Source organism: Candidatus Methylomirabilota bacterium, from assembly GCA_036002485.1.
Lineage (GTDB): Bacteria > Methylomirabilota > Methylomirabilia > Rokubacteriales > CSP1-6 > AR37.
Genome location: DASYTI010000221.1, coordinates 1 through 44,338, shown reverse-complemented (window position 1 = coordinate 44,338; position 44,338 = coordinate 1). Strand labels below are relative to the sequence as shown.

44 protein-coding genes and 1 pseudogene are annotated in these 44,338 nt (G+C 67.5%); 24 read left to right on the top strand and 21 right to left on the bottom strand.

The features are described from left to right. The 8 genes from VGT00_19860 to VGT00_19825 form a co-directional block, all read left to right on the top strand. A partial coding sequence (locus VGT00_19860; protein ID HEV8533687.1) for an ABC transporter substrate-binding protein occupies positions 1-777 on the top strand: 777 nt, incomplete at its 5' end. 526 nt (positions 778-1,303) lie between these two features. Beyond that, positions 1,304-2,254 (top strand): ABC transporter permease, encoded by a 951-nt coding sequence (locus tag VGT00_19855; protein HEV8533686.1) that lies wholly within the window; start codon positions 1,304-1,306, stop codon positions 2,252-2,254. Between the two features lie 16 nt (positions 2,255-2,270). Then, complete coding sequence (locus VGT00_19850; protein ID HEV8533685.1) at positions 2,271-3,362, top strand: Zn-dependent alcohol dehydrogenase; 1,092 nt, start codon at positions 2,271-2,273, stop codon at positions 3,360-3,362. A 170-nt stretch (positions 3,363-3,532) separates the two neighbouring features. Next, positions 3,533-5,053 carry an ABC transporter substrate-binding protein gene (locus VGT00_19845; GenBank protein ID HEV8533684.1) on the top strand — a complete coding sequence of 507 codons (1,521 nt, stop codon included), beginning with the start codon at positions 3,533-3,535 and terminating at the stop codon, positions 5,051-5,053. Between the two features lie 39 nt (positions 5,054-5,092). Next, positions 5,093-5,494, top strand: coding sequence for a cupin domain-containing protein (locus VGT00_19840; protein ID HEV8533683.1), 402 nt, complete (start codon positions 5,093-5,095; stop codon positions 5,492-5,494). A gap of 36 nt (positions 5,495-5,530) precedes the next feature. Further along, the gene (locus VGT00_19835; GenBank protein ID HEV8533682.1) at positions 5,531-7,375 is read left to right on the top strand and encodes a caspase family protein; all 1,845 of its coding nucleotides are present in this window, start codon (positions 5,531-5,533) and stop codon (positions 7,373-7,375) included. Between the two features lie 55 nt (positions 7,376-7,430). Further along, positions 7,431-8,687, top strand: a complete 1,257-nt coding sequence (locus VGT00_19830; GenBank protein ID HEV8533681.1) for an FAD-dependent oxidoreductase — start codon at positions 7,431-7,433, stop codon at positions 8,685-8,687. An 83-nt stretch (positions 8,688-8,770) separates the two neighbouring features. After that, a complete protein-coding gene (locus tag VGT00_19825) occupies positions 8,771-9,889 on the top strand; it encodes a zinc-binding dehydrogenase (protein HEV8533680.1) in 1,119 nt (372 codons plus the stop codon). Here the strand turns inward: VGT00_19825 and VGT00_19820 are convergent. The 7 genes from VGT00_19820 to VGT00_19790 form a co-directional block, all read right to left on the bottom strand. Then, entirely contained in the window at positions 9,879-10,997 is a 1,119-nt protein-coding gene (locus tag VGT00_19820) for a PHB depolymerase family esterase (protein HEV8533679.1), read from the bottom strand. The two genes, VGT00_19825 and VGT00_19820, sit on opposite strands and share 11 nt — an antisense overlap. 57 nt (positions 10,998-11,054) lie before the next feature. Next, the gene (locus VGT00_19815) at positions 11,055-11,468 is read right to left on the bottom strand and encodes a pyridoxamine 5'-phosphate oxidase family protein (protein HEV8533678.1); all 414 of its coding nucleotides are present in this window, start codon (positions 11,466-11,468) and stop codon (positions 11,055-11,057) included. Beyond that, entirely contained in the window at positions 11,465-12,040 is a 576-nt protein-coding gene (locus VGT00_19810) for an ATP-dependent Clp protease proteolytic subunit (protein HEV8533677.1), read from the bottom strand. The genes VGT00_19815 and VGT00_19810 overlap by 4 nt, the downstream gene beginning before the upstream one ends. Positions 12,041-12,272: 232 nt before the next feature. Further along, positions 12,273-12,680 carry a pyridoxamine 5'-phosphate oxidase family protein gene (locus VGT00_19805; GenBank protein HEV8533676.1) on the bottom strand — a complete coding sequence of 136 codons (408 nt, stop codon included), beginning with the start codon at positions 12,678-12,680 and terminating at the stop codon, positions 12,273-12,275. A gap of 27 nt (positions 12,681-12,707) precedes the next feature. After that, the gene (locus VGT00_19800; protein HEV8533675.1) at positions 12,708-13,451 is read right to left on the bottom strand and encodes a glucose 1-dehydrogenase; all 744 of its coding nucleotides are present in this window, start codon (positions 13,449-13,451) and stop codon (positions 12,708-12,710) included. Between the two features lie 104 nt (positions 13,452-13,555). Continuing rightward, on the bottom strand, positions 13,556-14,494 hold the full coding sequence (locus tag VGT00_19795; protein HEV8533674.1) for a Tim44 domain-containing protein: 939 nt from the start codon (positions 14,492-14,494) through the stop codon (positions 13,556-13,558). Between the two features lie 91 nt (positions 14,495-14,585). Beyond that, complete coding sequence (locus tag VGT00_19790; protein HEV8533673.1) at positions 14,586-15,587, bottom strand: L-threonylcarbamoyladenylate synthase; 1,002 nt, start codon at positions 15,585-15,587, stop codon at positions 14,586-14,588. 87 nt (positions 15,588-15,674) lie between these two features. On the opposite strand from VGT00_19790, the gene VGT00_19785 reads away from it, so the two are divergent. Together VGT00_19785 and VGT00_19780 are read left to right on the top strand one after the other, a co-directional pair. Continuing rightward, entirely contained in the window at positions 15,675-16,022 is a 348-nt protein-coding gene (locus VGT00_19785) for a helix-hairpin-helix domain-containing protein (GenBank protein HEV8533672.1), read from the top strand. A 76-nt stretch (positions 16,023-16,098) separates the two neighbouring features. Further along, a complete protein-coding gene (locus VGT00_19780) occupies positions 16,099-17,160 on the top strand; it encodes a DUF6569 family protein (GenBank protein HEV8533671.1) in 1,062 nt (353 codons plus the stop codon). Positions 17,161-17,253: 93 nt separating this feature from the next. On the opposite strand, the pseudogene VGT00_19775 reads toward VGT00_19780, so the two are convergent. Then, positions 17,254-17,607 (bottom strand): annotated as a pseudogene (locus VGT00_19775) (FKBP-type peptidyl-prolyl cis-trans isomerase). A 187-nt stretch (positions 17,608-17,794) separates the two neighbouring features. Here VGT00_19775 and VGT00_19770 point away from each other — a divergent pair. The 6 genes from VGT00_19770 to VGT00_19745 all read left to right on the top strand — a co-directional run bounded on the left by VGT00_19770 (position 17,795) and on the right by VGT00_19745 (position 24,149). After that, on the top strand, positions 17,795-17,983 hold the full coding sequence (locus tag VGT00_19770; GenBank protein ID HEV8533670.1) for a CPXCG motif-containing cysteine-rich protein: 189 nt from the start codon (positions 17,795-17,797) through the stop codon (positions 17,981-17,983). An 87-nt stretch (positions 17,984-18,070) separates the two neighbouring features. Beyond that, positions 18,071-18,895 (top strand): isocitrate lyase/phosphoenolpyruvate mutase family protein, encoded by an 825-nt coding sequence (locus tag VGT00_19765; GenBank protein ID HEV8533669.1) that lies wholly within the window; start codon positions 18,071-18,073, stop codon positions 18,893-18,895. Positions 18,896-18,914: 19 nt separating this feature from the next. After that, positions 18,915-19,991, top strand: a complete 1,077-nt coding sequence (locus VGT00_19760) for a mandelate racemase/muconate lactonizing enzyme family protein (protein ID HEV8533668.1) — start codon at positions 18,915-18,917, stop codon at positions 19,989-19,991. Positions 19,992-20,023: 32 nt separating this feature from the next. Next, entirely contained in the window at positions 20,024-20,473 is a 450-nt protein-coding gene (locus VGT00_19755) for a DUF2214 family protein (GenBank protein ID HEV8533667.1), read from the top strand. Positions 20,474-20,540: 67 nt separating this feature from the next. Further along, positions 20,541-22,583 (top strand): molybdopterin-dependent oxidoreductase, encoded by a 2,043-nt coding sequence (locus VGT00_19750; protein HEV8533666.1) that lies wholly within the window; start codon positions 20,541-20,543, stop codon positions 22,581-22,583. A gap of 519 nt (positions 22,584-23,102) precedes the next feature. After that, positions 23,103-24,149, top strand: coding sequence for a methyltransferase domain-containing protein (locus VGT00_19745; GenBank protein ID HEV8533665.1), 1,047 nt, complete (start codon positions 23,103-23,105; stop codon positions 24,147-24,149). Positions 24,150-24,213: 64 nt separating this feature from the next. Here the strand turns inward: VGT00_19745 and VGT00_19740 are convergent, their stop codons facing one another. The 5 genes from VGT00_19740 to VGT00_19720 form a co-directional block, all read right to left on the bottom strand. Continuing rightward, a complete protein-coding gene (locus VGT00_19740) occupies positions 24,214-24,825 on the bottom strand; it encodes a hypothetical protein (protein HEV8533664.1) in 612 nt (203 codons plus the stop codon). A gap of 5 nt (positions 24,826-24,830) precedes the next feature. Continuing rightward, a complete protein-coding gene (locus VGT00_19735) occupies positions 24,831-25,400 on the bottom strand; it encodes a hypothetical protein (protein ID HEV8533663.1) in 570 nt (189 codons plus the stop codon). A 56-nt stretch (positions 25,401-25,456) separates the two neighbouring features. Next, a complete protein-coding gene (locus VGT00_19730) occupies positions 25,457-26,365 on the bottom strand; it encodes an ATP-dependent Clp protease proteolytic subunit (GenBank protein HEV8533662.1) in 909 nt (302 codons plus the stop codon). A 5-nt stretch (positions 26,366-26,370) separates the two neighbouring features. Then, positions 26,371-27,225, bottom strand: a complete 855-nt coding sequence (locus tag VGT00_19725) for an amino acid ABC transporter substrate-binding protein (GenBank protein HEV8533661.1) — start codon at positions 27,223-27,225, stop codon at positions 26,371-26,373. 69 nt (positions 27,226-27,294) lie between these two features. Next, positions 27,295-28,638, bottom strand: coding sequence for an adenylate/guanylate cyclase domain-containing protein (locus VGT00_19720; GenBank protein HEV8533660.1), 1,344 nt, complete (start codon positions 28,636-28,638; stop codon positions 27,295-27,297). 200 nt (positions 28,639-28,838) lie between these two features. Here VGT00_19720 and VGT00_19715 point away from each other — a divergent pair, with 200 nt between their 5' ends. Together VGT00_19715 and VGT00_19710 are read left to right on the top strand one after the other, a co-directional pair. Further along, entirely contained in the window at positions 28,839-30,548 is a 1,710-nt protein-coding gene (locus VGT00_19715; protein ID HEV8533659.1) for a thiamine pyrophosphate-requiring protein, read from the top strand. Next, positions 30,545-31,552, top strand: a complete 1,008-nt coding sequence (locus VGT00_19710; GenBank protein HEV8533658.1) for an NAD(P)-dependent oxidoreductase — start codon at positions 30,545-30,547, stop codon at positions 31,550-31,552. Before VGT00_19715 ends, VGT00_19710 begins: the two co-directional genes overlap by 4 nt. Positions 31,553-31,572: 20 nt before the next feature. Here the strand turns inward: VGT00_19710 and VGT00_19705 are convergent, their stop codons facing one another. Both VGT00_19705 and VGT00_19700 read right to left on the bottom strand, forming a co-directional pair. Further along, the gene (locus VGT00_19705) at positions 31,573-32,289 is read right to left on the bottom strand and encodes a hypothetical protein (GenBank protein HEV8533657.1); all 717 of its coding nucleotides are present in this window, start codon (positions 32,287-32,289) and stop codon (positions 31,573-31,575) included. Between the two features lie 37 nt (positions 32,290-32,326). Beyond that, positions 32,327-33,508, bottom strand: coding sequence for a mandelate racemase/muconate lactonizing enzyme family protein (locus VGT00_19700; GenBank protein ID HEV8533656.1), 1,182 nt, complete (start codon positions 33,506-33,508; stop codon positions 32,327-32,329). A gap of 127 nt (positions 33,509-33,635) precedes the next feature. Between VGT00_19700 and VGT00_19695 the strand changes: the two genes are divergently transcribed. From VGT00_19695 to VGT00_19685, 3 genes are all read left to right on the top strand, one after another. Further along, positions 33,636-33,803: a hypothetical protein gene (locus tag VGT00_19695; protein HEV8533655.1), complete on the top strand. Its 168-nt coding sequence runs from the start codon at positions 33,636-33,638 to the stop codon at positions 33,801-33,803. Positions 33,804-33,985: 182 nt separating this feature from the next. Next, entirely contained in the window at positions 33,986-34,930 is a 945-nt protein-coding gene (locus VGT00_19690; protein HEV8533654.1) for a Gfo/Idh/MocA family oxidoreductase, read from the top strand. Next, the gene (locus tag VGT00_19685; protein ID HEV8533653.1) at positions 34,927-35,799 is read left to right on the top strand and encodes a glycosyltransferase family A protein; all 873 of its coding nucleotides are present in this window, start codon (positions 34,927-34,929) and stop codon (positions 35,797-35,799) included. Before VGT00_19690 ends, VGT00_19685 begins: the two co-directional genes overlap by 4 nt. Here VGT00_19685 and VGT00_19680 read toward each other — a convergent pair. Continuing rightward, positions 35,741-36,277 carry a dTDP-4-dehydrorhamnose 3,5-epimerase family protein gene (locus tag VGT00_19680; GenBank protein HEV8533652.1) on the bottom strand — a complete coding sequence of 179 codons (537 nt, stop codon included), beginning with the start codon at positions 36,275-36,277 and terminating at the stop codon, positions 35,741-35,743. The two genes, VGT00_19685 and VGT00_19680, sit on opposite strands and share 59 nt — an antisense overlap. A gap of 291 nt (positions 36,278-36,568) precedes the next feature. On the opposite strand from VGT00_19680, the gene VGT00_19675 reads away from it, so the two are divergent. The 3 genes from VGT00_19675 to VGT00_19665 all read left to right on the top strand — a co-directional run bounded on the left by VGT00_19675 (position 36,569) and on the right by VGT00_19665 (position 39,882). Continuing rightward, complete coding sequence (locus VGT00_19675; GenBank protein ID HEV8533651.1) at positions 36,569-37,621, top strand: aryldialkylphosphatase; 1,053 nt, start codon at positions 36,569-36,571, stop codon at positions 37,619-37,621. A 39-nt stretch (positions 37,622-37,660) separates the two neighbouring features. Beyond that, the gene (locus VGT00_19670) at positions 37,661-38,188 is read left to right on the top strand and encodes a histidine phosphatase family protein (protein HEV8533650.1); all 528 of its coding nucleotides are present in this window, start codon (positions 37,661-37,663) and stop codon (positions 38,186-38,188) included. 98 nt (positions 38,189-38,286) lie between these two features. Next, positions 38,287-39,882: a lipopolysaccharide biosynthesis protein gene (locus tag VGT00_19665; GenBank protein HEV8533649.1), complete on the top strand. Its 1,596-nt coding sequence runs from the start codon at positions 38,287-38,289 to the stop codon at positions 39,880-39,882. A gap of 43 nt (positions 39,883-39,925) precedes the next feature. Here the strand turns inward: VGT00_19665 and VGT00_19660 are convergent, their stop codons facing one another. The 5 genes from VGT00_19660 to VGT00_19640 form a co-directional block, all read right to left on the bottom strand. Next, positions 39,926-40,933 (bottom strand): ABC transporter substrate-binding protein, encoded by a 1,008-nt coding sequence (locus tag VGT00_19660; GenBank protein HEV8533648.1) that lies wholly within the window; start codon positions 40,931-40,933, stop codon positions 39,926-39,928. Between the two features lie 128 nt (positions 40,934-41,061). Further along, positions 41,062-41,871 carry an ABC transporter permease gene (locus VGT00_19655; protein ID HEV8533647.1) on the bottom strand — a complete coding sequence of 270 codons (810 nt, stop codon included), beginning with the start codon at positions 41,869-41,871 and terminating at the stop codon, positions 41,062-41,064. Then, positions 41,819-42,607 carry an ABC transporter ATP-binding protein gene (locus VGT00_19650; protein HEV8533646.1) on the bottom strand — a complete coding sequence of 263 codons (789 nt, stop codon included), beginning with the start codon at positions 42,605-42,607 and terminating at the stop codon, positions 41,819-41,821. Before VGT00_19650 ends, VGT00_19655 begins: the two co-directional genes overlap by 53 nt. An 8-nt stretch (positions 42,608-42,615) precedes the next feature. Then, the gene (locus tag VGT00_19645; GenBank protein ID HEV8533645.1) at positions 42,616-43,773 is read right to left on the bottom strand and encodes a CoA transferase; all 1,158 of its coding nucleotides are present in this window, start codon (positions 43,771-43,773) and stop codon (positions 42,616-42,618) included. 2 nt (positions 43,774-43,775) lie between these two features. Next, a complete protein-coding gene (locus tag VGT00_19640; protein HEV8533644.1) occupies positions 43,776-44,180 on the bottom strand; it encodes a carboxymuconolactone decarboxylase family protein in 405 nt (134 codons plus the stop codon). Between the last annotated feature and the right edge of the window lie 158 nt (positions 44,181-44,338).

The window sequence follows — 44,338 nt, the reverse complement described above, 5'->3', positions numbered from 1 at the left end:
CTCAAGGACGAGAAGACGCTCACGGGCTATCGCAGCTCGCGCCTCGGCTACGACTACCTCAATATCAACGCCACCCGCGGCCCGCTCAAGGACGTCCGCGTGCGCCAGGCCATCTCCTGGGCCGTGGACCGGAGCCAGGTGCTGCGCGTGGCCGCCGCCGGGTTCGGTCGACTGACCGCCCCCGCCACCGCGCCCATGAAGCAGTGGCAGCTGCCGGAAGAGCAGTGGATGCGCTACTACAAGCCCGATCTCGACCGAGCCAAGAAGCTCATGGCCGACGCGGGCGTCGCCTCGGGCTTCACCATCAAGTGCTCCGTCATCCCCACCTTCCCCACCATGGTCTCGGGCGCCCCTGTCATTGCCGCTCACCTCAAGCGCATCGGCATCACCATGGAGATCGAGAACGTGGAGTACGCCATCTGGATCAAGCGGTGGCTCGCTCACGACTTCGACATGACCATGAACACCACGCCGGGATACGCCGATCCGGACACGGCCTTTTTCCGGGCCCTGCACTCGACCAAGGGGCAGAACTGGAACTCCTGGAGCGTGCCGGAGGTCGACGCCGCGCTCGAGCTGGGCCGGCGCACCATGGATCAGAAGAAGCGCAAGGAGATCTACGACCGCGTCCAGCTCCTGATTCTCGAGAACGTGCCCCACCTCTGGCTTTTCTCGGCCGACCGGATCGATTTCACCCAGGCCTCGGTCAAGGGCTTCAAGCAACACCCCACGACGTTGCTCTACAGCTTCGAGGACGTCTGGCTCGACAAGGCCTGATGCCGCGTGAAGAGAGAGCGGCGGCGCGGGGCGAGCCGGCTGCCCCCTCATTCACTCAGCCCTCGCCTCGTCGCTCAGGGCAGCGTCTCGGCTCGAACTGCGTCCCTCTCCCCCGATGGGGGAGAGGGATGAAAGGGGCACGGCTCCCGCGTTTGATCTCCCTCTCCCCTCAGGAGGGGGGGATGAAAGGGGCACAGCTCCCGCGTTTGATCTCCCTCTCCCCTCAGGAGGGGGGGACACAAGGGGCCCTGCCCCCGCATTGGATATCCCTCTCCCCTCAGGGGTGGGGGATAAAAGGGGCGCTGCCCCCGCATTGGATATCCCTCTCCCCTCAGGGGTGGGGGATAAAAGGGGCGCTGCCCTCGCACTTGATATCCCTCTCCCCTCAGGGGTGGGGGATAAAAGGGGCGCTGCCCTCGCATTTGATATCCCTCTCCCCTCAGGGGAGAGGGCAGGGTAAGGGGTGGTCCTCGAGCGTCAGAGCCAGCGAAGATGAGAGAGCATTGCTGCCTTGGCACGGCGCTGAATGACTCGGTATCTGGTCGTCCGGCTGTACTCGATGGCCCTGACGCTCCTGGGGCTGACCCTGCTCGTCTTTCTCATGCTGCGGCTCGTGCCCGGCACGGTCGTGGAGCAGATGATCGGCGCCGACGCCATCGCCAGCCCCGCCATGGTCGCCCAGCTCACGCGCTTCTTCGGGCTCGATCAGCCCTGGTATGTCCAGTACGGGCGGTGGATGGGCCAGCTCGCCCACGGCGATCTCGGCACCTCGTGGCGCACGGGCAAGCCCGTGCTCTCCCTCATTCTCGAGCGGCTGCCCGTGACGCTCGAGCTGACCTGCCTGGCCGTGGCCTTCTCGCTCCTCCTCGGCATGGCGGCGGGCATCGTCTCGGCCACCCGACGCGACGGCACCCTCGACAATGTCACCCGCATCGGCACCCTCCTCGGCCTCTCCGTGCCTGTCTTCTGGCAGGGGACCATGCTCATCCTGTTCTTCTCGCTCTACCTGCGGTGGATGCCGTCCGTGGTGTGGGTCGACTTCGTCACGAGCCCGCGGGGCAACCTGACCATCATGGCCTTGCCCGCCATCTGCCTCGGCACGGCGGCCGCAGCGAATATCGCGCGGACCACGCGCGCGTGCATGCTCGACGTGCTTCGTTCCGAGTACATCCGCACGGCCACGGCCAAGGGGCTCGCCACGGGCGCCGTCATCCTCAAGCACGCGCTCCGGAACGCCCTCATCCCCATCGTCACGGTGGCCGGGCTCCAGATGGGCATCCTGCTCGGCGGGGCCGTGGTGGTAGAGGAAGTCTTCACCCTTCCCGGCATCGGCCGGCTCGTCCTCTGGTCCATCTATCAGCGCGACTACCCGCTGACCCAGAGCACCATCCTCTTCATCGCGGCGCTGTTCATGATGATCAACCTCGCCGTCGATCTCCTCTACAGCTGGCTCGATCCCCGCATTCGCTACAGCTGATGTCACGGAGGCGTCCATGAAGGCTTCGGTCCTCTTCGAGCAGGGCGCGCCGCTCCGGGTGGAAGAGCTCGACCTCGAAGGGCCGCGCGAGGGTGAAGTGCTCGTGCGGATGGCGGCCAGCGGCGTTTGCCACAGCTGTCTCCACGCCGCCGACGGCAGCTGGCAGGGTGTGCCGGTGCCCATCGTGCTGGGCGACGAGGGCGCGGGCACCGTGGAGAGCGTCGGCGCGGGCGTGCGCGATCTCCAGGCCGGGGATCACGTCATCCTCTCGTGGGCGCCGACCTGCGGCCGTTGCCACTACTGCGTGATCGGCCGCCCCAACCTCTGCGAGAAGCGGCTGCCGGGCCGGGGACTTCTGCCCGACGGCACCACGCGGATGTCGCTCGGCGGGAAGCCCGTTTATCACTATGGCCACGTGGCGACGTATGCCTCCCGCACGGTCGTCCACGAGTCCTCGGCGATCCGCATCGACCCCGCCATGCCCCTCGACCGCGCCGCCCTCGTCGGCTGCTCGGTCATGACCGGTGTGGGCGCTGTCCTCAATTCCGCGCGCGTGCCCGCGGGCGCCGCCATGGCCGTCTTCGGCACGGGCGGGGTCGGGCTCAATGTCGTCCAGGGCGGCGCCATGGTCGCCGCGCATCCCATCATCGCCGTCGACGTCAAGCCGGCGCGGCTCGAGCATGCGCGGGCGCTCGGGGCCACGCATGCCGTGGATGCCTCGAAGGAAGAGCCCGCCGCCGCCATCCGGCGGATCACCGGGCGCGGGGCCGACTTCACCTTCGTGGCCGTGGGCGACGCGCGTGCCGTCGGCCAGGCCGCCGACGCCTTGGCGCCGGGAGGCACCTGCGTGGTGATCGGCGTGCCGCCCACCGGGCAGACCTTCCCGCTGGACGTCCGTCCGCTCGTGACGGGTGAGCGTGCCATCGTCGGCTCCAGCTATGGCGGCGCGCGCACGCGCGAGGACCTGCCGCGGCTGGTCGCGCTCTATCAGGCGGGCAAGCTCAAGATCGACGAGCTCATCACCAAGCGCTACGGTCTCGAGGAAGCCAATGAGGCCTTCCGAGCGCTGGCGGCCGGGGAACTCGGGCGAGGTCTCATCGTCTTCTAGGCGGGATGCTCCCCTCATTCACTCAGCCCTCGCCTCGCCGCTCGAGGCGAGCGTCTTAGCTCGAAGAGCGGCCCTCTCCCCCGCGTCGGGGGAGAGGGCAGGGGGGGGCACACGGAGACCGTCATTGCCCGGGAGTTGGTAGGGCTGTAGACTCCCCGCGGAGGAGACCAATGAAGATCTTCGCCTGCATGCTCGCGCTGCTGCTGGCCGCCTCGACGGCGTATGCTCAGTCCACGCAGATCGTGATCTCCCAGCCGGCCGAGGCGACGACCATGGACCCTGGCCGATCGACCCAGGTCCTCACCGTCAACTACTTCGTCAATCTCTACGACACTCTGACCCGCTGGGACACGGCCCTCCAGCTCCAGCCGGGGCTCGCCACCTCGTGGAAGAACGTCAGCGAGACGACGTGGGAGTTCACGCTGAGGCCCGGGGTGAGGTTCCACGATGGGGCGCCCCTCACCACCGAAGACGTGAAGGCCACCCTCGAGCGCAACCTGGTGCCCGGCAAGACCGTGGTCACGCCGGGCTTCACCACCATCGAGGCCGTCCAGATCGCGAGCCCGACCGTGATTCGCATCATCACCAAGAAAGCAGACCCGCTCATCCCGGTCCGGATGGCCCAGATGGGCTCGCAGATCCTGCCCGCGCGTCTTACCACGGACGAAGGCGTCAAGGAGCTGGCCCGGCGGCCCGTCGGCACGGGCGCCTATCGCTTCGTGGAATGGGTGAAGGACGAGCGGCTCGTGATGGAGGCCAATCGCGACTGGTGGGGCTGGGAGGGCAAGGCGCCTGCCGTCGAGCGGGTCGTCTGGAAGCCCATCCCCGACGAGTTCCCGCGCATCGTCGCCCTCGAGAAGGGCGAGGTCGACATCATCACCAATGTCCCGCCCGATCGCATGAAGGGCATCGCGGAAGGGCGCGGCACGCGCATCGTCACGGTTCCCGCCTCGCGCTTCGTCGTCCTCTCCATGAACACGACGCAGCCTCCGCTCTCCGACAAGCGCGTGCGCCAGGCCATGTCCTATGCCCTCGACGTGCCGGCGATCATCAAGAATCTCTACGCGGGGATGGGCAAGCCGTTCAGCGGCGGCGTCGCCGACACCGACTTCGGCTACAACGCGGCGCTCAAGCCCTATCCGTACGATCCCGCCAAGGCGAAGGCGCTCCTGACCCAGGCCGGCTACGCCAACGGGATCGACGTCATCGTCCATTCCGGCCTGGGGACCATGGTGAACGACAAAGCGCTCATCGAGACCGTCGTCGACATGTGGAATCGGGTGGGCATTCGCGGGCGCATCGAGATGATGGAGATGGGCGCCCGCCAGCGCATGCTCAACGACCGCGCGGTGCCGCCCTCGGGCCTCCTTCTCGGCAATCCGCAATCCACGCTGCTCGACGCCGACGGCAGCCTCTGGCGAATCTTCCACCCGAGCGGCTTCAACGGGAAATACTGGGTGGGCAACCAGCCGGGCCAGCGCTTCCACGACCTCATGGAGCAGGCGCGCTACTCGCTCGATCCGAAGAAGCGCAAGGCGCTGTACGCGGAGGCGACGGCCCTCATCCACGAGGAGAAGCCCTGGGTCGAGCTCTTCCAGGAAGTCGTGGTGTACGGCACAAGCCGCCGCGTGGCGTTCAAGCCGCGCGCCGACTATCGGCTCATCGTCTCGGAGATGCAGGTCACCCGCTAGCAGGCGGCCGCCTGCGTATTGTGACGGCTAGGAGGAAATATGGCCGATCGCCTGCCGCTCTTGGATGTCGGAAAGCTTCGCGCCCGTGTCGACGAGCTCCGGAGCGGCAAGGGCGCCCCGCCCTGGTCGGACACCCTCGTGATGACGGATGATATCCAGGCCTTCATCATCTGCCACGCGCCCGGCCATCCCAACGACACCCACTACCATCTCCATGACGAGTGGTGGATCGTGCTCCAGGGCGAGATCGACTGGTACATCGAAGGCGAGCCGGGCCCCCTTCACGCGCGCGCGGGCGACTTCGTCCTCGGCCCCAGGAACCGCTGGCACCACATCGAGCCCGTCGGGTCGGAGCCGACCATCCGCGTCGCCATCAACGCGCGGGGCGAGTTCCACCGCTACGACCGACCCGGCTGCAAACCGCTGCCCTCCGCGGCCTGAATGACCTCTCATGCCCATTCCGGCGCCCGGATGAAGGTGCGCCCTTCAGCCCCAACCATCTCCATCGGACTCTTTGTCGTGCTGTTTCTCCAGGCCTGCGCAGGCGGGAGCCTCCGCCCGGCCATCGGGCCATCGCGCGAGGGAAGCACATCGGCGCTCGTGCGCTACGCGTACTTCTCCACGGAACTGACCGCGGTCGGTAGCATCTCCGACCGCGGTCTGCCCGGGGGATATCGGGAGTTCTTTCCCGATTCCGACGTCAAGGTCGTGTTCATCCTGGCCATCAACTCCGCCGGCCGCGACTTCAATGTCCATGGCACGCTCTGGCGTCCCGACGGCATTGCCAGCAGCAGGTACAGGTGGAAGATCAACAATGACTCCAGGTACCAGTGGCACTATCGCTCGAAAGAATTCGCCATGGTCGATCTGAAGTCCTTTCCAGGCGAGTGGAAGGCCGACCTCTTCGTGGACGGCGAGCAGGTCGGCGCCTACACCTTCTGGCTGGGCGATCCCCCGACCATCGCGCGATTGAAGCTGGAGAAGCAGCGCGGCCCGTCGGTCGCCGCGCAAGGGCTGCCGACGTCGACCGCGGGCCCGACGAGCCCATCGCCGCCGGCCGCGCCGCCGAAGCCGGCCACGCCTCCCGCGCCCGCGGCCCCGCCGAAGCCGTCGGCGCCGGCCACGGCTGAGCCGTCAAAGCCGCCGCCTGCACCGGCAACGAAGCCGACCGTTCCCTCCCCCGCCGTCGCGGCGCCCGATACGGACCCCCCCCGGATCGTGATCAACTACCCGCCGTCGGAGGCGAAGGTCGAAAGGGAGCAAATCATCCTGCTCGGCCTCGTCACCGACAATGTGGCGCTCGACCGGGTACAGATCAGCGTCAACGGTATCCGCGTGCCGATGGCCTCGGATGCGGCGATCAGCGCCCGGGGCCATCCGATTCGCGTGGCCGTGAGCCTTCACCCGGGCGAGAACGTCATCGAGATCATCGCGGTGGACCGTGCGGGGAATGTGTCCCAGGCCGTGCGCACCGTCACTCGGACAGGTGGGCCTGCGCCGGTAGCGGTGGCCGCGCCGACGGGCGACCGCTTGGCGGTGATCATCGGCGTCGGGCAGTACGAGGACGCTCAGATCCCCAGACTCCGCTACGCCGTCGCGGATGCCGAGGCGGTGCACCGGATGCTCATCGGTGTCGCCGGATTCAAGAAGGACAACGTGCTCCTTCTGACCGACCGGACGGAGCGGAAGCCGACGATCCGGAATATCCGGTGGGCGCTGGGGACCTTTCTTTCGCGCGCGGCCAAGAAGGGGGACACCGTCGTGATCTTCTTCGCCGGCCACGGCGCCCCGGAGGTGGACCCGCGCGGGCTCGAGCGGGACGGCCTCGCCAAGTACCTGATCCCGAGCGACGCCGACGCCGACGACCTCTACTCCACGGCCTTCCCGATGGACGAGCTGCGGACGATCTTCGATCGCATCGAGGCCGAACGGATCGTGGCCTTTCTGGACGCCTGTTACAGCGGCTCGGCGGGGGGACGCACCTTCGCGGCGAAATCCACCCGCGGCGGGAGCGTCGACGATCTCTTCCTCGAGCGCCTCACCCGCTCGAAGGGCCGGGCCATCGTCACCGCATCGCGGCCCACGGAAGTGTCCCTCGAGCTGGCAGAGCTCGGGCATGGCCTCTTCACGTACTACCTCGTGCAAGGCATGCAGGGCGCGGCCGACCTCAACAAGGACGGGATCGTGACCCTGCAGGAGCTGTACGAGTACCTGGAGCAGCAGGTGACGCAGAAATCACGCGCGGTGGGCGGCAACCAGCACCCCGTGATCAAGGGAGAGATGGAGGGCGTCCTGCCCCTGGTCAAGCTCCGGACGCGTTGAGAGGTAGCCTCCGCCGAGGTAGCGGGCCCTGGTGAGGTCTGAGGGGATTGATGGCATGGCCAAACAGCGGATCGTGATCATCGGCGCCTCTCTGGCCGGGGCCAGGGCGGCGGCCGCGCTGCGAGAGGAAGGATTCGACGGCGACGTCCAGCTCATCGGGGACGAACGGCAGCCCCCCTACAACCGGCCGCCCCTCTCGAAGGGCTATCTGCGCGGCCAGGAGCGTTTCGAGGATCAGCTCGTCCATCCGCTGGCCTACTATGCCGAGCACGACATCCAGCTCAGACTGGGGATCCGGGCGACGGGCATCGATCCGGCGCGCAAGCGTGTCGAGCTCGAGGGCGGGGAGCACGTCGGCTACGATCGGCTCCTCGTGGCCACGGGCGGACGGAACCGGGCCCTCTCGGTGCCGGGCGCCGATCTCGACGGCATCTTCCAGCTCCGTACCGTGGAGGATTGCGACCGGATCCGTGCCGCCGCTCGGAGCGGGCGCCGCGCCGTGGTGATCGGTCTCGGGTTCATCGGCTCCGAGGTCACGGCGTCGCTCCGACAGCTCGGGGTCGAGATCACCGCCGTCGAGGGCCATCCGGTGCCCCTGGCCCGGGTCCTCGGGAAAGAAGTGGGCGAGGTGCTCGCGGCGATCCATCGTGACAACGGCGTGGAGCTGGTCCTGGAGGACTCGGTCGCCGCCTTCGAAGGCGCGGGCCGGGTCGAGCGCGTGCGTACCGAGAAGGGCCGGCGTCTCGAGTGTGATCTGGTGATCGCCGGCATTGGCATCGCCCCCAATAGTGAGCTGCTGGCGGCCGCCGGGGCGGCGGTCGACAACGGGGTGCTCGTGGACGAGCGGTGCCGGACCTCGCTGGCCGATGTCTATGCGGCCGGCGACGTGGCCAACCATCTGCATCCGATCTTTGGCCGTCTGCGGGTGGAGCACTGGAACAACGCATTCCAGCAAGGCCGTGCCGCCGCCCGATCGATGCTGGGCCGCGAGGAGCCGTACGACTACCTGCATTCGTTCTGGTCCGATCAGTACGAGCACGTGATCGAGTACGTCGGTTTCGCGGCCAGCTGGGACGCTCTGGTTTTTCGCGGCCGCACGGAGAGCCGGAAGTTCCTCGGCTTCTACCTTCAGGAGGGGATCATGCGGGCGGCGGTCGGGCTCAACCGCGGTGGCGATCCGGAGGATCCGAAGGCGGAGAGCGAGCTCAAGCTGGTCGCGCAGCTGATCCGCGACCGGGTCCGCGTCGAGCCCGCCAAGCTGGCCGACGAGGAGGTGGACCTCCACCACGTGGGGGCCGGCACGGTTCGATGACTGACCGTCCCTTTCGCGCAAAGATCGGCTAGGATTGGGTCTCGAGGGATGCCGCTCACCGATCATCGGAGAAGGAGACCGCCGTGCCCAAGGGACTGACCGTCGTGCTGAACCAGCCGGGAAAGCCGCTCGAGCTCGAGACCCTACCCACCCCGGAGATCGAGCCCGGCGGCATCCTCATCAAGAACACCGCCGCGGCCATCTGCGGCTCGGATCTGCACTACTGGCGCAATGACGGCAACTACCAGGGGCCAGATCTGCGGCGCGTGCCCGGCCACGAGTTCACGGGCGTCGTCCACAGCCTGGGCCAGGGCATCAAGACCGATTCGCTCCAGCGGCCCCTCAAGGAAGGCGATCGCGTCGCCTTCCCCTTCTTCAACCCATGCCACCGCTGCTACTGGTGTGTGCGCGGCGAGCATCACGCCTGCCCCTATCGCCAGCGGCGGAGCGTGCAGTTCAACCTCGACCAGTACCCGTACTGCGACGGCGGCTACGCGGAGTACTACTTCCTGCCTCCCGGCCACTACGTCTTCAAGGTGCCCGACATCCTGCCCGATGAGGCCATTCCGCCCGTGAACTGCGCCCTGTGCCAGGTGCTCCACGGCCTCGAGTACGCGGACATGAAGTTCGGCGACGTGGTGGTCGTCCAGGGCGCGGGCGGCCTCGGGCTCTACACCGCGGCCGTGGCCGCCGAGAAGGGCGCTTCCAAGATCATCTCGATCGACGGCCAGACGCCCCGCCTGGAGATGGCGCGCAAGTGCGGGGCCACCGACGTCATCGACCTGAACGAGCTCACGACCCCGGAGGCGCGGGTGCAGCGCGTGAAGGACTTGACCGACGGGCGCGGGGCCGACGTGGTCGTCGAGGTCGTGGGCATCGCGGCGGCCACCGTGGAGGGGCTCGACATGGTCCGGATCAACGGCAAGTTCGTCGATATCGGCAACATCGTGCCTCAGTCCGTGTCCTTCCCGGCCACCAAGGTCATCACCCAGCAGATCCACTGGACGGGGCTCATGCACTACAACCCGTGGATCATGCCGGCCGCCCTCGACTTCCTCGTGCGGACGAAGGACAAGTACCCGCTCTCGAAGATCGTCTCGCACAGCTTCCCGCTCGCAGACGTCAACAAGGCCTTCGCCTTCGCCGAGTGGCAGGGCAAGGGCGCGGGCACGGCAGCCACGCGGGTGATCCTCAAGCCGTAGCGTCGGTCATCAGCCAGTCGAGGATCCTGGGGTTCTCGTCGCGCGGGTACGTGTGGGAGAGATCCTCGATCTCGCGGTAGACGAGCTGGGCGCCCGCGGCCTGCAGGGCCTGGCGCGCGAGCTGGGCGGTATAGATCGGGAACATCCAGTCGAGCGCTCCGTGGACCAGGTAGACCGGCCGGCCGCGCGCCCGCGCGAGGCCGCCATTGGCGAGCAGCATGGGATGGAGCACGCCGCACACCGGAGCGAGGTGGGTGAACGGCATGCCCTCGCCGAGGCCACACAGCAGCGCGTAGGTGGCGCCGTCCGACATGCCGGTCAGCAACACGCGCGCGCGGTCCACCGGATAGCGCGCGGCCACCGACTCCACCATCTGCCGCAGCGACTCGGCGTCAACATCCTCGCCCCCCATGATCGACCACGTCCGATCGCGAGAGGTAGGCGCGAGGACAAGCACTCCGCGCGAGCGCCCCTCTCGCAGCCAGCTCCACAGGAAATCCCGACCGTGGCCGTGCCCGCCGTGAAGGGCCACCACCAGCGGCATGGGCGCCGGCCCGTCCGACGGCTCCGGGACATAGAGAGAGAATCCGCCCCGGTCCTCGCGCTCGTTCGACGCATGCAAGACGCCCCGCCGGGTATCGTCGTCGCGCAGCGCGGCGGCGCGTAGACGGGCCACGAGGGCGTCGTCGTCGCGCCGCGCCGGCTCGAGGAACCAGCGGCTCACGGGCTCGAGCACGGGCGCCAGGGGATAGAGCGCCTCCTGCACGCGGGCGAAGCGGCGGAGAGCCCGGAAGAGGCCGATCGGCTCGCCCGGCGATCGGGCCGCCTCGACGAAGTCCGCCACCAGCTCGAGGGTCTGCCGCGCCACGTCGACGAGCCGATCCCGCATGAAGCGGAGATCGTCCGAGCACGGGAGCGCCTCCACGGCGCGCAGCGGTTCCCCGAGGGCCTCCGTGCTGGGAGCGAGCTCCTCGGCCAGTCGCTCCGCCAGGGGCGGATAGAGGTGCCGCTGTACCCACACGACTCGCTCGAGGGTTCGAAGAAGCGGCGGCAGGAGGCCGCCCATCGCGTCGATCAAGTCAGAGGGCAGGTCAGAAGAGGCCGGCAATGTCGAGGCTCATCGGGGCGAGAGGAAACTGCACCGTCGCGCCGCCGGGAGACGTGCTCAGGCAAGCCCCCAGCTCTTCACGTGCTCCGGAACGATGCTGAACATGACGCGGTTCGCGGGCATGGCGCGGCCGCCCCACAGGCGCTGGAGGCGCGGGTACTTCTCGTGAAAGCGCTCGGCGAGCGCGCGGCGCTCGGGCCCGTCGGCCAGGAACTCCGCGCGCCCGAGCACGGTCACGCCCCGGATGTCCTCGCCGCCCCCGCCCGCCTCCGCCACCACGCAGACGCGCGGGTTACGGCGCAGGTTGCGGACCTTCTGGGTGCCCTCGACGCTGATCATGGTCAGGGTGGCCGCGCCGTGGAGGAACCACATGGGCATGGCCAGCGGTGCTCCGTCGGCCCGCACGGTGGCGAGCAAGGCAATCTGCTTGGTCGCGAGAAAGTTCTGGACGGGCGCGTCGCCGAGGGTCATGGCCGGCCGCTGATCTCGTCGATGAGCCCGTACTCGAGCGCCTCCCGCGCGTCGAGGGCGCGGCCGCGCCGCATGTCCTCGGCTATCTCCTCGGCCGGCCGGCCCGTGACCTGGGCAAGGCGCGCGTGGAATCTCCAGAGCAGCTCCTGCTGCTGCCGGCTCTGCTCGGCGATCTGGTCTGGCGTCCCGGAGAAGCGCGCCGTCGGCTGGACGAGGCGAAAGCGCGTGTGCGGGGACGCCACGCGGTGGGGGACGGCGGCCACCACACCGATGGCCGGGCCCCCGACCTGGCCTCGGCAATGCACGCGCAGCCTCGCGTGGAGGAGATCGACCGTGTCGATGAGGACGAAGGCTGACTCGAGCGTGCCGTCTGGGCTGTCCAGGTGGAGCTCGATGGGCTCGTGGCCGCGAGCATCCAGGGTGATGAGCGCGGCCGCCGTCTCGGCGGCGGCCGCGTCATCGAGCAGCCCGGTGATCAGCACGATCCGGCGCTCGAAAAGCTTCTCCTCGAGCCAGTCGGAGAGCCGGCGCCGCCCGTGGGGCACGTCCGGGATATGGCCCGCCACGCTCATGCTCTCACCATATACCTCCGCCGCGAGTACATCTCCAGGGCCGGCCAGGACTCTGTCCAAGTAGTTCCCCTGCCTTCGCGAGAAGGAGTGTTCCGCTTCGAGCGCCGGCTTCGCCGGCGCAATCTTCAGATTGCTCGCCTCGGACGGCAGGGCCCCAGCCCCGCGACGTCCTGCGGCTCGCCCTGCGTCGGGGGGAGGCTTCGGAAGGGGGGCGGAGCCCCCCTCCGAGCTCCTAGTCCAGCCCCCAGTCGAACGCCGCGGTCGGCGTGACTTCCACGATGACCGAGTCCGATGTGGCCAGCGCCGCGTCCGTCCGGTACTGCGGGTACTTCGCGTAGAGCAAGTCGCGGGTCTTCCGGAATCGTGGACCGCGCGCGAGCAGCTTGGCCGTGCCCTGGACCATGACGCCCTTGATGTGCGCCCAGTCGTCGCTGTAGAGATCAACCGTCACCGCCACCTGGGGATTCTTCTGGAGATTCTTGACCTTGCGCCCGTCGTTCCCGGAGCCGAAGTAGATCTTCCCGTTCGCGAGCACGGCGCAGACGGGAATGAGGTGCGGCATGCCGTTCTCGTTCACGGTGGCCACCCGGCACACCCGCTCGCGCTCGATGAGCTGGGCGACTTTCCTCTTCAGGCGCATGGTGATTCCTCCCTGCGGGAGCTCACCCTAGACGGCGAGCCAGCCGCCGTCGACGACCAGCTCCGTGCCCGTGATGTAGGAGGCCTCGTCCGAGGCCAGGAAGAGCACGGCGTAGGCGACCTCCTCGACGCGGCCCGCGCGGCGCATGGGCACGCCGGCAAGCATCTTCTCGCGGAACGCGGGATCGGCGGTGGCCTTGGACGTGCTCATGGCCGGCATGACGCCCGGATGCACGGAGTTCACCCGGATGCCGCTCCGGGCGTACTGCACGGCGGCCGACTTGGTCATGAGCCGCACCGCGCCCTTGGAGGCGTTGTAGGCCATGTGTATCCCCTTCTGGCCCACGAAGCCCGAGACCGACGAGATGTTCACGATGGCGCCGCCCCCCGCCTTCTCCATCAGGGGGATGGCGTGCTTCATTCCGAGGAAGACCCCCTTGGCGTTGACGTCCATGAGCCGATCCCACGCGGACACGCTCAAGGTGTCCGGATCGAAGGTCCCGCTGATCCCCGCATTGTTGACGAGGACGTCGAGCTTGCCGAAGCCCGACAGGGTGGCCGCGATGGCCTCTCCCCAGGCCGCCTCGCTCGTCACGTCGAGGCGCACGAAGCGTCCGGCCCCGCCCAGGCTGTCCGCAACCTTCCGTCCTTCCGCCTCGAGCACGTCGGCCACCACCACCTTGGCGCCTTCCTTGGCGAAGAGGCTGGCTTCGCTCTGTCCCATCCCCCTGGCTCCGCCCGTGATCAGCGCCACCTTGCCGGCGAGTCTCATGTCATTCTCCTTCCCGGGTCAGTCTCATCGACGGTGCATCCTCAAATGAAACGTCCCGGCCGGGACTTCGGCCGGGACGCTCGCTACTGTTGAAGGACGGGTGACTAGGCCTGCTGGATGGCGCTGAGCCTCCAGGCATTGGGCCCCACCGGCCGGGTGAAGGTCCAGTACTCCTCGAACTTGACCGGCTCGCTGCGGCTGCCGTCCACCACCTGGCCCGAGCTCTCCTCGACCGTGTAGTCGAGCAGGCTGGCCAGGAAGCACACGGTGAGGAAGTCCTGGCCGCCCTCCTGCCAGGCCTCCGTCGGCGTCACCGACCGCACGGCGATATTCTCGAGGCGGTTGATCCGCCCCTGCGCGCGCAGTCGGTCGCAGTCCTTCTGCATGGTGTCGACCATGTCCGGCGTGAGCACGGCGGAGGCGCTGCGCATATCGCGCTGCATCCACGCCGCCTGCACCTTGAAGAAGATGTCCGAGGCCTGATCCGAGAAGCGGGCGGGATCGAACCCGCCGTCCATTTGCCGGATATAGGAGAGTCCGCGGTCGAGATCGCCGGCGGTCGCCCCCGCCATGGGCGCCGTGGGCGTGGCTTCATACGCTTGTGTCTGGTTTTGCCACGAGGGTCCGCCCGAGCTCTGACCATAGCCTCCCGCAGGCTGCGCCTGACGGCTCTTGAACATGCGCCACAAGAGAAAGGCGCCGCCGGCGATGAGCAGGATCTCGAGGAACCCAATGCCGCCCCCCATACCGCCCATACCGCCACCGAAGAGCATGCTGCCCAGCAGGCCGCCCAGAGCGAAGCCAGCGAGCCCGCCCATGATGCCGGCGCCCCAGCCCGACCGCTGCGGCTGAGGAGCAGCGGGCGCGACCGGCGATGCCGGCTGGCTCGGTGAGGGCGAAGGCTTGGCGGGCGAGGAGTAGCTGCGCGATCCCCGGCTGCCGCTCGAGCTCCCGCCCCCGGCGCGGGCCCACGCATCCGTCACGATGAGCACTGGAGCGAGCGCCATCACGAGCAGACATATCACCGCGAGCGATCGCTTCATGGAGTTCTCCTTCTTTGGGGTGTCTCTTGCCAGGCCCCGTACCGTTCACGGTGCCACGGCCCAAGTATAGACGATAGAAGGGCCGTCCGCGTCAAGAGGTGGCGGCGGCCCGTCTCAGCCTGTCCATGATGGTCCGACCGAGCCCGGTTTCGGGTACGGCCTCCACGACGATGACCTCGACCCCGATGGAGTCGAGCTCGCGGAGAAGCGCAAAGAGATCACGCGCATAGGCTTCGAGATCAGTGGGCATGACCCGCACCGTGAGTCGGGCGCGCTCAAGGGCGATGCGGCGCTGAGCCACCAGCGCCACGGGACGACCGGCCTTGAGCCAGGGCTGAACGGCGGTCTCGCCCGACCCAGGATCGACCAGGACCACCTCCGCGCGCGGGGCATAGTGGCGATAGCGCAGGCCCGGCGAGCGGCCGGCGGCCTCGTGATCCGCCCCCGCGACGACGCGCACCGGGCCCAGGGCCTGGCGAAGCGCTTCGAGCGGAACGCCGCCGGGTCTCAGGAGCAGCGGCGACTCCCCGGTCATGTCGAGCACGGTCGACTCGATGCCGACCGGCGTGGGGCCCCCGTCCAGGATCATCTCGATGCGGCCGTCGAGATCGTCGCGCACATGCGCCGCGCGCGTCGGACTCGGCCGGCCCGAGCGATTGGCCGAAGGAGCGGCGATGGGGACGCCGGCGGCCGCGATCAGGGCCCTCGCCACCGCGTGATCCGGCACCCGCACGGCCACGGTGTCGAGCCCGCCCGTGGTGACGAGGGGCACGGCGGCCGCGCGAGGCAGCACGAGGGTCAGCGGGCCCGGCCAGAAGCGCGCGGCAATATCGGCCGCCCGCGACGTCACCTCCGCCGCGACCGTCGCGAGCTGAGCTGCCTCGGCGAGGTGCACGATGAGCGGATTGCCGCGCGGACGATCCTTGGCTTCGAAGATGCGCAGCACGGCGGGCGCGGACAGGGCATTGGCCCCGAGCCCGTACACCGTCTCGGTGGGAAAGGCGACAAGGCCGCCCGCGCGGATGATGTCCGCGGCGCGGCGGATGCCCGCCTGGTCGGCCTCGAGGAAATCGGTCCGCACAGGTGCATTCACGCTTACAGGATAGCCTCAGCCTTGACAAGCTCCGCTTGACAGTCGTCCCGCCTGCACCATAGCGTGCCGCAGCAAGGAGGGTCACACATGCTCAACCGACTGATGACTCTGCTCGCGGTCGCGGTGATTGCCGGAGGATTCCTGACTGCCCCCGACGCCTGGGCTCAGGCCAAGAAGGATGCTCCCGCCAGCGCCCCCGCCAAGTCCGACACGAAGCCCGCGGACAAGAAAGCCGGGCTCCTCGACCTCAATACGGCCTCGGCCGACGAGCTCAAGGCGCTGCCGGGTATCGGTGAGGCCTACTCGAAAAGGATCATCGAGAGCCGCCCTTACAAGCGAAAGGACGAGCTGGTGTCGAAGAAGATCCTGCCCAAGTCGACCTATGAGGGCATCAAGGACCAGATCATCGCCAAGCAGGCCACGACCAAGAAATAGCCCGTACCCGGAACTTTCTCCCTCCGGTCCGGTCTAAGCCGGTAAATGCCCGGCCAAGGCCGGGCCAGGAGGGAACATGGACACGAATCGGCGTCGTTTTCTCGGCTGGGGCATGGGCGCTCTGGGAGCCATGGGGGTTCCCGGATGGGCGTGGGGAGAGCAGAGGCTGCGGGTTCTCGAGAGTGGTCCTTCCGATGGTACGCAGCCGTTCATCGGCAACCAGGTCAGCCACGACTTCCAGCGCTGGATGCGCGCCATGCGCGTCGGTCAGTCGGCAAGCCACGGCGCGCTCCAGATCTTCTGGCTCCACGCCAAGGAGGCCTTTCCGCCTCTGGAGGTCACCACGCTCGACGAGGCGCGCCTGACCGGCGCGCTCCTCATCACGGAGCGGGCCCAGGCCACGGTGCCCGAGCTCGTCGTGGAGAACCGCGGCAAGAGCTATGTCCTTCTCCTCGCGGGCGAGATCCTGGTCGGGGGCAAGCAGAATCGCGTGCTGCGCGAGGACATCCTGCTGCCGCCCCTGTCCGGCCCGCGCCCCATCGGCGTCTACTGCGTCGAGCAGGGGCGCTGGAACGAAGGGCGGAAGGACTTCGAGAGCAAGGGCAGCGTGGCCCAGCCGAGGCTGCGGCAGGAGCTGCTCGGGCAGGCCCCCCAGAGCCGCATCTGGGATATGGCGGCCAAGGCCGCGCGTGAGGCGAACCCGACGGCGCCGCCTTCACCCACGGGCAGCTACCAGGCCATCTACGACGACAGGGAGGTCCAGAAGCACCTCAAGGATGTGGAGCAGGCCCTCAGCAAGGCCGTGGCGGGGGCAGCCCGCGCTCACGGCGCCGCCGTCTTCGCCGGCGGGGCGCTCTCCGGCCTCGATATTTTCCATGACCCCGGCCTCTTCGCGCGGGAGTGGTTGAAGCTCCTCCGCGCGCACGCGGTCGAAGCGTACCGGAAACCCGTGCCGCGGGAGCCGCAAGACGGCAAGCTCCGCGCCCAGGTGGAGGACTTGCTCGCCCAGGCGGCCAAGGTCGAGGGCTCGCTCAGAGGCAATGCGGGGGCAGGCCAGCTCTTCGAGTTCCGCGTGGACGGAAGCCGCGGCGCGGCCCTGGTCGCCGAAGGGCGCGTGGTTCACACGGCAATCCTGTAGCGCGAAGCTTCGCGAGCGGTTTCCGCATTTCTCATCCCTCTCCCCCAACCGGGGGAGAGGGCAGGGTGAGGGGGCGCACGACGGGCTCGTGGCCTACGCCGGGGTCACCCCCATCAGCTCTACTTCGAAGATGAGCGTGGCCCCGGGAGGAATGACGCCGCCCGCGCCGCGATCGCCATAACCCAGATGCGCGGGGATGATGAGCTTGCGCTTGCCTCCGACCTTCATTGAGGCCACGCCTTCATCCCAGCCCTTGATGACACGACCCCGCCCCAGGGGAAAGACCAGGGGCTGGCCGCGGTCATGCGAGGAATCGAACTTCTGTCCACTCTTGAGCCAGCCCGTATAGTGCACGCTCACGGAGTCACCCGGCTTGGGCTGGACGCCCGTGCCTTCGACGATCTCGACGTACTCGAGTCCCGTGGCCGTCTGAATGACGTTCTCGTCCATTTATGTTCTGGGGGGGAGCGGCGCCTGCCGCTCCCGATTGAGAGTTGGCTCGGCTCGCCTGCGGCTGCGCCTCACAATGCCATCCCCAGACCCCCCCACCACATTGATCGCGTGGGTTACGACAAGATCGAACTCATATTCCATCATGCGGAGTCCCTCCTGGCCGGCCATCATAGCGCGTACAATGACCGGCGTGACGTACAGTTGCGCGTTCTGCGGCGAAGACAACGACGTCTTCGTGGATCCGAGCGGGGGGCGCCGGCAGACATTCACGGAGGACTGCGCGGTCTGCTGCCGACCCAACCTCATCACGCTCACCATCGAGGGCGACGGCGAGGTCCTGCTGGAGGCCGCGCAGGAATACGAGGCGTGAGCGCGGTGGCGCCCCTGCTCGCCTTCCGGAAGACCGCTTTTCGTGGCATTGTCGGCAAGTCCATCTTCTCGAGACGGAGGTAATTTCATGGCGACCAGTCAGAGCGACAAGGCCACACGCTTCCGGGCCCTCCACCAGGGGCCGGGCGCATTCGTGATTCCCAATCCCTGGGACGCGGGCTCCGCGCGGATCCTGGCCGGGCTCGGCTTCGAGGCCCTGGCCACCTCCAGCGGCGCCTCCGCCGGCATCCTCGGCCGTCGCGACGGCAAGGTGACGCGCGAGGAGGCGCTGGCCCATGCCCGCGCCATCGTGGGGGCGACCGAACTACCCGTCTCCGCCGATCTCGAGAAGGGCTTCGGCGACGCGCCGGCCGTGGCGGCCGAGACGATTCGCCTGGCCGCCGAGGTGGGGCTGGTCGGCGGCTCCATCGAGGACGCGACCGGTGACAAGGACAAGCCGCTCTACGACCTGAGCCTGGCCGCGGAGCGCGTGGCCGCGGCAGTGCAGGCGGCGCGCGCGCTCTCCTTCCCGTTCACCCTGACCGCGCGCGCCGAGAACTACCTGCGCGGCAATCCCAACCTCGACGACACGATCAAGCGCCTGCAGGCTTTCGAGAAGGCCGGCGCCGACGTGCTCTTCGCCCCCGGCCTGCCCGACCTCGAGGCGGTGCGGGCGGTGTGCGCCGCGATCTCGAAGCCCTTCAACTTCATGGTCGGCATCAAGGGCAAGTCCTTCACGGTGGCCGAGCTGACGGCGGCCGGGGTCAAGCGGATCAGCCTCGCGACCTCGCTCTATCGGGAAGCCATGTCCGGCCTCGTCAACGCCGCCCGCGAGGTGAAGGACAAGGGCACCTTCGGCTACCTCGACCGCTCCCTGTCCACGCCTGAGCTGAACAACTTCATGCAGGGCTGACCGGAGAGGGCCCCTACCGATGAAAATCACCGCCATCGACACGTTCACGCTCCGCGTCCCGACCACCAGGCCGATCGCCCTCGACCTGCCCGAGCATCGCCTGGTCGTCACCCGCGTCCACACCGATGCAGGCCTGGAAGGGCTGGGCTACTCGCTCGTCTTCGGGGGCAGCGGCTCGGAGGCCGTCGAGGCCTATGCCCGCCGCCTTGCCGAGCTCCTCATCGGCGAGGACCCGCTCCTCGTGGGCCGGCTCTGGGACAAGATGTATCGCGCGGACCGTGGCATCCGCCGCGTGGGCATCGCCGGCTACGCCCTCTCGGCCCTCGACATCGCGCTCTGGGATCTCACCGGCAAGACGGCCAACCTTCCCCTCGCCAAGCTGTGGGGCGCCACCACGGACCGCGTGGACGCCTACGGCAGCGGCGGCTGGGGCTCGTACTCGATCGACGACCTCGTCGGCGAGGCCAGGAAGTACGCCGCCGCCGGCTGTCGCTACTACAAGATGAAGGTCCATCATCCCGACCCGCGCGTGAACCGCCAGCGGGTGGAGGCGGTGCGTAAGGCGCTCGGAGATGGCGTGAGGATGATGGTCGACGTCAACCAGAAGCTCGACGTGCAGAGCTCGATCCGCCAGGCCCAGCTCCTCGAGGATCTCGACCTCGTGTGGTACGAGGAGCCGGCCCTCGCCGATGACCTCGCGGCCTGCGCCGAGGTGGCTCACGCCATCCGCATCCCCGTGGCCACCGGTGAGAACAACTACACGCGCTTCGAGTTCCGCGAGCTCATCGAGCGACGCGCCGCCCGCTACCTCATGCCGGACGTCTGCCGCGCCAATGGCTACACGGAGACCATGCGCATCGGCCAGCTTGCCGCCGCGCACCAGGTCGCCCTCTCGCCCCATGTCGTCCACGAGCTCTCGCTGCACGTCGCGGCCGCCCTGCCCAACTCGTTCCTCGTGGAGTGGATCGACTGGGTCCCCGCCGACCTCTTCGAGGGCATGCCGAAGTGCGAGGCGGGCGCCTTCCGGATCTCCGACCGGCCCGGCCACGGCATCGCGCTCACGGCCGACGCGGAGAAGAAGTACAAGATGGTCTAGAGGTGGGCTTCCAGAAAGAGCCGGAGCTCTAGATGGCATCGGCCGTCGTCTCCGCCCTCCACGTGCTGGCGCTGGCCCTCGGCCTGCCCGCCCTCTACCTGCGCGGCCGGGCCCTCAAGGGACCGCTCGACCGGGAGGGCATGCGGCAGCTCTTCGCCGCCGACACCGTCTGGGGCATCGCGGCGGTGCTGTGGGTCGTCACGGGTCTTCTCCGAGCCTTTGCCGGGCTGGAGAAGGGCAGCCAGTTCTATCTCGCGTCCCCGCTCTTCTGGACCAAGATGGCGCTGTTCGTGGCCGTCCTTCTCCTCGAGACTTCGCCTATGGCCACCTTCATGCGCTGGCGCATGCAGCTGCGCCGTGGGCAGACGCCGGACACCTCGCGGGCGCGTGCCCTCTACATCTTGAATCACGTCGAGATGGCGCTGGTGGTGCTCATGGTCTTCGTGGCCAGCTTCATGGCCCGCGGCTTCGGACTGAGGTAGAGCTCCCGCCGCCGACGAGCTCCCGAGCGATCCGCCGAGGTACAATACGCAAGACCCGGGAGGTCCCATGATCGCCGAGAAACCGAGCGTCTGTCCCCTCGACTGCCCCGACACCTGCAGCCTCACCGTGACGGTCGAGGACGACCGTGTCGTCAAGGTGCGCGGCTCGCGCGCCAACCCCCTGACCGCGGGCGTGCTCTGCACCAAGGTGCAGACCTCGTATCCGGACTTCGTACACGGACCGGGCCGCCTCATGACGCCGCTGCGCCGGGTGGGGCCCAAGGGTGAGGGACGCTTCGAGCGCATCACGTGGCCGGACGCGCTCGACCTCATCCACACGCGCGTGACCGCCGCCATCGCCGCCCACGGACCGCAGACCGTGCTGCCCCTCAACTATGCGGGACCGCACGGCATGCTCGCCTATGCCTCGATGGATCTGCGGTTCTTCCATCGCCTGGGGGCGACCCTCCTCGACAGAAAGCCGCTGTGCGGCGGCATCCGCACGGAGGCCTGGACGGGCACCTATGGCGCGGTGCCGGGCATCCGGCCCGAGCAGGCCGCGCATTCGAAGCTCATCATCGCCTGGGGCAACAACGTCACGTGGTCGAACCTTCACTTCATGCCCATCGTCAATCAGGCCAAGCGGAACGGGGCCAAGCTGGTCGTGATCGACCCCAAGCGGATCAAGATCGCCGAGCAGGCCGATCTGCACATCGCGCTCAAGCCGGGCACCGACGTGGTCCTGGCCTGGGCCGTCGCCGCCGAGCTCGAGCGGCGAGGCGCCCTCGACCTCGGCTTCATCGGGCGACACGTGCAGGGCTTCGACGAGTTCATGGCCCGGGCCCGGCACTATCCGCCCGCGGAGGCCGCGCGGATCTGCGGGGTGCCCGAGAGCCAGATCCAGACGCTCGCGGAGTGGTACGCCACGCTTGCCCCCGCGGCGATCAGCGTGGGCAATGGACTCGAGCGCAACCAGAATGGCGGCAGCGGCATCCGCGCGATCTTCGCGCTGCCCGCGCTCGTGGGGAGCTGGGGCGTGCCGGGCGGCGGCTGCATCAATGGCGCGGGCTTCGCCTTCCCCAAGACGCCGCAGCGCCTCCAGCGCCCGGATCTCGTGCCCCCCGGCACGCGCACGCTCAACATCGTGGACGTGGGGCGCCATCTGCTGGACACCTCGCTCTCGCCTCCCATCACCGCCGTCTTCATCTACAACCACAACCCCGTCATCGTGCACCCGGATCAGAACCGGATGAAACGCGGCCTGGAGCGTGAGGACCTCTTCACGGTGGGCATCGACGTGGTGATGACCGACAGCCTGGCCTATTGCGACGTGGTGTTGCCGGCCTCGAGCCACTTCGAGTACGCCGACCTCTATGCGGCCTATGGGCAGCACTGGCTCCAGCGCGCCGAACCGGTGATCCCACCCGTAGGCGAGTCGCTTCCCAATACCGAGATCTTCCGCCGGCTCGCGCGTCGCTTCGGCTTCACGGAATCCATGTTCACGGCTAGCGACGGGGAGCTCATGGACGAGGCCATGGACGCCACCGACGCGCGACTGGGCGGCGTGCCGCCAAGCCGCATCGCGACGGACCGCGCGCTCCCCATGCAGATCGAGGGCGAGGAGGCCCTCCTTTTCAAGAACGTCATGCCCGCGACACCCTCGGGCAAGGTCGAGCTCGCCTCGAGCTATCTCGAGCAGAAGTACGGCGCGCGGCTGCCGGACTTCCGGCCCTTCGAGGACCGCTACCCGCTGATTCTCATCACCCCCGCCTCGGACAAGCGGACCACGTCCACCTTCGGCGGGCTGCCCGCGAGCGACGCCACGCCGCCCCTCGAGATGCATCCGGACGACGCGCGGGCGCGGGGCCTCACGGACGGCGCGAGGGTGCGTGTGTGGAACGATCTCGGAGAGGTGCATCTGCCCCTCGAGGTCACGGACGCGGTGCGCCCGGGCGTCGTCTCCTCCCTCAAGGGCGCCTGGTTCCGCACGAGCGACAATGGCCAGACCGTCTCGGCGCTGGCCCCGAGCCACCACGCCGATATCTGCGGCGGCGCCTGCTACAACGACACCCGCGTGGACGTGGCCTTGCTGGAGTCCGCCCGCCTCTGAAGCCTCCCCGTCGTCTCCTCCTCCCTGCCCGGGTCCTTCCTTTCGGACGCAGGGCACGATGCCCTATGCCCATCGAAACGCCGAGCTCGATCTCGGGATTTTTCGCGGACTTGCCGCTTGGCATTGTTGTTGCTGGAAACTCCGCCACTTATGAATCGAGCCGCAGGAAGACCTCGCGAAGCCCGTCGGAAGTGGGACTCGTCGCTCGAGAGCGTTCGGACTATCGAGAGCAACGAGGAGGATACGGACATGCGGGCATTGTGGTGGCGACTCGCAATCGGCAGCCTGGTGACGATCATCCTGTTCGGCGTTGCCTCCCTGAAGATCGGGACTCATCAGGTTCCCGTCCCTCAGGAGTCCACGGTAACCACAGCCCCTGGCGCGGAGCCGGAGCAGTCGTGGGAGGCGAGGGGTGGCCTGCGCTGAGGAGTTGACCGACGAGACGGCCGGCTCGATGCATGCCCTCACGGTGGCCGCACGCGATCCATCTCGGGAATCCCTACCCTAAGGAGGTCCTTCATGGCGATCGATCAGACGAAGCTCCACGCGTTGCTTGGCCGCGCCGTGGTCGACATCGGCGCGAATTTCCACGCGGCCCTCATGGTCACCGGCGACAAGCTCGGACTCTTCCGCGCCCTGCGCGAGCTCGGGCCGACCACACCGGCAGACCTGGCGAAGCGGACGGGAACCCACGAGCGGTACATTCGCGAATGGCTTTCCGCGATGGCCGCGGGTGGCTACGTCACCTACGAGGGCGGTACCGCGCAGTTCTCTCTCTCGGAGGAGCAGGCGCTGGCCCTCCTCGATGCCGACCTGCCCGGCGCCTTCGTGCTGGCGCAGGCGACCGTGAAGTCAGAGCCTCGCATCACCGAGATTTTCCGTTCGGGCAAGGGCATGGGGTGGCACGAGCACGACCCCGGACTGTTCGAAGGTACAGAGCGATTCTTCCGCCCCGGGTACGCCGTCAACCTCGTGCCGACCTGGATCCCGGCCCTCGAAGGCGTCCAGGCCAAGCTCGCGAAGGGCGGCCGCGTCGCCGACGTCGGCTGCGGTCACGGGTCCTCGACGATCCTCATGGCCAAGGCGTTTCCGGCCTCCCGGTTCGTGGGCTTCGACTACCATGCCCGCTCGATCGAGTGGGCGCGAGAGGCCGCCAAGCGTGAGGGGGTCAGCGATCGCGTCGGATTCGAGATCGCGAGCGCCAAGGACTATCCGGGCACCGGCTACGACCTCGTGGCCTTCTTCGACTCCCTGCACGACATGGGCGATCCCGTGGGCATCGCGCGCCACGTGCGTGAGTCCCTGGCTCCCCAGGGCACGTGGCTGCTCGTCGAGCCGTTTGCCTACGACCGGCTCGAGGAGAACCTGAACCCCGTCGGACGGATGTACTACGCGGCGTCGACGATGCTCTGCACGCCGAACTCGCTGTCGCAGGAAGTGGGGGCCGCGCTCGGGGCCCAGGCTGGTGAAGCCCGGTTGAAGAAGGTCGCCACGGAGGCCGGATTCACACGGTTCCGGCGTGCCGCGGAGACCCCGTTCAACCTCGTGCTCGAAGCCCGGGTCTGACGGACGAAAATTCGGAGGGGGCGGTCGACGCCCCCTCCGAGGCCATTCTCCGCTCCTGGGGCCATCAGTGCGGGCGATGGCCCACGAGCGAGGCCTCGAGCGAGCGGCGGTCCACCCGCGTGAGGGCCCGCTCCATGGCGGGGGTGAGCAGCCGCGCATGCGGAACCACCAGCAAGTGCTCGGGGATCCACCAGAGGTCGGCCTCCGAGACCATCCAGCCGGGCCGGCGGCGGTCGAACGCGGCGAGGTTCACGGGTCGCGAGTAGGCGCGGAGCGTCCGCTCCCCGCGCAGATTGATATAGCCCTCGAAATAGCTCATGACCAGCTCGCGTACGCTCCGGTAGACGGGCTCGCGGTAGCGCAAGCCTGAGAAGTTGGACTTGGCGATGGCGCCCCAGTGCCCGCGCAGGGGGAAGACGGCGATCACGTGATCCGTGTCCTGGACGGCTTCGAGATCGAGGAGGAGCGGCGGGAAGCCGAGCACGCGGAGCGCGGCCGCCGCGAAGATCGCGCCTTCGAGGCAATGGGCGGTGCCCCCGCGGAGGACCCGGCGCGGTGACCACGCCGTGCCGGCCGCGTGGTAGGGCATGGCATCCAGCGCGCGCTGTATACCCCGGGGAGTCTTGAGGGCGGACAGACGCCGAAGCTCGAGCGGGGTGAAGGCTCCGGCAGGCACGTGGCTCAGTGAGTCACCGGCGGCTCGGCATGGGCCGGCGCCGGCTCGGACGGCACGCCCGCGAAGCGCTCGCGCAGTCGCATCCAGAGGGCGAGGCGCGACCAGTCGGGCTCGCGGACATACCGCCGGCTCTCCGGATCGATCCAGGGATTGGGCAGGAACACCGTCATCATCTGCTCGCCCGCGCCATTCCACATGCGCACGCCCCAGGAGCCGGGGCGGCCGGCCCGGTCGAGGCCGCGGAAGAAGGCGGCGCGAGCGCATCGGCGCCGCGCGGCCAGCTCCGGCGGTGTCGGGAGGCGCGCGGTCCCCCGGTTCTCTCCGATGCACAGGTGGAAGTGCCAGCCCTCGTCGCCGTCCACCTGGGCGGTGACATAGCCGTCGAGGAGCGAGACCCTGGGCCGCGAGGTGAAGCGGCCCTCGAAGACCGCGCCCTCGATGCACGGGCCGAAGATCACCTCGGGCCAGTGCTCCTCGAACAGCTCGCGCAGCAAAGCGAGCAGGGTCGCCTCGGAGCATTCGAGCTCGAAGTACTCCGTTCGCGTGCCGTCGAGATTGGTCTCGATCACGGCCATGGCGGAAAACTTACCACGGCGGGCGCCACGGCGCGGACGATTGAGGGCCCGCCGGCTCAGCGGCCGGGGGCGGGCGAGGATGAATCGGCCGGCGTCGGACGCTCGGCCGGGCCGGGCTTGAGGGGGACGAACAGCACCGAGGGACGGTTCTTCCCGCCCTGCGGATAGAGATCCATCAAGTCGTAGACGAGCAGCGGCATCTTGGTGGTGACGGGCAGGCCCAGCTGCTGCGCGGTCACCACGATGATGGGAAAGTCGTGGGTCCACCGCCCTTCCGAGAGCACGGTGGCGATCTCGACCGCCTTCCTCGGCGGGTGGTGCTTGCGCAGGATCTCGGCGGTGAAGACGGCGACCTGGAGCCGCGCCATCTGCGCGACGTCCGCGAGCACGAGCATCTGGTCGCTCACCCCGGCCACCCCTTTGGCCTGGACCATGCGGACGATGGACCCGGCCGGCATGTCGCCCACCACCGGATCCACGGGGCCGAGCACGGCATTGTTGTCCATCACGATCTCGTCGGCGGCCAGGGCGATGAGGGTGCCGCCGCTCATCGCATAGTGCGGCACGAAGACGGTGACCTTGGCCTTGCGCTCCACGAGCGCCTTGGCGATCTGCTCGGCGGCCAGCACGTGTCCTCCCGGCGTGTGGAGGATGACGTCGATGGGCTGGTCCTCGGGCGTGAGCCGGATGGCGCGCAGGACCGCCTCCGAGTCCTCGATGCTGATGCTGCTCGACACGGGGACCCCGAAGAAGCTCACGACCTCCTGCCGGTGGATCAGGGCAATGACGCGCGACTTTCGCTCCTGCTCGAACTGCTTGAGCACCTGCGCGCGCTTGGCGGAGAGCCGGCTGGGCCCGTAGACCTGCTGGACGATCACGCCGAGGAGGATGAGCCAGAAGAGGATCTTGACCGCGCTCGTGAGGCCGTACCAGAAGCCCGTCCAGCGTCCCCGCTCGTCGGCCATTCCGGCTATTCCGGAACGCTCTGCAGCGCGAAGACGGCGGGGATCAGGCCTCCCTCGGGCATGGGCCCGAACCACTTCTCGTAGATGGGCACGACCTCGGCCGAGCGGTAGAGGCGCGCGAGCACCCGGTTGACGGCGAGACGGAAGGGCGAGTCATTGCGCCGCACCACGAAGGCATACGGCTCGTAGGAGAGGTAGTCGTCGAGGACGACAAGCTTTCCGGGATCTCGGGCGGTGGTCCGCAGCCCGGCCAGGATCACGCGGTCCGAGGCATAGGCGTCGATCTTGCCGTTCTCGAGCGCGATCAGGGCCTCGGGGTGGTCCTTGACCGCGAAGAGCGTGGCATCCGTGATGGAGAGCCGCTTGAGCGTCTCCCCGAGCACGCGCTCCGTGGTGGTGGTCGGGACGACCGCGATGCGTTTGCCCGCGAGGTGCACCGGACGCTTGATACCCGAGCTCTCGGTGACGAGCAGGCTCGCGCCATCGACAAAGGTCAGGTTGGTGAAGTCGACCTGGGTCTCCCGCGAGAGTGTGCGCGTGGTCGAGCCGCACTCGATGTCCACGCGCCCGCTCACCACGGCCGAGATGCGGGCGTCCGGGGGCAGCTTGACCCACTTGATCTCGAGCTTGGAGAGATTCAGATCCCGCTGGACGCCCGCGGCGATCTCCCGGCAGAGATCGATCGAGTAGCCGGCCGGCTTGCCGTCAGGTCCGAGAAAGGAGAAGGGCTTGGCCGCCTCGCTATAGCCGATGGCGATGGTGCCGGCGCGCCGGATCTTGAAGAGCGTGTCGGGGTCGGCGGCCGCGGCCTGCGCCGCGAGAAGCGGGATGATCAGCGCCGGGGCGAGGAGCCATGGCACGGCGAGCCTCCCGAGCAGTGCGGACCCGGACATCGCTCGCCATGGTATCACGCCGCGTTCGCCTGCCGGTTACTGTGGTGCGACAACCGCAAACAGCCGCCATTCTCCCGGCACGCCTTTCAAGACGTGGACGCCGCGGTCCTCGAATCGAATGCCTGAGCCCGCGACCAGGTCCTTGACGGTGCTCGAAACGAGCACCTCGTTGCTCCTCGCCTTTCCGGCGACGCGAGCGCCGATGTGGACGGCAAGGCCGCCGACCTTGTCTCCGATCACCTCGCACTCGCCGGTGTGCACACCGGCCCGAATCTCCAGGCCGAGTCTCCGGGCCGCCTCGCTCGTGGCGTGTGCGCACCGGATGGCCCGGGCGGGGCCATCGAAAGACGCGAAGAATCCATCGCCGGCCGTGTCGATCTCCCGACCTCGAAACCGGTTCAGCTCGCCTCGCGCCGTCGCATAGTATCGATCCAGCGTGTCGCGCCAACGACGATCTCCGAGCCTCGCAGCAAGCTCCGTCGATCCGACAATGTCAGTGAAGAGCACCGTCGCGAGGATGCGCTCGCTCTGGCTGCTCTCGCGCACCCCCGTGAGAAACTCCTGGATCTCCGCCAGCAGATGGTCGGCATTCTCCGAGAAGAAGAGATGATCTCGGCCAACCAGCTCGACATATTTCGCACCTTTGATCTCCGCCGCAAGATACCGGCCATGATCGGTCGTGGTAAAGGGATCGCCGGCCCGATGCAAGATGAGCGTGGGCACCGTGACGGCGGGGAGCACCGAGCGCGTATCCGTCTCGAATGCGCTCCTGAGCAGAGTTACCGCCGCTCCGGGGCTGGCCGCCAGTCGTTGATACCGCGCCCACCAACTCCTCATGGCCGCGTTATCCGCTTGGCTGGCCACGAGCGCTTCAAAGGCGACCCCCTTACCCCATTCAGCCTCGATCCCTCTGAGCAGACCCTCGGCCTCCTCGGGGCGGATGCCCCAAGGATAGTCGTGGGCCCACGCCAGTCTGGCGTACGAGTTCAGCAGAATCAGGGCGGTGGTCCGTTCCGGATGGGTGGCGGCGAACAAGATATTCAATGCGCCGGCTTCGGATGTGCCGAGGAGCGCCGACCGCGTGGAGCCCGCCGCGTCGAGCACGGCGCGAACATCATCCATCCTTTCCTCCAGGGTGGGGAGCTGATTCAACGGCACTGGATCAGACAGCCCCGTGCCACGCTTATCGAGCAGGATGAGACGGCTGAACGATGCGAGGCTCCGAAGAAAGCGCGACAAGCTTGGCTCTTCCCACAGGTGTTCGATGTGGGAGATCCACCCATGCACGAAGACGAGGTCGAAGGGACCGTTCCCGACCACCTGGTACGCGATATGGTAGTCCCCGCTTCGCGCGTATCTCGTTTCGGGAACCGTGTCCATTGAAGGGCCCTCCTCAATCCAGCCGGCCCGAGCTATTCGACCATGGAGCCCGGACCCCATAGTAGTCGAAGCGCGGAGACTATCGCGACATCGCGCCTGCAGCCGCGCAGCCACCCGAGGGGTCCTTGACCGTGCGGCGACCCGGGGCTACTCTCGTCTCGTTTTCTCCTCTCACCGATCCGAGACCACGGAGGCCAGCTATGGTGAAGCGAGCGGCAGTGGAGAGCACCGCGGAGGCCTACCTCGAGCTGCTCGCCGCGCGGGGCATCGAGTATCTCTTCGCCAACGCGGGCACGGACTTCGCGCCCCTCATCGAGGCCTATGCCAAGCGGGGCGCCCAGGGGCAGACGAGCCCGCGTCCCCTGACCATTCCGCACGAGACCCCGGCCGTGGCCATGGCCCACGGCTACACCATGGTCACGGGAAGGCCGCAAGCCGTCATGGTCCACGTCATCGTGGGCGCCGGCAATGCCGTGGGCGGCATCATCAATGCCGCGCGGTGCAACGTGCCGATGCTCTTCAGCGCCGGACGCAATCCCATCACGGAATACGGCTTCTCGGGCAGCCGTGACCGTCACATCCACTGGGCGCAGGAATCCTTCGACCAGGCCGCCATGGTCCGTGAGTTCGTGAAGTGGGACTACGAGCTCCGCGGCTTCGCGCAGCTCGAGACCGTAGTGGACCGCGCGCTGACGCTGAGCCAGGCCGAGCCGCAGGGGCCCGTGTACCTGACCCTGCCGCGCGAGGTGCTGGCCGAGCGGCACGAGACCTTCGAATACGCCGATCCGGCTCGCGCGGTGACGCCGGGCCCCGTGCTTCCCGCCCCCGAGGTGGTGGCGGAGGCCGCGCAGATCCTCGCCTCCGCCAGCAACCCGCTCATCATCGTGAAGGCGGCCGGGCGCGACTCGCGCGCCGTGCCCGCGCTCGTGGCCCTGGCGGAAGCGCTGGGCGCGCCCGTCTTCGACCAGGCCCACACCTATGTCAATTTCCCCCAGGACCATTCTCTCCACGGCGGCTTTGATCCCGCGCCGCATCTGGAAGAGGCGGATGCCATCCTCGTCGTCGAGTCGGACGTACCGTGGTTTCCCAACCTCAAGCGGCCCAGGCCCGAGGCCAAGATCATCCACCTCGGCATCGATCCGCTCTTCTCTCGCTACCCGATCCGCGGGTTCCCCACTGATCTGGCCCTGGCCGGCACCCCGCGTCTCACCCTTGCGGCCCTCGCCGACGCCGTGGCCTCCCGCGTCGATGCGGCAAGCCGGGCGAAGAGACGGACGCGCTGGGAAGCCGAGCACGCGCGCGGGCAGCAGGCGGCGGCCGCCCGCGCCAAGGCGGTGTCGGCTGACTCGCCCATCGACATGGCCTGGCTCTCGCGCTGCGTGGGCGATCTCGTGGACGACAAGAGCATGGTGGTCAATGAATACGATCTGGACGTGACCCAGTGCCGCTTCACGAGGCCCGGCAGCTACTTCGGGGCCCCGGCCTCGGGAGGGCTGGGCTGGGGGCTCGGGGCCGCGCTCGGGGCCAAGCTGGCCGCGCCCGACCACACGGTCATCTGCTGTGTCGGCGACGGCTCCTACATCTTCGGCGCGCCCACGGCCGCGCACTTCGTGGCCCGCGCCCACAACTTGCCCGTGCTCTTCGTCGTCTTCAACAACCAGACATGGAATGCCGTCAAGCGCGCGGTGCAGACCCATGCCAAGGACGGCTGGGCGGTCAAGACGGACTCCATGCCCCTCACCCGGCTGGAGCCCGCCCCCGACTACGAGATGATCTGCCGCGCCTCCGGCGGGCATGGCGAGCGGGTCGAGGATCCCGCCGACCTCGCGGCGGCGCTCCAGCGCGCCCTCCGCGTCGTCCGCGAGGAGAAGCGCCAGGCCCTGCTCAACGTGATCTGCAAGAAGCCATGAGAATCCTGGCCACGGGACAGAGCGGGACACCCGAGGAGCTCGAGGCGCTCCGCGAGGCCGGACACGAGGTGGTGATCGGGCGCCCGCTCGATCAGCCCGCACGCCAGGCTTATACCGAGGCCGAGCTCACCGAGGCCGCGCGGGATGTCGACATCATCCTCGCCTCTCACCTCGAGACCATCAGCCGCGGCGTCCTCGAATCATCCCCCCGGCTCCGTCTCGTCATCGTGCCCTTCATCGGCACCGACAAGATCGACGTGGCCGCGGCCTCCCGTCTCGGCATCCTCGTCGCCAATAGCCCCACCCCGGAGAATTTCATCTCGGTGGCCGAGGCGACCATCGGGCTCCTCCTGATGCTGCTCAAGCGCATCAAGCACAACGAGGCCAAGCTCCGCCGCGGCGAATGGGCGCAGCGCCAGGACCGCGGGGAATTCCTCTTCGGCAAGACGGTGGGGCTGGTCGGGCTCGGCCGCGTGGGCTCGCACGTGGCGCGACGGCTCGTCAACTGGGACGTGCGGCTCCTCGCCGCCGATCCCTACGTGCCCCAGCTCGTGGCCCAGGACCTGGGCGCCACCCTCGTGGACCTGACCACGCTGCTCGCCGAGTCCGATGTTGTCTCGCTCCACGCCTCGCTGACCGACGAGACGCGCGGTCTCATCGGCGAGAAGGAGCTCCGGCGGATGAAGCCGAGCGCATTGCTCATCAACACGGCGCGCGGCGAGATGATGGACGAGGAGGCGGTGGCGCGGGCCCTCGATGAAGGCTGGATCGCCGGGGCCGCCGTCGACGCCTTCATCAAGGAGCCGCTGCAGCCCTCGAGCTCGCTGCGCAACGTGGATCCCGAGCGGCTCATCCTCACCCCGCACAATGTGAGCCACAGCGAAGCGGGCCGCCGAGCCAATCTCCGGCTCGCCCTCGAGCAGATCCTGGCCGCCGGGCGCGGCGAGCCGCCCGCCTGCTGCGTCAACCCCGAGGCGATTGCCGGCTGGAGGATCTCGCGATGAGCCCGTCCGCTTTCTCCGTGCTAGCGTTTCGAGACGATCCGCGGTGAGGGCTGGCCCACGTGGATGTGCGCCCCCGAGGCCGCGCCGGAGACGGCGCCCCAGGAGGCGATGAAGGGAATGCCGGCCGCCCGCAGGTAGTCCATGACCGCCCGGCCCTCGATGCTGTCCGGGTGGAGGGCGATGTCGAGCGCGTCGCGGTGGTCGAAGCCCATGCGGTCGTGCAGCGGCGTCTGGCCGTAGGCGCTCACGGGCAGTGGATGGTGGAAGCGCGCGGTGAAGAACTCCTGGAGCTTGGCCGTGCCGGCCTTGAGCGACCAGGCCGCCGCCCCATTGAAGCGGATCAACACCGCCGTCTGCTCGAACGCGCCCTTCCTGAGCGGCGAGAGACCCGCCAGGGTCCGGGCCGTGGTTGCCTCGGCGATGGCATGGTCGACGGCGGCAATCTCCCGTCGGGTACCGTCGATTTTCTGCTGGGCCGTCGTCACGGCGTTCTCGGCCTCTTCGAGCTCGCGGCGGGAGACGATTCCTCGAGTATAGAATTCCTGTCGCTGATCGCGCCGCTCTATCGCTTTGGGGAGATTCTTCTCGTAGATTGCCAGCAGCGTCTCGAGGCTTGCCCGGTACTCCTTGAGCGCCACCACGATGTCCGCCGCGCGCTGCCTGAGCTCGGCGGAGGTCAAGGGGACGTCCGCGGCAAGGGTAGCCGCCGGAATCAGGACCAGCAGGAGGCAGGCCACGGCCCGGAGAACGGGATCCCGCCTGGAGGTCACCGCGCTAACGGGCGGTCCGGGGCGGATGGGCCCGCACGACCTCTTCGTTGATCTCGGTGCCCCAGCCCGGACCCGTGGGCAGGTTGAGGAGGCCGTCCTTGATGTCGGGCTTCACGGTGACGAGCTCGTCGTGCCAGGGGACCTGATCCGGGTCGGTCTCCATGATGCGCAGGTTGGGCACCACGGCGCAGAAGTGCCCGCTCATCATGGTGGCGAGCGGCCCATAGAAATTGTGCGGGGCCACGTTGATCTCGTACACGTCCGCCATGTTGGCGATCTTGACCGATTCCCCCACCCCGTTCCACGGTGTGTCGATGATGGCCACGTCCATGGAGTAGCTCTCGAAGTACGGGCGGTAGTCGCGGCGTCCGAACAGGCTCTCGCACGAGGCCACGGGCATGGGCGCGCGGCTCCGGATGTAGGCGAGCGCCTTCGGGTCTCGCGTGTCGATCTCGACCCAGAAGAGATCGAAGGGCTCCATGGCCCGGGCCATGGTGACAAAGCCCTCCGTCTTGTAGTTGAAGTTCAGGTCCACGAGGATCTCCATGTCCGGCCCCGCGCCCTCCCGGAAGGCGGCCAGCTGATCCCGGATGGCTCTCACCACGTGGCGGTCGGCGTTGAGCTCGGGAAACCCCTCGGCCGCGCGGGCAAAGCCCGGCGTGTACGTGCGTGGGTTGTCCCCCAGCAGCAGCACATTGGTCTTGAGCGCGGTATAGCCCTTGGCCACCACTTCCTTGCCGAGCTTGACCACGTCGTCGAGGGTGCGGACGGGCGGGATCTGGAGCTCCTTGGCGTTGCGCACGCGGTACGTCCCGCAGTGAGACCAGTAGAGGCGGATGTGGTCGCGCACAGGACCGCCGAAGAGCTCGTAGACGGGAATCCCGAGGGCGCGCGCCTTGATGTCCAGCAGCGCGTTCTCGATGGCGGCGATGCCCTGCTGGATCACGCCGCCCGAAGACTGCCGCCGGAGGGCATACATGGTCGTGACATGCGCCTCCCAGGCGCGCGGGTCCTTGCCGATGACCGTGGGGGCCAGGCGGTCGATCACCGCCGAGAGACCGGGACCCCCGAAGGCTTCGTTGTACTCGCTCCAGCCCACGAGTCCGGTATCGGTCGTGACCTTGAGGAAGTCGAAGTTGCGTGACCCGGCATCAGCGTGGAGCGATTCGACCTTGGCGATTTTCATCAGGGGTAGCCTCCGGACCCAGAGAGTAGCGGGGATACGCTCGATCGGCAAGCAGTCACGGCCGCACCCGAAACGTATCCAATGGTCGACGTTGACACACCGATCGAACCGAATAACAATCCGGACGATGATCATGGAGCACGGTTTCCTGGCCGCCAAGCTGGCCCGGGTGGGGCTTGAGGTCGTGGAGCTGGGGTATTTCGCCTACCGCATCTCGCGGGTCCTCGAGCGCGTCGAGGGGGTGGGCGCCGCCACCTACCTCGAAGTGCGCAAAGTCCTCGGTCAGTGCCACTGAGGGTCAGGTCTCACGATCCGACAGCTAGCCTGGTCGCCGGCGTCTAGCTGCGACTGGCTCTCCCTCGTCGATGCAGGAACGTAGATCTTCCCCGCCTAGCTACTGATACGGGCACCGTCGGCTCTTAGCCTCTCTCGAGCACCGCATCGCTTTCTGCGCGTTCAGACCGAGACGCTTTTGTTATGCTCGAACTGCTCATGAAGCCAAGACGCGTCATCGCGCTCATCGGATGTGGCCGCTGGGGCGTCCATATTTTGCGGGATCTCATTTCCCTGGACTGCGAGGTGCACGTCGCCGCCACTTCCACGGCGTCGCGCGAGCTCGCCATGGCAGGGGGCGCTGCCTCTTTCTGGGACCGTGTCGAAGACCTGCCCGCGGTGGGTGGCGCCGTCGTGGCCGTCCCGACCGTTTGGCACGGAGAGATCATCCGTCGCCTGATGCCGCGCCACATTCCCATCTTCGTCGAGAAACCGATGACGCCGGATGCCAAGGAGGCCAAGCAACTGGCGGCAGAGTTGCCCGATCGCCTCTTTGTCATGGACAAATGGCGCTATCACCCCGGCATCGAGGCATTGAGAGATATCGCGCATTCCGGAGAATTGGGACCGGTCATCGGTCTCAGTACCTGTCGGCTCGATTGGGGCAGCCCGCATGCCGATGTCGATGCCGTATGGATACTCGCCCCGCACGACCTATCCATCGCGCTCGAGATCCTGGGGCATATCCCGGAGCCGCGGGCGGCTGTCGCCGAATCCAGCTCTCACGGCCTTTGCTCTCTATCGGCAATTCTCGGATCGGATCCCTGGTTGCGCTTGGAGGTTTCGGAGCTCTATCCCAAGAAACGCCGCGAGGTCCGCCTTCACCTACGGGAGGGCACGGCCGTGCTTGCCGACGGATACGATAGGCATGTGGAGATCATGCGTCACGGTCCGGACGGCGCGCCGGTCATCGAGACGCGACCCGTCGGCGGCGACCTGCCGCTGTACCGAGAGCTGGAGGCATTTGTCGGTCATCTCGAAGGCGGCCCCGCCCCCAAGAGCAGCGCGGCCGAGGGCGCCGAAGTCGTGGAGGTCATCGACAGACTCCGGGCCATGGCCGACGCGGCATCGAAAACACATCATCCGTGAAGGCCACCGTCCTCATCCCCACCCATGACCACGGTCCGACGATACGCCATTCCGTCGTCAGCGCGCTGACGCAAACCGTGAAAGATATCGAAATTTTCATCGTCGGCGACGGCATGCCAGCCGCTGCCCGCGACGTCGTACGGTCCGTCGCGCAATTGGATCCCCGCATCCGCCTCTTTGAGAGTCCCAAAGCGCCGCGGCACGGCGAGATCCTGCGCCAAGAAGCCCTGCAAGAAGCCGTCGGGCAGATCGTGTGCTACCTATCTGACGACGACCTGTGGATGCCGGACCACGTGGAAACGATGCTCGCTCTGCTGGAAACCTGTGATTTCGCCAACGCGTTACCGCTGTACTGGGACCGGCGATCCGGGCTGGGGGCGTGGACGGTCGATCTGGAACAGGACTATTTCAGGCAGCTGATCCTGTCGGGCATCAACCGCATCCCACTCTCGTGCGCGGCGCATACGCTACACAGGTACCGCACCCTGCCATACGGATGGCGCACCACGCCCCCGGAAACCCCGACGGATCTCTACATGTGGCAGCAGTTCCTTGCCGATCCGGGCTGCCGAGCGAAGAGCGCGGTGCGACCCACCGTCCTGTGTTTTCCGGCACCGACACGCAAGGACATGACCACCACGGAAAGGGCCGAAGAACTGGAGGACCAACGCAGGCGCATCACCGGCGCGGATTTGACCACACAGGCCCTCGAGCGCTTCGTGCGAGAGTGCGCGCGAGTCGAGGCCACCCTGGGCGGCCTTACCCCTTCCGTGGAATTTCGCGCTGGCAAAAAGTTGTTGTCGCTTCCACTTATCGGGGGCTTGGCGCGATTCGCATACGAGCTTCGAGATCGCGCCTCATCGCGCTGAGCGTTCCCGCCGTGGTGTCTGCGTCAGACAGTGCCGGAGAATCGGTCGGCCACCTCAGCCCCAGCTCCGGATCATCCCAGCGGCAGCGCAGTTCGTCCAGCACGTCCCAGTAGCTGCTGACCGCGTAGACATACAGCGCGTCCGAGGGAACATAGAACCCGTGCGCCACGCCGTGCGGAATGTGAATCGCGGAAAGACGCTCCCCGTTCAGCTCGATCATCGACACGCAGCCATGGGTGGGAGAATCCCTGCGCAGGTCCTTGAGACCAAGGACCATGCGGTTCTCAAGAACAATCAGGTAGTCGTCATGCCGTGGATGTACGTGCACCCCTCTCAGCACGTTCTTTTGGGAGCGCACAAAATTCCACTGGACGGGTGCCGGGCCGTCTTGCCACTCCGCACGAAACAGCTCCGTCAGCTCACCCCGATGATCGGCGTGTGTCTTGAGCTCACGCCAGAGGACGCCATGCGGAAGCATGGGCTTCTCAGGAGCAACTAGAAGGCCATCAACACCAGGCCAATTATTCTGGCCACTTCTGGACGGACAACCATCCGGGATGGCAATATCGTAAAGCTGCCCGACAGGTTTGTAGAGATTGGACGCGCCCTTGCCTCCTAAATGCGGGGAGAGACTCGAATCGAAGGTTCGGAGACGAGAAAAGGGTAAGGCGTGCCGACAAATGGTCTGGCAGGAGTGTCAAGAAGATCGACGGGAGCATCGACGAGCGGGGCGGAGCCTAATCGCCCCGCCGGCGGAAAGGAATGACGAATGCCGAGTCCACTCTCGGAGCGGGTGCAGACAGTGCTGGGGTCGATCAGGGGGGACGAGATCGGCGTGACGCTGCCCCACGAGCACTTGCTCATCGACTTCGAGGTGATGTTCGTGGAGCCGACGGCGCCCAGGGACAAGGCGCGCTCGCGCGAGCCGGTCTGCCTTGCCAACCTCGGCTGGGTGCGCCAGAACTTCAACGCGAACCTCGACAACCTCCGCCTGGTGGACGAGCAGGTCGCCCAGGACGAGATCCTCCTCTTCAAGGATGCCGGCGGCCGGACGGTGGTGGATCCGACGCCGCGCAGCCTCGCCCGCGATCCGCTCGCCCTCGCTCGCATCGCCCGCGCCACCGGCCTCAACGTGGTCATGGGCGCCGGCTACTACGTCGCCGCCTCGCATCCGCCCCACATGGACAACCTGACCGTCGACGAGCTCGCCCGCGAGATGATCGCCGACATCACGGTGGGCGTCGGCGACACCGGCGTTCGCTCCGGGCTCATCGGCGAGATCGGCTGCACGTGGCCGTGGACCGCCAATGAGAAGAAGGTCGTGCGCGCCGCCGTCATCGCCCAGCGCGAGACAGGGGCGCCCCTCATGATCCACCCCGGGCGCAGTCCGCACGCGCCCATGGAGATCGCCAACTTCGTCGAGAAGGAGGGCGGCGACCTCCGGCGCACCATCATGTGCCACATCTGCCGGACCATCGCCGACATCCGCGCCGTGATCGACCTCGCCCAGAGCGGCCTCTGGCTCGAGTACGATCTCTTCGGGCTGGAGAACTCCTACTACCCGTACCACCCGGCTTTCGACATGCCGAACGACGGGGGGCGGATGGCCCACGTCCTGGCGCTGATCGAGGCGGGCCACCGTGATCGGATCCTCATGTCCCACGACATCGCCTACAAGACCTCGCTGGTGAAGTACGGGGGCTACGGATACCATCACCTTCTCGTCAACGTGGTGCCGCGCCTCCGGGCTAAAGGCCTGGACGACGCCGGGCTCCGGCGTCTCCTCGTGGAGAACCCCGCCCGCGCGTTCGCCTTCAGCTGACCGGGCCGTGGGAAGGAATGAATGTTCACGAGAAGCACGATGCGATCAGAGGACCGACGGGTTCAGTTGATTCTGTGGATCACGCTGGCTGGTCTCGTCAGCGGCTGCGCCGCCAGCCCGTTGCGCTCCAAGCCCGGCACCACGACCACCGTGATCCTGCTCCGCCATGCGGACCGCGACGAATCGACGGAGCTCAATGCCAAGGGCCGAGAACGCGCGCAGGCCCTGGTGGGGGCAGTGAGCGGTATGGGCATCACGGCGATTTACAGCCCGGACGTAACTCGCAATCTCGACACCGTCCGGCCCCTGGCCGCACATCTCGGCGTCGAGATCACGGTCACCCCGCGGGTCAGCGTCCTCGAGGCCAAGGACATCGCCAAGGAGATTCTGTCCAGGCACGCGGGCGGCGTCGTGGTGTACGTGGGCAACGTCACCGGCAATCTGTATGCGGTCTATCACCAGTTCGGCGGCACCGGCACCGCGCCGGAGGAGTACGGCGACCTCGCCATTCTGACCGTTCCCGATCAGGGCCCCGTCAATGTCGAGAGGCGGAGGTTCGGTCCATGATCGCGTTCACTGGAGCACGACGTGCCAAATCGTCGGACACTGGCGCAGGTCTTGCACGATCATCGCCAAGAATCTCGTTCAGGGTCGCTGTGTAAACAATGTTGACACCGCAGACGCCAAGTAAGCCTTCGCCGGCCCCCGCTCAGACGGGCCCGTTTGTCCCCGACGATGTGAATCTTCGAACCAGGGTCCTGATCGCCCTCCGGTGGACAATCCTGTCCAAATTCGTGGGACAGCTCATCTCCTGGACGATCACCCTTTACGTGATCCGCATTCTCTCCCCCGACGACTACGGCCTCATGGCCATGGCGAGCGTTCCCTTAGCCTTCTTTTATCTGCTCAATACGGCCGGGCTGGATGCCGTGCTCGTGCAGAGGCGAGACGTGAGCGAGCGCCTCCGTGCACAGATTTTCGGCCTGGTCATCGTGTTGAATCTTCTCTTCTTCTTCATCGCGCTCGGCGTCGCGCCCGGGATCGCCACTTTCTATGGCGAGCCGAGACTGACCGCCCTCATTCGGATCTTGAGCTTCCAGTTTGTCTTGCTGGCTTTTGAAACCCTTCCGCAGTCCCAACTAGAACGAGACATCAAGTTCGGGCGTCGATCGATTGTGGAGCTGGTGACGATCGTGGCCGGCAGCCTGATCGCCCTGACCCTGGCCCGCGCCGGCTTCGGCGTGTGGACCCTCGTGTGGGGGTCCCTGGCCACCACCGCCATACGCACGGCGGGCCTGAATTTCGCTCAACGCTCCCTGTGCTGGCCGCGCTTCTCGCTCGAGGGAATGAAAAGTGACCTGCGATTCGGATGGTCAGCCACCGTGGATCGTGCTTTGCGATTCACCTTGGCCGATTCCGATCGATTCATTGGCGGCAAGCTCTTCGGAAACATCTTGCTCGGGTACTATGCCGTCGCCAATGATCTCGCGTCGCTCCCCATCAACAAGCTCACGGGATTGATCAATTCCATCGCCCTCCCCGCGTTTGCCAAGACTCAGCTGAATCCCGCCGGAGCCGGCTCCTCCCTCTTGACGGTGACTCGGCTGATGAGTCTTCTCGCCTTCCCGTTCTTTCTCGGCATGTCAAGCATCGCTTCCGAACTCACGACGCTTCTCCTCGGGCCCAAGTGGCAAGCCGCGGCCGTGCCCTTGCAACTGCTGAGCCTCATCATGCCCCTGAGGATGTTGATGAACGCGTTTCAGCCCTTTCTGTGGGGCGTCGGCCGGCCGAACACCAGCGCCTCAACCTTCCTGATCGGGGCGCTGAGCATGCCCATCGCGTTTCTGGTTGGTGCGCAGTGGGGACCGGTGGGGCTCAGCCTCGCGTGGGCCCTCGTTTACCCGCTCGTCTTTCTCGCCTCCATCGCGTATGCCCAGTCCCTGACGGGAGTGCTCGTCACGGATATCTTGCGAACAATGGCGCGCCCGATCCTGGCCAGCTTGTTCATGTACACCCTGGTGTCCACGGCAAAGCACTATGCGGTGTTCGGCCAGAGCGGACGCGTCCTGCCTCTTGCGCAGCTGGTTCTCGTGGGCGCCGTCACCTACACCGGCGCCATGCTCGTCCTGGATCGCGAGGTGTGCCTTGATGCCTTCGATTTGCTCGGAGCATTCCTCGGCGGACGTCCCCCTGAGCCCGCTGAGGGTCAGGTCTCACAATCCAACATCTCCCCGGCCACCGGCGGCAAGCACGGACTCTAACGCTTCCGCCGCTGAGCAACACCGGTACCCGACGGCGTCGCCCTCACTGTAGTTTCAGGTCTTTCATCGCCTGCCGGACGAAGGTCATGTCGTAGGTGCTGGCCACGTCCACTTTCTGGCCCGGCTTGAACACGCCGAACGAATCGAGCGACTTCATGAGGACCTCGACGCCGCTCTGGCTCACCAGCCCGTTCGGCGCGTAGATCTCCCGGCTCGCCCGCAGCGACTCGATGTACTGGGCGCGGTCGCCCACGAGGTCGGCGGGAACGGCGGCGGCGATCTCCTCGGGCGACTTGGTCTGGATGAAGTGGCTCGCCTTCACGAGCGCCGTCACTACTTTCTGAACGAGATGGGGCCGCTTCTGGATGATGTCGGGCCGCGTGATGGCGCCGCTGAAAGTGTACTCGCCGCCCAGGATAGCCTGCGTCTCCTTGAGCGAGGAGAGATTGCCCATGGAGAAGGCCGTGCCCCTGGCGATCATCCGGCCAAAGAAGGGCTCGCCGGCCATCCCCGCCACGATCTTGTTACCCTCCAGCGCGGGCGGGAAAGTGCTGAGCCCCACGCCCAGCACCTTGACGTCCTTGGGATCGACCCCGTTCTGCTTCAGGATGTAGTCGAGTAGCACGTGCGAGGCGGCGCCGATCCCCGACACGCCGACGGGCTTGCCCCGGAGGTCGGCGATGGTCTTGATCTCGCCCTTGTGGGCGGTGGCCACCGCGAGCCCGAACCCCGGCAGCCGCGTGCTCGAGAAGACGTAGACCAGATCCTTGCCCTGGGCTTTGGCCTTGATGGCGTGCTCGAGCGCATTGGCCGCAAAGTCGGCGGAGCCGCCGATGAGGGCGGCAATCGACTTGGCCCCGCTCTCGAAGTTGAAGCCCTTCGGCTCGAGACCCTGCTCCTCGAAGTACTTCTGCCCGAGGGCCACGGACCAGGGCAGGTGCGCGAGCAGCCCGAGCTGCGAGTACGCAAAGGTGACGGGCTCCCCCGCCGACCCCGCCAGGGTCGGCAGCAGCAACACAAGCGCGAGCACGAGAGCGATCAGCGTTTTCATCGCGATGTTCCTTTCCGTTGTTGAGAACTCGAGCGACTGTTCAGATGCGCGCGGCCGCTTGCCCCCTCACCCTGCCCTCTCCCCCGATGGGGGAGAGGGATACTTTCGCGCGGCAGCAGCAGCCTGCATCACAAGGGTTTTTGCTTCCAGTGAGAGAACCGCTGCTCGAGCCAGCCGAGCGAGGCGTCCAGGACGGCCACGAAGGCCATGAGCACGATCAGTCCGGAGAGAACCATGTTCGAATTGAACAGGGACTCGCCGTACTGGACGATCCAGCCGATGCCGCGATCGGCCCCGAGGTACTCGCCCAGGATGGCCCCGATCACCGCGAATCCCACGCACGTGCGCAGGCTCGCGAAGATCCACGTGAGCGCCGAGGGGAAGAGCACGTGGCGCACGAGATCGCCGCGGCTGCCGCCCATGACCCGCACGTGGTTGATCAGGTTCACGTCAACTTCGCGAAGCCCGGCATAGGTGCTGAAGAAGATGATGAAGAAGACGAGGCTCACGACCATGGCGACCTTGGAGGCAAGCCCGATCCCGAGCCACACGATGAAGAGCGGGGCGAGGGCGATCCGCGGCATGGCATTGAAGACTACCATCAGCGGCTGGAAGAGCTCGGCGAGAAACGGCGAGAACGCGAAGAGCACGCCCACGAGCACTCCGCCCACGATCCCGAGGGCGAGACCGATGACCGCCTCCTGGATGGTGGCCCACAGATGGACGTAGATGAAGCCGCTGGCGATCCAGCCCCCGATGGTCCGCGAGATCTCGGAAGGCAGGCTCACGAAGTACGGATCGATGACGCGGGTCCGCGCGCCCACCTCCCAGCCCCCGAGGAGGATCACGAGCAGCACGAAACGGCTGGCCAGGCGGCGGGCCCGGTCAGAGCCGAGTCGAGCGCGCGTAGCTTTGCTGGACTTCATCTCGGAGGTCATTCCAGATCTGCTCGTAGAGCCGAGTGAACTCTTCCCGGAAGCGGATCTCGATGACATTGCGCGGCCGCGTGATGGGGATGGGATAGCTGGCCTTGATCTGTCCCGGCCCGGCCGTGAGCACGATCACCTCGTCGGAGAGCGCAATGGCCTCCTCGAGGTCGTGGGTGACGAAGAGCACCGTGTTGCGCGTCTCCGCCCAGAGGTCCAGCAGCTCGTTCTCCATCATGTTGCGCGTCTGGATGTCCAGCGCGCTGAAGGGCTCGTCCATGAGGAGGACGGCGGGCCCGTAGATCAGGGTGGTGGCCAGGGAGACGCGCTTGCGCATGCCGCCCGAGAGCTGGTGCGGGTAGTAGCCCTCGAACCCCGCCAGGCCCACGCGGTGCATCCACTCGACGGCCTTCGACCGGGCCTCCGCAGCGGGCCGGCCGCGGATCGTGAGGGGCAGCGCCACGTTCTGGAGCGCCGTCTTCCACGGCAAGAGGGCATCGCGCTGGAAGAGATAGCCGATGTCCGGCGGCACCCCGCCCGCCACGGGCCGGCTGCCGAGGACGACGCGCCCCTCGCTCAGGGGCACGAGCCCGGCGATCATCCCGAGCAGCGTGGTCTTGCCGCATCCCGACGGACCGACCAGGCTCACGAAGCGTCCGGGCGCGACGTTGAAGCTGACGTCGCGCACCGCGGTGAAATCACCGGTGGGCGTGTCGAAGGTCCTCGTCGCGTGATCCACGAGGATCAATCGACGTCTCAGCTCGTGGCGGGAGGCAGGTCGACGATGTCTTTGGTGTGCTCGCCCAGCGTGGGAGCGCGGCGGCGAACGGGAGGCCGCCGCCCGTCGAACGAGACGGGCAGACTCATCAGGTCGAGATCGAGCTCTGGGACATGCTGGAGCAATCCCAGCGCCGCCGTCTGCGGCTCGGCGAGCATCTCGCGGAGGTCCTGGATGGGCGCGCACGGCACGCCCGCCTCCTCGAGGATGTCGATCCACTCGCCCTTGGTGCGCGTGGTCAGGACGCGCTCCATCTCCACGATCAGCTCTTCGCGATTGGCGCGGCGCTGGGCATTCTTGGCGAAGCGCGCGTCGGTGGCCCACTCGGGATAGCCGAGGGCAGCCACGAGCTTCGCGAAGAGGCGGTCGTTGCCGGCGGCGATGACCACCGTCCCGTTCTTCGTCTGAAAGCCCTGGAAGGGCACGAGGCGCCGGGAGCCCGTCCGCTCGCGTGACGGCAGATCACCGGTGAACTTGTAGCCGGCGATGTGTCCGGTGAGCCAGCCCAGCGCCGTCTCGAAGAGCGAGGCGTCGACCACCCCGCCGCGGCCGGTACGCGCGCGCCGGTGGAGCGCGGCGAGCACGCCCATGGCCGCCCACATGCCCGTGCCGAGGTCCAGCACGGGCGCCCCGAAGCGCGACGGCGGATCTTCCTCGCCGCCATTCACGCTGAACAGCCCCGCGAAGGCCTGCACCATCGGCTCGTAGCCCGGGCGCAGCCGGCGCGGCCCGCCGTTTCCGAAGGCCCACAGGGAGCAGAAGATCAACCGAGGGTTGAGCTCGAGCAGCACGTCGGGGCCGAGCCCGAGCTCCTCGATGACGCCCGGGCGAAGATTCTGCACGAGCACGTCGGCGTGGGTCACGTACTCCTTGAGCCACGCGATGGCGCGCGGGTCTTTCAGGTCGAGGACGATCGAGCGCTTGTTCATGTTGACAGCGTGGAACGTCGCGCCGCCGCCCAGAGTGAAGGGCGGACCCCAGCCGCGCGCCTCGTCGCCCTCGGGGCGCTCGACCTTCACGACATCGGCGCCCATGTGGGCGAGGATCTCGCCGGCAAAGGGACCGGCGAGGGCCTGCGCGACCTCGACGACCTTGATGCCCTCGAGCGGCAACGACGAGCCGGTGGTCTCGCTCATGATCAGGTCTTCCCGAATGCCCCTTCCAGATCGAGCTTCATGAGAGCTTGCGCGCCGCTACTGAACGTCGGTCCCCCGCCCGGGACCGCGGCGGATTGGATGGCCTCGAGCAGCTCGCGCTTGGTCGCGCCGTGCGCGATGGCCCGGCGCATGTGGGCCACGACCCCTTCCTGCCGGCCGCGAAAGGCGAGGATTCCGATGATGACCATCTCGCGGTGCTTGACGGAGAGCTCCTTGCCTTCCCCGATCGACAGGTCGCTCAACGGCTGCCTGGCGCTGACATACTCGGGATCCTCCTTCGCGACCCAGTCCCAGAAAGGGTAGCCGTAGGGGCTTCCAGACTTCTTCGGCTTGCTGGTCGCCGCGGCGGCTCTCGAAGCTTTTGCGGGCGGACGGCGTGCGCTCATCGTTGTCTCCTCATTACTGGTAACTATGAACGGATCATTCCCATCGTACGGCCACCTCACCCTACCCTCTCCCCCGCGACGGGGGAGAGGGATGAGCTTCCTTCAAATCCCTCTCCCCCAATGGGGGAGAGGGCAGGGTGAGGGGGAGCAGTGCTCGC

What these genes read in the sequence shown, in the direction of transcription:
- VGT00_19760 (HEV8533668.1), top strand. Translation starts at nt 18,915, where the DNA reads ATGAAAATCACCGCCATCGACACGTTCACGCTCCGCGTCCCGACCACC.
- VGT00_19745 (HEV8533665.1), top strand. Translation starts at nt 23,103, where the DNA reads ATGGCGATCGATCAGACGAAGCTCCACGCGTTGCTTGGCCGCGCCGTG.
- VGT00_19655 (HEV8533647.1), bottom strand. Translation starts at nt 41,871, where the DNA reads ATGACCTCCGAGATGAAGTCCAGCAAAGCTACGCGCGCTCGACTCGGC.
- VGT00_19800 (HEV8533675.1), bottom strand. Translation starts at nt 13,451, where the DNA reads ATGAGACTCGCCGGCAAGGTGGCGCTGATCACGGGCGGAGCCAGGGGG.
- VGT00_19670 (HEV8533650.1), top strand. Translation starts at nt 37,661, where the DNA reads ATGCGATCAGAGGACCGACGGGTTCAGTTGATTCTGTGGATCACGCTG.
- VGT00_19695 (HEV8533655.1), top strand. Translation starts at nt 33,636, where the DNA reads ATGATCATGGAGCACGGTTTCCTGGCCGCCAAGCTGGCCCGGGTGGGG.
- VGT00_19845 (HEV8533684.1), top strand. Translation starts at nt 3,533, where the DNA reads ATGAAGATCTTCGCCTGCATGCTCGCGCTGCTGCTGGCCGCCTCGACG.
- VGT00_19830 (HEV8533681.1), top strand. Translation starts at nt 7,431, where the DNA reads ATGGCCAAACAGCGGATCGTGATCATCGGCGCCTCTCTGGCCGGGGCC.
- VGT00_19855 (HEV8533686.1), top strand. Translation starts at nt 1,304, where the DNA reads ATGACTCGGTATCTGGTCGTCCGGCTGTACTCGATGGCCCTGACGCTC.
- VGT00_19640 (HEV8533644.1), bottom strand. Translation starts at nt 44,180, where the DNA reads ATGAGCGCACGCCGTCCGCCCGCAAAAGCTTCGAGAGCCGCCGCGGCG.
- VGT00_19660 (HEV8533648.1), bottom strand. Translation starts at nt 40,933, where the DNA reads ATGAAAACGCTGATCGCTCTCGTGCTCGCGCTTGTGTTGCTGCTGCCG.
- VGT00_19755 (HEV8533667.1), top strand. Translation starts at nt 20,024, where the DNA reads ATGGCATCGGCCGTCGTCTCCGCCCTCCACGTGCTGGCGCTGGCCCTC.
- VGT00_19710 (HEV8533658.1), top strand. Translation starts at nt 30,545, where the DNA reads ATGAGAATCCTGGCCACGGGACAGAGCGGGACACCCGAGGAGCTCGAG.
- VGT00_19715 (HEV8533659.1), top strand. Translation starts at nt 28,839, where the DNA reads ATGGTGAAGCGAGCGGCAGTGGAGAGCACCGCGGAGGCCTACCTCGAG.
- VGT00_19690 (HEV8533654.1), top strand. Translation starts at nt 33,986, where the DNA reads ATGCTCGAACTGCTCATGAAGCCAAGACGCGTCATCGCGCTCATCGGA.
- VGT00_19680 (HEV8533652.1), bottom strand. Translation starts at nt 36,277, where the DNA reads ATGCTTCCGCATGGCGTCCTCTGGCGTGAGCTCAAGACACACGCCGAT.
- VGT00_19840 (HEV8533683.1), top strand. Translation starts at nt 5,093, where the DNA reads ATGGCCGATCGCCTGCCGCTCTTGGATGTCGGAAAGCTTCGCGCCCGT.
- VGT00_19765 (HEV8533669.1), top strand. Translation starts at nt 18,071, where the DNA reads ATGGCGACCAGTCAGAGCGACAAGGCCACACGCTTCCGGGCCCTCCAC.
- VGT00_19770 (HEV8533670.1), top strand. Translation starts at nt 17,795, where the DNA reads ATGACCGGCGTGACGTACAGTTGCGCGTTCTGCGGCGAAGACAACGAC.
- VGT00_19750 (HEV8533666.1), top strand. Translation starts at nt 20,541, where the DNA reads ATGATCGCCGAGAAACCGAGCGTCTGTCCCCTCGACTGCCCCGACACC.
- VGT00_19645 (HEV8533645.1), bottom strand. Translation starts at nt 43,773, where the DNA reads ATGAGCGAGACCACCGGCTCGTCGTTGCCGCTCGAGGGCATCAAGGTC.
- VGT00_19675 (HEV8533651.1), top strand. Translation starts at nt 36,569, where the DNA reads ATGCCGAGTCCACTCTCGGAGCGGGTGCAGACAGTGCTGGGGTCGATC.
- VGT00_19720 (HEV8533660.1), bottom strand. Translation starts at nt 28,638, where the DNA reads ATGGACACGGTTCCCGAAACGAGATACGCGCGAAGCGGGGACTACCAT.
- VGT00_19815 (HEV8533678.1), bottom strand. Translation starts at nt 11,468, where the DNA reads ATGACCCTCGGCGACGCGCCCGTCCAGAACTTTCTCGCGACCAAGCAG.
- VGT00_19730 (HEV8533662.1), bottom strand. Translation starts at nt 26,365, where the DNA reads ATGGCCGACGAGCGGGGACGCTGGACGGGCTTCTGGTACGGCCTCACG.
- VGT00_19795 (HEV8533674.1), bottom strand. Translation starts at nt 14,494, where the DNA reads ATGAAGCGATCGCTCGCGGTGATATGTCTGCTCGTGATGGCGCTCGCT.
- VGT00_19850 (HEV8533685.1), top strand. Translation starts at nt 2,271, where the DNA reads ATGAAGGCTTCGGTCCTCTTCGAGCAGGGCGCGCCGCTCCGGGTGGAA.
- VGT00_19810 (HEV8533677.1), bottom strand. Translation starts at nt 12,040, where the DNA reads ATGAGCGTGGCGGGCCATATCCCGGACGTGCCCCACGGGCGGCGCCGG.
- VGT00_19785 (HEV8533672.1), top strand. Translation starts at nt 15,675, where the DNA reads ATGCTCAACCGACTGATGACTCTGCTCGCGGTCGCGGTGATTGCCGGA.
- VGT00_19780 (HEV8533671.1), top strand. Translation starts at nt 16,099, where the DNA reads ATGGACACGAATCGGCGTCGTTTTCTCGGCTGGGGCATGGGCGCTCTG.
- VGT00_19735 (HEV8533663.1), bottom strand. Translation starts at nt 25,400, where the DNA reads ATGGCCGTGATCGAGACCAATCTCGACGGCACGCGAACGGAGTACTTC.
- VGT00_19805 (HEV8533676.1), bottom strand. Translation starts at nt 12,680, where the DNA reads ATGCGCCTGAAGAGGAAAGTCGCCCAGCTCATCGAGCGCGAGCGGGTG.
- VGT00_19665 (HEV8533649.1), top strand. Translation starts at nt 38,287, where the DNA reads ATGTTGACACCGCAGACGCCAAGTAAGCCTTCGCCGGCCCCCGCTCAG.
- VGT00_19700 (HEV8533656.1), bottom strand. Translation starts at nt 33,508, where the DNA reads ATGAAAATCGCCAAGGTCGAATCGCTCCACGCTGATGCCGGGTCACGC.